Source organism: Mesorhizobium sp. M0500, assembly GCF_040321165.1.
Lineage (GTDB): Bacteria > Pseudomonadota > Alphaproteobacteria > Rhizobiales > Rhizobiaceae > Mesorhizobium.
The window spans coordinates 169,364-212,340 of the sequence record NZ_JAMYRB010000009.1 but is presented as its reverse complement, the minus strand read 5'-3'; the positions used below and the strand labels follow the sequence as shown (position 1 = coordinate 212,340).

54 protein-coding genes and 1 pseudogene are annotated in these 42,977 nt (G+C 61.8%); 48 read left to right on the top strand and 7 right to left on the bottom strand.

The genetic code is table 11. The annotated features are described in order from the left end of the window. From NKI70_RS18985 to NKI70_RS18800, 38 genes are all read left to right on the top strand, one after another. On the top strand, positions 1-86 hold an 86-nt coding region (locus tag NKI70_RS18985), incomplete at its 5' end, for an EF-Tu C-terminal domain-related protein (protein WP_455749504.1). 63 nt (positions 87-149) lie between these two features. Beyond that, positions 150-458 carry a 30S ribosomal protein S10 gene (gene rpsJ, locus NKI70_RS18980; protein ID WP_006205468.1) on the top strand — a complete coding sequence of 103 codons (309 nt, stop codon included), beginning with the start codon at positions 150-152 and terminating at the stop codon, positions 456-458. A gap of 96 nt (positions 459-554) precedes the next feature. Continuing rightward, on the top strand, positions 555-1,283 hold the full coding sequence (gene rplC, locus NKI70_RS18975; protein WP_023675141.1) for a 50S ribosomal protein L3: 729 nt from the start codon (positions 555-557) through the stop codon (positions 1,281-1,283). Then, complete coding sequence (gene rplD, locus NKI70_RS18970) at positions 1,283-1,903, top strand: 50S ribosomal protein L4 (protein ID WP_023675140.1); 621 nt, start codon at positions 1,283-1,285, stop codon at positions 1,901-1,903. Before rplC ends, rplD begins: the two co-directional genes overlap by 1 nt. Continuing rightward, positions 1,900-2,193, top strand: a complete 294-nt coding sequence (locus NKI70_RS18965) for a 50S ribosomal protein L23 (protein ID WP_023675139.1) — start codon at positions 1,900-1,902, stop codon at positions 2,191-2,193. Before rplD ends, NKI70_RS18965 begins: the two co-directional genes overlap by 4 nt. A 22-nt stretch (positions 2,194-2,215) precedes the next feature. Next, positions 2,216-3,049: a 50S ribosomal protein L2 gene (gene rplB, locus NKI70_RS18960; RefSeq protein WP_023675138.1), complete on the top strand. Its 834-nt coding sequence runs from the start codon at positions 2,216-2,218 to the stop codon at positions 3,047-3,049. 16 nt (positions 3,050-3,065) lie between these two features. Next, positions 3,066-3,344 carry a 30S ribosomal protein S19 gene (gene rpsS, locus NKI70_RS18955; protein ID WP_006205463.1) on the top strand — a complete coding sequence of 93 codons (279 nt, stop codon included), beginning with the start codon at positions 3,066-3,068 and terminating at the stop codon, positions 3,342-3,344. Positions 3,345-3,346: 2 nt separating this feature from the next. Next, the gene (gene rplV, locus NKI70_RS18950; protein ID WP_006205462.1) at positions 3,347-3,736 is read left to right on the top strand and encodes a 50S ribosomal protein L22; all 390 of its coding nucleotides are present in this window, start codon (positions 3,347-3,349) and stop codon (positions 3,734-3,736) included. Further along, positions 3,736-4,461: a 30S ribosomal protein S3 gene (gene rpsC / locus NKI70_RS18945; RefSeq protein WP_023675137.1), complete on the top strand. Its 726-nt coding sequence runs from the start codon at positions 3,736-3,738 to the stop codon at positions 4,459-4,461. Before rplV ends, rpsC begins: the two co-directional genes overlap by 1 nt. Positions 4,462-4,488: 27 nt before the next feature. Then, positions 4,489-4,902, top strand: a complete 414-nt coding sequence (rplP, locus tag NKI70_RS18940; RefSeq protein WP_006205460.1) for a 50S ribosomal protein L16 — start codon at positions 4,489-4,491, stop codon at positions 4,900-4,902. Positions 4,903-4,915: 13 nt separating this feature from the next. Further along, positions 4,916-5,116 (top strand): 50S ribosomal protein L29, encoded by a 201-nt coding sequence (gene rpmC / locus NKI70_RS18935; protein ID WP_006205459.1) that lies wholly within the window; start codon positions 4,916-4,918, stop codon positions 5,114-5,116. Between the two features lie 11 nt (positions 5,117-5,127). Further along, on the top strand, positions 5,128-5,367 hold the full coding sequence (gene rpsQ, locus NKI70_RS18930; RefSeq protein ID WP_023675136.1) for a 30S ribosomal protein S17: 240 nt from the start codon (positions 5,128-5,130) through the stop codon (positions 5,365-5,367). An 82-nt stretch (positions 5,368-5,449) separates the two neighbouring features. Continuing rightward, positions 5,450-5,818, top strand: a complete 369-nt coding sequence (rplN, locus tag NKI70_RS18925; protein ID WP_006205457.1) for a 50S ribosomal protein L14 — start codon at positions 5,450-5,452, stop codon at positions 5,816-5,818. A gap of 12 nt (positions 5,819-5,830) precedes the next feature. Continuing rightward, complete coding sequence (gene rplX / locus NKI70_RS18920) at positions 5,831-6,145, top strand: 50S ribosomal protein L24 (RefSeq protein WP_254817150.1); 315 nt, start codon at positions 5,831-5,833, stop codon at positions 6,143-6,145. After that, entirely contained in the window at positions 6,138-6,716 is a 579-nt protein-coding gene (rplE, locus tag NKI70_RS18915) for a 50S ribosomal protein L5 (protein WP_008875670.1), read from the top strand. Before rplX ends, rplE begins: the two co-directional genes overlap by 8 nt. A gap of 27 nt (positions 6,717-6,743) precedes the next feature. Further along, positions 6,744-7,049 (top strand): 30S ribosomal protein S14, encoded by a 306-nt coding sequence (gene rpsN / locus NKI70_RS18910; RefSeq protein ID WP_023675134.1) that lies wholly within the window; start codon positions 6,744-6,746, stop codon positions 7,047-7,049. A 12-nt stretch (positions 7,050-7,061) separates the two neighbouring features. Then, positions 7,062-7,460 (top strand): 30S ribosomal protein S8, encoded by a 399-nt coding sequence (gene rpsH, locus NKI70_RS18905; protein WP_006205453.1) that lies wholly within the window; start codon positions 7,062-7,064, stop codon positions 7,458-7,460. An 89-nt stretch (positions 7,461-7,549) separates the two neighbouring features. Beyond that, positions 7,550-8,083, top strand: a complete 534-nt coding sequence (rplF, locus tag NKI70_RS18900) for a 50S ribosomal protein L6 (RefSeq protein ID WP_023675133.1) — start codon at positions 7,550-7,552, stop codon at positions 8,081-8,083. Between the two features lie 85 nt (positions 8,084-8,168). After that, complete coding sequence (gene rplR / locus NKI70_RS18895) at positions 8,169-8,528, top strand: 50S ribosomal protein L18 (protein WP_023675132.1); 360 nt, start codon at positions 8,169-8,171, stop codon at positions 8,526-8,528. Between the two features lie 155 nt (positions 8,529-8,683). Continuing rightward, positions 8,684-9,247 carry a 30S ribosomal protein S5 gene (gene rpsE / locus NKI70_RS18890; RefSeq protein ID WP_006333394.1) on the top strand — a complete coding sequence of 188 codons (564 nt, stop codon included), beginning with the start codon at positions 8,684-8,686 and terminating at the stop codon, positions 9,245-9,247. A 24-nt stretch (positions 9,248-9,271) separates the two neighbouring features. Beyond that, positions 9,272-9,469 (top strand): 50S ribosomal protein L30, encoded by a 198-nt coding sequence (rpmD, locus tag NKI70_RS18885; protein ID WP_006205449.1) that lies wholly within the window; start codon positions 9,272-9,274, stop codon positions 9,467-9,469. A 22-nt stretch (positions 9,470-9,491) separates the two neighbouring features. Further along, positions 9,492-9,965 (top strand): 50S ribosomal protein L15, encoded by a 474-nt coding sequence (gene rplO, locus NKI70_RS18880; protein WP_023675131.1) that lies wholly within the window; start codon positions 9,492-9,494, stop codon positions 9,963-9,965. A gap of 191 nt (positions 9,966-10,156) precedes the next feature. Further along, the gene (gene secY / locus NKI70_RS18875) at positions 10,157-11,497 is read left to right on the top strand and encodes a preprotein translocase subunit SecY (protein WP_023675130.1); all 1,341 of its coding nucleotides are present in this window, start codon (positions 10,157-10,159) and stop codon (positions 11,495-11,497) included. Further along, positions 11,494-12,105, top strand: coding sequence for an adenylate kinase (locus tag NKI70_RS18870; protein WP_023675129.1), 612 nt, complete (start codon positions 11,494-11,496; stop codon positions 12,103-12,105). The genes secY and NKI70_RS18870 overlap by 4 nt, the downstream gene beginning before the upstream one ends. 198 nt (positions 12,106-12,303) lie before the next feature. Beyond that, on the top strand, positions 12,304-12,672 hold the full coding sequence (gene rpsM, locus NKI70_RS18865; protein WP_006205445.1) for a 30S ribosomal protein S13: 369 nt from the start codon (positions 12,304-12,306) through the stop codon (positions 12,670-12,672). A gap of 139 nt (positions 12,673-12,811) precedes the next feature. Continuing rightward, complete coding sequence (gene rpsK / locus NKI70_RS18860) at positions 12,812-13,201, top strand: 30S ribosomal protein S11 (RefSeq protein ID WP_006205444.1); 390 nt, start codon at positions 12,812-12,814, stop codon at positions 13,199-13,201. A gap of 104 nt (positions 13,202-13,305) precedes the next feature. After that, positions 13,306-14,316, top strand: a complete 1,011-nt coding sequence (locus tag NKI70_RS18855) for a DNA-directed RNA polymerase subunit alpha (RefSeq protein WP_023675128.1) — start codon at positions 13,306-13,308, stop codon at positions 14,314-14,316. Positions 14,317-14,432: 116 nt separating this feature from the next. Next, positions 14,433-14,864 (top strand): 50S ribosomal protein L17, encoded by a 432-nt coding sequence (rplQ, locus tag NKI70_RS18850; RefSeq protein ID WP_023675127.1) that lies wholly within the window; start codon positions 14,433-14,435, stop codon positions 14,862-14,864. 193 nt (positions 14,865-15,057) lie between these two features. Beyond that, positions 15,058-16,545, top strand: coding sequence for a DegQ family serine endoprotease (locus tag NKI70_RS18845; RefSeq protein WP_023675126.1), 1,488 nt, complete (start codon positions 15,058-15,060; stop codon positions 16,543-16,545). A gap of 43 nt (positions 16,546-16,588) precedes the next feature. After that, positions 16,589-17,899: a replication-associated recombination protein A gene (locus tag NKI70_RS18840; RefSeq protein WP_352698802.1), complete on the top strand. Its 1,311-nt coding sequence runs from the start codon at positions 16,589-16,591 to the stop codon at positions 17,897-17,899. 136 nt (positions 17,900-18,035) lie between these two features. Then, a complete protein-coding gene (locus tag NKI70_RS18835; protein ID WP_352698804.1) occupies positions 18,036-18,866 on the top strand; it encodes an aspartyl/asparaginyl beta-hydroxylase domain-containing protein in 831 nt (276 codons plus the stop codon). 31 nt (positions 18,867-18,897) lie between these two features. Next, the gene (gene crcB, locus NKI70_RS18830) at positions 18,898-19,284 is read left to right on the top strand and encodes a fluoride efflux transporter CrcB (protein WP_352593858.1); all 387 of its coding nucleotides are present in this window, start codon (positions 18,898-18,900) and stop codon (positions 19,282-19,284) included. 122 nt (positions 19,285-19,406) lie between these two features. Next, positions 19,407-19,778, top strand: a complete 372-nt coding sequence (gene crcB / locus NKI70_RS18825) for a fluoride efflux transporter CrcB (RefSeq protein ID WP_245274632.1) — start codon at positions 19,407-19,409, stop codon at positions 19,776-19,778. Continuing rightward, positions 19,775-20,113 (top strand): DUF190 domain-containing protein, encoded by a 339-nt coding sequence (locus NKI70_RS18820; protein ID WP_254817158.1) that lies wholly within the window; start codon positions 19,775-19,777, stop codon positions 20,111-20,113. Before crcB (NKI70_RS18825) ends, NKI70_RS18820 begins: the two co-directional genes overlap by 4 nt. A gap of 62 nt (positions 20,114-20,175) precedes the next feature. After that, positions 20,176-21,156, top strand: coding sequence for an RluA family pseudouridine synthase (locus tag NKI70_RS18815; protein ID WP_352698806.1), 981 nt, complete (start codon positions 20,176-20,178; stop codon positions 21,154-21,156). 68 nt (positions 21,157-21,224) lie between these two features. Continuing rightward, a complete protein-coding gene (locus NKI70_RS18810) occupies positions 21,225-22,082 on the top strand; it encodes a DMT family transporter (protein ID WP_502897768.1) in 858 nt (285 codons plus the stop codon). 2 nt (positions 22,083-22,084) lie between these two features. Further along, positions 22,085-22,876 (top strand): ATP12 family chaperone protein, encoded by a 792-nt coding sequence (locus NKI70_RS18805; RefSeq protein WP_352698810.1) that lies wholly within the window; start codon positions 22,085-22,087, stop codon positions 22,874-22,876. A 185-nt stretch (positions 22,877-23,061) separates the two neighbouring features. Continuing rightward, the gene (locus NKI70_RS18800) at positions 23,062-24,948 is read left to right on the top strand and encodes an MFS transporter (RefSeq protein WP_352568580.1); all 1,887 of its coding nucleotides are present in this window, start codon (positions 23,062-23,064) and stop codon (positions 24,946-24,948) included. Between the two features lie 84 nt (positions 24,949-25,032). On the opposite strand, the gene NKI70_RS18795 is transcribed toward NKI70_RS18800, so the two are convergent. Then, entirely contained in the window at positions 25,033-25,227 is a 195-nt protein-coding gene (locus tag NKI70_RS18795) for a DUF2735 domain-containing protein (protein ID WP_352568581.1), read from the bottom strand. Positions 25,228-25,544: 317 nt separating this feature from the next. Here NKI70_RS18795 and NKI70_RS18790 point away from each other — a divergent pair, with 317 nt between their 5' ends. Beyond that, positions 25,545-26,585 (top strand): glutamine synthetase beta-grasp domain-containing protein, encoded by a 1,041-nt coding sequence (locus NKI70_RS18790; RefSeq protein WP_023675116.1) that lies wholly within the window; start codon positions 25,545-25,547, stop codon positions 26,583-26,585. 115 nt (positions 26,586-26,700) lie between these two features. Here NKI70_RS18790 and glnA read toward each other — a convergent pair whose 3' ends face one another. Together glnA and NKI70_RS18780 are read right to left on the bottom strand one after the other, a co-directional pair. Further along, positions 26,701-28,110, bottom strand: a complete 1,410-nt coding sequence (gene glnA / locus NKI70_RS18785) for a type I glutamate--ammonia ligase (protein ID WP_023675115.1) — start codon at positions 28,108-28,110, stop codon at positions 26,701-26,703. 54 nt (positions 28,111-28,164) lie between these two features. Further along, positions 28,165-28,503, bottom strand: a complete 339-nt coding sequence (locus tag NKI70_RS18780; protein WP_019857988.1) for a P-II family nitrogen regulator — start codon at positions 28,501-28,503, stop codon at positions 28,165-28,167. Between the two features lie 357 nt (positions 28,504-28,860). On the opposite strand from NKI70_RS18780, the gene NKI70_RS18775 reads away from it, so the two are divergent. Both NKI70_RS18775 and NKI70_RS18770 read left to right on the top strand, forming a co-directional pair. Beyond that, entirely contained in the window at positions 28,861-30,390 is a 1,530-nt protein-coding gene (locus NKI70_RS18775; RefSeq protein WP_352698812.1) for an NAD(P)H-hydrate dehydratase, read from the top strand. Then, positions 30,387-32,390: a hypothetical protein gene (locus tag NKI70_RS18770; RefSeq protein WP_352698814.1), complete on the top strand. Its 2,004-nt coding sequence runs from the start codon at positions 30,387-30,389 to the stop codon at positions 32,388-32,390. Before NKI70_RS18775 ends, NKI70_RS18770 begins: the two co-directional genes overlap by 4 nt. 44 nt (positions 32,391-32,434) lie before the next feature. Here NKI70_RS18770 and NKI70_RS18765 read toward each other — a convergent pair whose 3' ends face one another. Further along, positions 32,435-33,505, bottom strand: a complete 1,071-nt coding sequence (locus NKI70_RS18765) for a M48 family metallopeptidase (protein WP_352698816.1) — start codon at positions 33,503-33,505, stop codon at positions 32,435-32,437. A gap of 7 nt (positions 33,506-33,512) precedes the next feature. After that, positions 33,513-35,045, bottom strand: coding sequence for an acyl-CoA carboxylase subunit beta (locus NKI70_RS18760; protein WP_352471824.1), 1,533 nt, complete (start codon positions 35,043-35,045; stop codon positions 33,513-33,515). A 388-nt stretch (positions 35,046-35,433) separates the two neighbouring features. On the opposite strand from NKI70_RS18760, the gene NKI70_RS18755 reads away from it, so the two are divergent. Further along, positions 35,434-36,852 (top strand): DEAD/DEAH box helicase, encoded by a 1,419-nt coding sequence (locus NKI70_RS18755; protein WP_352698818.1) that lies wholly within the window; start codon positions 35,434-35,436, stop codon positions 36,850-36,852. Positions 36,853-36,954: 102 nt separating this feature from the next. Here the strand turns inward: NKI70_RS18755 and NKI70_RS18750 are convergent. Beyond that, a pseudogene (locus tag NKI70_RS18750) lies at positions 36,955-37,110 on the bottom strand (alpha/beta hydrolase); the annotation flags it as partial. A 25-nt stretch (positions 37,111-37,135) separates the two neighbouring features. After that, positions 37,136-37,957 carry an SDR family oxidoreductase gene (locus tag NKI70_RS18745; protein ID WP_352457508.1) on the bottom strand — a complete coding sequence of 274 codons (822 nt, stop codon included), beginning with the start codon at positions 37,955-37,957 and terminating at the stop codon, positions 37,136-37,138. Positions 37,958-38,172: 215 nt separating this feature from the next. Here NKI70_RS18745 and NKI70_RS18740 point away from each other — a divergent pair, with 215 nt between their 5' ends. The 6 genes from NKI70_RS18740 (at position 38,173) to NKI70_RS18715 (ending at position 42,908) form a co-directional block, all read left to right on the top strand. Then, complete coding sequence (locus tag NKI70_RS18740) at positions 38,173-39,207, top strand: cysteine synthase A (protein WP_352698820.1); 1,035 nt, start codon at positions 38,173-38,175, stop codon at positions 39,205-39,207. Further along, on the top strand, positions 39,207-39,950 hold the full coding sequence (locus NKI70_RS18735) for an alanyl-tRNA editing protein (protein ID WP_023675105.1): 744 nt from the start codon (positions 39,207-39,209) through the stop codon (positions 39,948-39,950). Before NKI70_RS18740 ends, NKI70_RS18735 begins: the two co-directional genes overlap by 1 nt. A gap of 35 nt (positions 39,951-39,985) precedes the next feature. Continuing rightward, the gene (gene sseA / locus NKI70_RS18730; RefSeq protein WP_352698822.1) at positions 39,986-40,837 is read left to right on the top strand and encodes a 3-mercaptopyruvate sulfurtransferase; all 852 of its coding nucleotides are present in this window, start codon (positions 39,986-39,988) and stop codon (positions 40,835-40,837) included. Between the two features lie 5 nt (positions 40,838-40,842). Further along, positions 40,843-41,406, top strand: a complete 564-nt coding sequence (locus tag NKI70_RS18725) for a GNAT family N-acetyltransferase (RefSeq protein ID WP_352448953.1) — start codon at positions 40,843-40,845, stop codon at positions 41,404-41,406. Between the two features lie 150 nt (positions 41,407-41,556). Next, positions 41,557-42,363 (top strand): 4-hydroxy-tetrahydrodipicolinate reductase, encoded by an 807-nt coding sequence (gene dapB / locus NKI70_RS18720; RefSeq protein WP_352448952.1) that lies wholly within the window; start codon positions 41,557-41,559, stop codon positions 42,361-42,363. A gap of 77 nt (positions 42,364-42,440) precedes the next feature. Further along, positions 42,441-42,908, top strand: a complete 468-nt coding sequence (locus NKI70_RS18715; RefSeq protein ID WP_352457506.1) for a DUF1203 domain-containing protein — start codon at positions 42,441-42,443, stop codon at positions 42,906-42,908. Positions 42,909-42,977: the final 69 nt, after the last annotated feature.

Genomic DNA, 42,977 nt, shown 5'->3' with positions numbered 1-42,977 from the left:
TCGCCATGGAAGAGAAGCTGCGCTTCGCCATCCGTGAAGGCGGCCGCACCGTCGGTGCCGGCATCGTCGTCACCATCAAAGAGTAATTTGGACTTAAACCGATCTGTCGCGGGCGCTGCCCGCGCCGCGCCAGAACAAGGAAGTGACGCATGAACGGACAGAATATCCGCATCCGCCTGAAGGCGTTTGATCACCGGGTGCTCGACGCCTCGACACGGGAAATCGTGTCGACCGCCAAGCGCACCGGCGCCAACGTCCGCGGCCCCATTCCGCTGCCGACGCGGATCGAAAAGTTCACGGTCAACCGGTCGCCTCACGTCGACAAGAAGAGCCGCGAGCAGTTCGAGATGCGCACGCACAAGCGTCTGCTCGACATCGTCGACCCGACCCCGCAGACGGTCGATGCTTTGATGAAGCTCGACCTGGCCGCCGGTGTCGACGTCGAGATCAAGCTCTAAGGAACCAGAGGTCAGCGGGGCGACCCGCAACTCTGAAGGAACAAGAGGCGTGGAGGGGCGACAGCCCCGACAGGGAACTCTAAAGGAATTGAACCGATGCGTTCAGGTGTGATTGCAAAGAAGGTGGGAATGACCCGCATCTACAACGATGCCGGGGAACATGTTCCCGTCACTGTTCTCCAGATGGAGAACTGCCAGGTCGTGGCGCAGCGCACGCAGGAGAAGAACGGCTATACCGCCGTCCAGCTCGGCGTTGGCCTTGCCAAGGTGAAGAACACGTCGAAGGCGATGCGCGGCCATTTCGCGACCGCTTCCGTCGAGCCCAAGGCCAAGGTTGCCGAGTTCCGCGTCTCCGCCGACAACATGATCGATGTTGGCGCCGAGATCACCGTCGAGCACTTCGTCGTCGGCCAGAAGGTCGATGTGACGGGAACCACGATCGGCAAGGGTTTCCAGGGCGTCATCAAGCGGCACCACATGGGTGGCGGCCGCGCGACGCACGGCAACTCGGTGTCGCACCGTACACACGGCTCGACCGGCCAGCGCCAGGATCCGGGCAAGGTGTTCAAGGGCAAGCATATGGCCGGCCACATGGGCGACACCCGCGTCACCACGCAGAATGTCGAGGTCGTCTCGACCGACGCCGATCGCGGCCTGATCCTGATCCGCGGTGCGGTCCCGGGTTCGAAGGGTGCATGGATCCTGGTCCGCGACGCGGCCAAGGTGGCGCTTCCGGCCAATGCGCCGAAGCCCGCCGCGATCCGCGCCGTTGCGACTGACGGTGCCGCCACGAACGAGGCGCCGGCCACAGAGGGAGCGGAATAATGGACCTCAAGATTACAACGCTTGGCGGCAAGGACGCCGGCAAGCTGAAGCTCTCCGAAGAGATTTTCGGCCTCGATCCGCGCGAGGACATCCTGCAGCGCGTCGTGCGCTGGCAGCTTGCCAAGAAGCAGCAGGGCACCCACAAGGCCAAGGGTCGCGCGGAAATCGCCCGCACCGGCGCCAAGATGTACAAGCAGAAGGGTACCGGCCGCGCCCGTCACCATTCGGCTCGCGCTCCGCAGTTCCGCGGCGGCGGCAAGGCCCATGGCCCGGTCGTTCGCAGCCACGAGCACGATCTGCCGAAGAAGGTGCGTGCACTCGGCCTCAAGCATGCGCTTTCGGCCAAGGCCAAGAGCGCGTCGATCATCATCATCGACGAGCTGAAGCTGACCGAGGCCAAGACCAAGGCGCTGATCGCGAATTTCGCGACGCTGGGCCTGAGCAACGCCCTGGTGATCGGCGGCGCCGAGCTTGACAAGAATTTCAAGCTGGCGGCGACCAACATCCCGAACATCGACGTGCTGCCCATCCAGGGCATCAACGTCTACGACATTCTGCGCCGCGGCACGCTGGTCCTTTCCAAGGCCGCCGTCGAGGCTCTCGAGGAGCGCTTCAAATGACCGACCTTCGTCATTACGACGTGATCGTCTCGCCGGCGATCACCGAAAAGTCGACCATGGCTTCCGAGCAGAACCAGGTCGTCTTCAATGTCGCCAAGAAGGCGTCGAAGCCGGAAATCAAGGCCGCCGTCGAAGCGCTGTTCGGCGTCAAGGTGATGGCCGTGAACACGCTTGTCCGCAAGGGCAAGATCAAGCGCTTCCGCGGCACGATCGGCCGCCAGAGCGACGTCAAGAAGGCGGTTGTGACGCTGGCCGAAGGCCAGTCGATCGACGTCGCGACGGGTCTCTGAGCAAGGTCGCGAGGACAGAACAATGGCACTGAAAAAATTCAACCCGGTAACGCCGAGCACCCGTCAGCTGGTCATCGTCGACCGCTCGGGCCTCTACAAGGGCAAGCCCGTCAAGGGCCTGACCGAAGGCCTGACCAAGTCGGGCGGCCGCAACAATTACGGCCGCATCACGGCCCGCTTCATCGGCGGCGGTCACAAGCGCACCTACCGTATCATCGACTTCAAGCGCCGCAAGTTCGACGTCGTCGGCACGGTCGAGCGTATCGAGTACGATCCGAACCGCACCGCCTTCATCGCGCTGATCAAGTATGACGATGGCGAGCTGTCCTACATCATCGCCCCGCAGCGTCTGGCTCCCGGCGACAAGATCGTGGCCGGTGAATCGGTCGACGTGAAGCCGGGCAACGCGATGCCGCTGGCTTCGATGCCGGTCGGCACGATCGTCCACAATATCGAGCTGAAGCCCGGCAAGGGCGCTCAGGTCGCCCGTTCGGCCGGCGGTTATGGCCAGCTCGTCGGCCGCGACCAGGGCATGGCGATCCTGCGCCTCAATTCGGGCGAGCAGCGTGTCGTCCACGGCTCCTGCATGGCCACTGTCGGCGCCGTGTCTAACCCGGACCACGGCAACATCAATGACGGCAAGGCAGGCCGCACCGTGTGGCGCGGCAAACGTCCGCACAATCGCGGCGTGACCATGAACCCGGTCGACCATCCACATGGCGGCGGCGAAGGCCGCACCTCGGGTGGCCGCCATCCGGTTTCGCCCTGGGGCAAGCCGACCAAGGGCAAGAAGACGCGGTCCAACAAGGCGACCGACAAGTTCATCCTGCGCTCGCGCCATCAGCGCAAGAGCTAAGAAGAGGTAACGCCAAGTGACTCGTTCGATTTGGAAAGGCCCCTTCATCGACGGCTACCTTCTGAAGAAGGTGGACAAGGTTCGTGAAGGTGGTCGCAATGAGGTGATCAAGATGTGGAGCCGTCGCTCCACCATCCTGCCGCAGTTCGTCGGCTTCACCTTCGGTGTCTACAACGGCCAGAAGCACGTTCCCGTCTCGGTGAACGAGGACATGGTCGGTCACAAGTTCGGTGAATTCGCTCCGACCCGGACCTATTACGGTCACGGCGCGGATAAGAAGGCGAAGAGGAAATAATCATGGGCAAGGCCAAAGCTCCGCGCAGGCTTGCTGACAACGAAGCGCGCGCCGTGTTGCGCACGATCCGTATCAGCCCGCAGAAGCTGAACCTGGTTGCCGCGTTGATCCGCGGCAAGAAGGTCGCGACAGCGCTTTCCGACCTCGAATTCTCGGCCAAGCGGATTTCCGGCACGGTCAAGAAGACGCTGGAATCGGCGATCGCCAACGCGGAAAACAACCACGACCTCGACGTCGATGCGCTGATCGTGGCGGAAGCCTATGTCGGCAAGTCGATCGTCATGAAGCGGTTCCATGCCCGTGGCCGTGGTCGCGCCAGCCGTATCGAGAAGCCGTTCTCGCACCTCACGATCGTCGTTCGTGAAGTCGAAGAAAAAGGGGAGGCCGCATAATGGGCCAGAAAGTCAATCCGATCGGTCTGCGTCTCGGCATCAACCGCACCTGGGATTCGCGCTGGTTCGCGAACACCGGCGAGTACGGCAAACTGCTGCACGAGGACATCAAGATCCGCAAATATCTTGAGAAGGAACTCAAGCAGGCTGCGATCTCGAAGGTCGTGATCGAGCGTCCGCACAAGAAGTGCCGCGTCACCATCCATGCGGCGCGTCCGGGCCTGATCATCGGCAAGAAGGGCGCCGACATCGAGAAGCTTCGCAAGAAGCTGATGGAGATGACCAAGTCCGAGACGCATCTGAACATCGTCGAAGTGCGCAAGCCGGAGATCGACGCGACCTTGGTCGCCCAGTCGATCGCCCAGCAGCTCGAGCGCCGCATCGCGTTCCGCCGCGCCATGAAGCGTGCCGTGCAGTCGGCGATGCGCCTCGGTGCCGAAGGCATCCGCATCAACTGCGCCGGCCGTCTCGGCGGCGCCGAGATCGCGCGCATGGAATGGTATCGTGAAGGCCGCGTGCCGCTGCATACGCTGCGTGCCGACGTCGACTACGGCACGGCCGAGGCGAATACGGCCTACGGCATCTGCGGCGTCAAGGTCTGGGTGTTCAAGGGCGAGATCCTCGAGCACGACCCGATGGCTTCGGAGCGCCGCGCCACCGAGGGCGATCATGCGCATGGCGGTGGTGGTGAGCGCGAACGCGGTCGCCGTCGCGAAAACGCGTAAGACATTTAGGAATTTGGAGTTAGAACGATGCTGCAGCCAAAGCGCACAAAGTTCCGCAAGCAGTTCAAGGGCCGCATCCACGGTACCGCCAAGGGCGGCACCAACCTGGATTTCGGTGGTTTCGGGCTGAAGGCGCTTGAGCCGAACCGCGTCACCGCGCGTGAGATCGAGGCGGCTCGCCGCGCGATCACCCGCGAGATGAAGCGTGCCGGCCGCGTGTGGATCCGTATCTTCCCGGACGTGCCGGTGACGTCGAAGCCGACCGAAGTCCGTATGGGTAAGGGCAAGGGCGCGGTCGACTACTGGGCGGCACGCGTCAAGCCGGGCCGCATCATGTTCGAGATCGACGGCGTCAACGAGGAAACCGCCCGTGAGGCGCTGCGTCTCGGCGCGGCCAAGCTCTCGGTCAGGACGCGCTTCGTACAGCGCATCGCAGAATAAGGACGGGCTGATCATGAAAGCCGAAGACATCCGGACCAAGACCCAGGACCAGCTGACCGACGACCTGGCCAGCCTGAAGAAGGAGCAGTTCAACCTGCGCTTCCAGAAGGCCACCGGCCAGCTTGAGAAGACCGCCCGCGTGAGGCAGGTCCGCAAGGACATTGCGCGTATCAAGACCATCGCTGCGGAAAAGTCCGCGGCCAAGAAGGCTTAAGGACGAAAACCATGCCAAAGCGCATTCTGCAGGGCACCGTCGTCAGCGACAAGAACGAGAAGACGGTTGTCGTCAAGGTCGAACGGCGCTTCACGCATCCCGTGATGAAGAAGACCGTGCGCATGACCAAGAAGTACAAGGCGCACGACGAGAACAACGCCCACAAGGTCGGCGATCAGGTGTTCATCCAGGAATCGAAGCCGATTTCCAAGGACAAGCGCTGGGTCGTGGTGTCTTCGGACCAGGCCTGATCAGGGCCAACGAAACGAATTTTGGACAGACCGGGGAGGGGTGAGAGACCCGTCCCGTTAGAAAAGAAGAAGGCGGCCAGTCATGATTCAGATGCAAACAAACCTCGACGTCGCGGATAATTCCGGCGCCCGTCGTGTCATGTGCATCAAGGTGCTGGGCGGCTCGAAGCGGAAATACGCTTCCGTGGGCGACATCATCGTGGTGTCGATCAAGGAAGCCATCCCGCGCGGCCGCGTCAAGAAGGGCGATGTGATGAAGGCGGTCGTGGTTCGCACGGCCAAGGACATCCGCCGCCCGGACGGCAGCGTGATCCGTTTCGACAAGAACGCAGCCGTTCTCGTCGACAACAAGAAAGAGCCGATCGGCACGCGTATCTTCGGACCGGTTCCGCGCGAACTCCGCGCCAAGAACCACATGAAGATCATCTCGCTCGCGCCTGAAGTGCTGTAAGGAGCCGGACCAATGCAAAAGATTAGAAAAGGCGACAAGGTCGTCGTGCTGGCCGGCAAGGACAAGGGCCGTTCGGGCGAAGTCCTTTCGGTACAGCCGAAGGATGACACCGCGCTGGTGCGCGGCGTCAACCTGATCCGTCGTCACCAGAAGCAGTCCCAGTCCCAAGAGGGCGGGATCATCACCAAGGAAGCGCCGATCCAGCTGTCGAACATCGCGCTGGCCGACCCCAAGGATGGCAAACCGACCCGCGTCGGCTTCATCTTCCAGAAGGACGGCAAGAAGGTGCGCGTCGCCAAGCGCTCGGGAGAAGTCATCAATGGCTAAGGCTCAAACCAAGCAGGCAACTGCCCAGAACACGCCGCGCCTCAAGCAGGTCTACAACGAGACCATCCGCAAGGCGCTGCAGGAGCAGTTCGGCTACGAGAACGAGATGCAGGTTCCGCGCATCGACAAGATCGTGCTGAACATGGGCGTCGGCGAGGCGACTGGCGATTCGAAGAAGCCTTCGATCGCGGCGGAAGACCTTGCGATGATCGCCGGCCAGAAGGCCGTTGTCACCCGCGCCCGCAACTCGATCGCCGGCTTCAAGGTCCGCGAGAAGATGCCGATCGGTGCCAAGGTCACGCTGCGCAAGGAACGCATGTACGAGTTCCTCGACCGCCTCGTGAACATCGCACTGCCGCGCGTCCGCGACTTTCGCGGACTTAATCCGAAGAGCTTCGATGGCCGTGGCAACTATGCCATGGGCATCAAGGAACACATCGTGTTTCCGGAGATCAACTACGACAAGGTTGATCAGATCTGGGGCATGGACGTCATCGTTTGTACGACTGCGAAGACGGACGACGAAGCCAGGGCATTGCTCAAGGCCTTCAACTTCCCCTTCCGCCAGTAACGGCAGCGAGAAAAGGAAAAATCTGAAATGGCAAAGACCAGCTCAGTCGAGAAGAACAACAGGCGCCGCAAGCTTGCGGACCAGTTCGCTGCCAAGCGCAAGGTGCTCAAGGCGATCATCATGGATCAGTCCAAGCCGATGGAAGAGCGCTTCCGCGCCCAGCTGAAGCTTTCGGCGCTGCCGCGCAACTCGGCCAAGACCCGCATCCGCAACCGCTGCGAAGTCACCGGACGTCCGCGTGCCTATTATCGCAAGCTCAAAGTATCGCGTATCGCGCTTCGTGATCTCGGCAATAACGGCCAGATCCCGGGCCTGGTCAAGTCGAGCTGGTAAGGAGGACATAACATGTCATTGAGCGATCCTCTGGGCGATATGCTGACCCGCATCCGCAACGCGTATGGCCGCAAGAAGTCGAGCGTTTCGACGCCGGCCTCGCGCTTGCGTACCCGCGTCCTCGACGTGCTGAAGGCGGAAGGCTATATCCGCGACTACAGCCAGACCGACTTCGACAACGGCAAGTCCGAAATCGAGATCGAGCTGAAGTATTTCGATGGTGCGCCGGTGGTGCGCGAAATCGCTCGGGTCTCGAAGCCCGGCCGCCGCGTCTACGTTTCGGCCAAGTCGATACCGCACGTCGCCAACGGCCTCGGCATCGCCATCCTTTCGACGCCGAAGGGCGTGATGGCCGACCACGAAGCGCGTGAACAGAATGTCGGCGGGGAAATCCTCTGCCAGATCTTCTGATCTGGTATGTGACCCGGTTGGAAACAGGTTTTCGGGATCTAGTCCCGAAAGCCGAGACCTGAAACAAGAGAAGTGACGAGGACAACAAAATGTCTCGTATTGGAAAGAAACCCGTTTCGCTGCCGCAGGGCGTGACCGCGACCGTCAACGGCCAGACCGTGACGGCGAAGGGTCCGAAGGGCGAGCTGAAGTTCGTGGTGAACGACGAAGTGCTGGTCAAGATGGAAGGCAGCGAGATCGCTGTCCAGCCGCGCGACCAGACCAAGACTGCCCGTTCCAAGTGGGGCATGTCACGCACGCAGATCGTCAACATCCTGCAGGGCGTCAAGGACGGCTTCGAAAAGAAGCTCGAGATCACCGGCGTCGGCTATCGTGCCGCCATGCAAGGCAAGAACCTGCAGCTGGCGCTCGGCTTCAGCCATGACGTCGTCTACGAGACGCCGCAGGGCGTGACGATTTCGGTGCCGAAGCCGACGGAAATCACGGTGACCGGCATCGACAAGCAGCAGGTCGGCCAGGTCGCCGCCGAGATCCGCGAGTATCGCAGCCCCGAGCCCTACAAGGGCAAGGGCGTTCGCTATGCTGGCGAGAAGATCGTCCGCAAGGAAGGCAAGAAGAAGTAATTTTAACGCCGCGGGGAGCGGTCGCGGGAGGCTCGTCCTACCGCATATGGTTGCCCCCGTTTTTTGAAGGCAAGGAACTGATATCATGGGCTCGAAAGAATCCACCCAACGCCGCGCCCAGCGCGTCCGCCGCCAGATCAAGAAGGTTGCCGGCGATCGTCCGCGCTTGTCGGTCCATCGCACGTCGAAGAACATCTATGTCCAGGTGATCGACGACGCCAAGGGCCACACCATCGCGGCTGCTTCGACGCTCGAGAAGGAGCTCAAGGGCTCGCTCAAGACCGGCGCCGACACCGCGGCTGCAGCTGCCATCGGCAAGCTGATCGCCGAACGCGCCTCCAAGGCCGGCGTCAAGGAAGTCGTCTTCGACCGCGGCGCCTATATCTACCACGGCCGCGTCAAGGCGCTGGCCGAGGCTGCCCGTGAAGGTGGTCTGAGCTTCTAGAGCATGATCCCGAACCGAAGGTCAGCGCAGCAAAAAGTTGCAGACTTTTCGGATAAGATTATGCGAAGGAAAAAAGAGTTTTCGCCCCCGGCGACCCGCAGAGGTGCCGGATATCATCATCAACCGTGCTTCCGGAAAAAAACAAGGAACAGGATATGGCACAGGAACGTAGGGATGGCGGCCGCGGCCGTGATCGCGAAGAGCGCGACGACGGTATGGTCGACAAGCTCGTCCACATCAACCGTGTCGCCAAAGTCGTCAAGGGCGGCCGGCGCTTCGGCTTTGCGGCACTTGTCGTCGTCGGCGACCAGAAGGGCCGCGTCGGCTTCGGCCACGGCAAGGCGCGCGAAGTGCCGGAGGCGATCCGCAAGGCGACAGAATCGGCCAAGCGCGACATGATCTTCGTGCCGCTGCGCTCAGGCCGCACGCTGCACCACGACGTCGAGGGACGCTGGGGCGCGGGACGCGTTCTGCTGCGCGCCGCCAAGCAAGGTACCGGCATCATCGCCGGCGGCCCGATGCGCGCCGTTTTCGAGACGCTCGGCATGCATGACGTGGTCGCCAAGTCGATGGGTTCTTCGAACCCCTACAACATGGTTCGCGCCACTTTCGACGCGCTGAAGAGCCAGATGCATCCGAAGGATGTGGCTGCCGCGCGCGGCATCAAGTATTCGACCCTTCAGGCCCGCCGCGGCACCGCCGTTGCGGCTGAAGAATAGTCGATGCTGACCAGGGATCTGACCATGGCCAAGAAAGCAACCAAGACCATCACCGTCGAGCAGATCGGTTCGCCGATCCGCCGGCCGAAGGAGCAGCGCGCAACGCTGGTCGGCCTCGGCCTCAACAAGATGCACAAGCAGCGCACGCTGGAGGATACGCCCTCGGTGCGCGGCATGATCGCTGCCGTCCAGCATCTCGTCCGCGTCGTGGACGAGGGCTGAACCAGAGCGCAGGAGAACCCAGATGAAACTCAACGATCTGCGTGACAAGGACGGCGCGACGCACTCCAAGAAGCGTCTCGGCCGTGGCATCGGTTCCGGTTCGGGCAAGACCGCCGGTCGCGGCGTCAAGGGCCAGAAGGCGCGCTCCGGCGTCGCCGTCAACGGCTTCGAGGGTGGCCAGATGCCGCTCTACCGCCGCCTGCCGAAGCGCGGTTTCAACAATATCTTCGCCAAGAGCTTCACCGTCGTGTCGCTGGCCCGCATCCAGGCCGCGCTCGATGCCAAAAAGCTCGATGCTAAGACAGTTGTAACGGCCGAGGCGCTGGTTGCGGCCGGCGTCATCCGTCGCGTCAAGGACGGCGTGCGCATCCTCTCGGACGGCGACATCAAGGCCAAGCTTGCCTTCGACGTTGCCGGTGCTTCCAAGGCCGCGATCGAGAAGATCGAAAAGGCCGGCGGCTCGGTGAAGTTGCCTGAGCAGGCAGCCGCCGAGTAACGGCAATTTGAAGCACGGTCGGCAAAGGTGGAATTCGGTTTTGCCTGCGGTCGTGCTTTGATCCGACAGATGTGGCGGCCGCATCAACGCGGCCGCTTGCATGTTTGCAGTCCGGAGCTTATCTCGTGAGCTTCGGTGACACGCGCCGCCTGAGCTGCGGGCATCGAGCGTGACCAAGCGGAGAATCAGGCATGGCTTCGGCTGCTGAACAACTAGCCTCGAATCTGAATTTTTCGGCCTTCGCCAAAGCCGAGGATCTGAAGAAGCGCATCTGGTTCACCATCGGCGCGCTGCTCGTCTACCGTCTTGGCACCTATATTCCGCTGCCCGGCATCAATCCCGACGCTTTCGCCCAGGCCTTCTCGTCGCAGAGCAAGGGCGTGCTCGGCATGTTCAACATGTTCGCCGGCGGCGCCGTGCAGCGCATGGCGATCTTTGCCCTCGGCATCATGCCCTATATCTCGGCCTCCATCATCATGCAGCTGATGACCTCGGTCATTCCGTCGCTGGAAGCGCTGAAGAAGGAAGGCGAGCAGGGCCGCAAGATCATCAACCAGTACACGCGCTACGGCACCGTGCTTCTGGCGCTGGTTCAGGCGTACGGCATTTCGGTCGGGCTTGAGGGCGGCAACGGCATCGTCAACGATCCCGGCATGTTCTTCCGCATCTCTACCGTCGTCACGCTGGTCGGCGGCACCATGTTCCTGATGTGGCTTGGCGAGCAGATCACTGCTCGCGGCATCGGCAACGGCATTTCGCTGATCATCTTCTCCGGCATCGTCGCCGGCCTGCCGCGCGCCATCTCCGGCACGCTGGAGCTTGGCCGCACCGGCGCCTTGTCGACCGGCCTGATCCTGGCGATCATCGTGCTGGCCATCATCGTCATCGCGCTGATCGTCTTCTTCGAGCGCGCCCAGCGCCGCCTGCTGATCCAGTATCCCAAGCGCCAGGTCGGCAATCGCATGTTCCAGGGCGATACCTCGCATCTGCCGCTGAAGCTTAACACCTCCGGCGTCATTCCGCCGATCTTCGCCTCGTCGCTGCTGCTGCTTCCGGCAACGGTTGCCGGCTTCTCGCAGACCACCAATATGCCTGCATGGGCCAGCACCATCCTGGCGGCGCTCGGCCACGGCCAGCCGCTCTATATGGCCTTCTACGCGGCGATGATCGTGTTCTTCGCCTTCTTCTATACGGCGATCGTCTTCAATCCGAAGGACACCGCCGACCAGCTCAAGAAGCATTCGGGCTTCATCCCGGGCTATCGTCCGGGCGAGCGCACTGCGGACTATATTGACTATGTGCTCACCCGCATCACCGTCGTCGGCGCCATTTATCTGGTGCTGGTGTGTCTGCTGCCCGAGTTCCTGATTTCAGCGACTGGCGTACCGTTCTACCTTGGTGGCACTTCGCTCCTGATCGTGGTCAGTGTAACGCTCGATACGGTGGCGCAGATTCAGGGTCACCTGATCGCGCACCAGTATGAGGGCCTGATCAAGAAGTCGAAGCTGCGCGGGGGGAAAAAGGCCAGATGAGGTTGATATTGCTTGGACCGCCGGGGGCGGGCAAGGGGACACAAGCACTAAGACTGGTAGATCGACACGGCATCCCACAGCTTTCCACGGGGGACATGCTGCGTGCTGCTGTCCAGGCTGGCACCGAAGTCGGCAAGCGCGCCAAGGCGGTGATGGACGCTGGCGAACTGGTGTCCGACGCTATCGTCAACGCCATCGTGGCCGAGCGCATCGATCAAGCTGATTGCGCAAACGGCTTCATCCTTGACGGGTACCCGCGAACCCTGGTGCAAGCGGACGCCGTTGAGGAAATGCTGTCGGATCGCGGACTGGAGCTCGATGCTGTCATCGAATTTGTCGTCGATGACAAGGCGCTGGTTGGCCGAATCGTCAAGCGCGCCGAAGACGCCAAGGCCGCAGGCCTGCCGGTGCGCAAGGACGACAGCCCAGCGGTGTTCGAGGAACGCTTGAGGGAATATTACAAGAAAACCTCGCCGCTGATCGGCTACTACTACGCCAAGGGCAAGCTCAGGGGCGTCGATGGCATGGCCGACATCGATGCGGTGACGCAGCAGATCGAGGCGGTGCTCAGGGCGACGACCCGGAAAGTTGGCCAGGCGGCCGGCTAGAGAATCGAACGATTGCGCTTGACTGGAGCGGTCCGCTGGGGTATGGCGGCCCGTCTTCCTATCAGGCATGAGGCTTGCTTGTCCGCAAGGGCAAGGCAGGCCGCTTTGAACTGGAAACTCCCGCAAGGGCCGGCCTCCACCGGACGCGGGGCAACTTGAAGCGCCGGCTCGTCCGGCCTATATGGAGAAGAGAAGAACATGGCTCGTATAGCCGGCGTCAATATTCCGACCAACAAGCGCGTCGTCATCGCGCTTCAATACATTCACGGCATTGGCAAGAAGTTCGCCCAGGAGATCGTCGACAAGGTCGGCATCCCGGCCGAGCGTCGCGTCAACCAGCTGACCGACGCGGAAGTGCTGCAGATCCGCGAGACCATCGACCGCGACTATCAGGTCGAGGGCGATCTGCGCCGCGAAGTGTCGATGAACATCAAGCGACTCATGGACCTCGGCTGCTACCGCGGCCTGCGTCACCGCCGCTCGCTACCGGTTCGTGGTCAGCGCACGCATACCAATGCGCGCACCCGCAAGGGCCCGGCTAAGTCGATTGCCGGAAAGAAGAAGTAATTTAGGGCAGTAAGGGAGTAGGGCAGTAAGGCAATAGGAACGGCAGACATACTGCCCTACTGCCATATTCCCCTACTGCCTTCTCCCTGGTGGAGCCGCTGGCATTACGGCGGTGTAGAGATCAACTGAAAGGACCATCATGGCCAAGGAAGCCGCTCGTGTTCGCCGTCGCGAACGCAAGAACATCTCGTCGGGCGTTGCCCACGTCAATTCGACCTTCAACAACACGATGATCACCATCACCGACGCGCAGGGTAACTCGATTGCCTGGTCGTCGGCCGGAGCCCAGGGCTTCAAGGGATCGCGCAAGTCGACCCCGTTCGCTGCCCAGATGGCCGCAGAAGATGTTGCCAAGAAGGCCCAGGAACACGGCATGCGCATGCTCGAGGTCGAGGTCTGTGGACCCGGCTCCGGTCGTGAATCGGCGCTGCGCGCGCTGCAGGCTGCCGGCTTCACCATCACCTCGATCCGTGATGTGACGCCGATCCCGCACAATGGCTGCCGCCCGCGCAAGAAGCGCCGCGTCTAAAGAATTTACCGAACGCCGCGCGAGCGCCTCAAGGGCGCTCCTCCACGGCATTCCAGGTCGCCCGCCACGATTGGATGGTGGCGGGACAACGGAAGGAAAGCACTATGATCCAGAAAAATTGGCAAGAACTGATCAAGCCGAACAAGATCGAGTTCTCGTCGAAGAAGAAGACGCTGACCACGCTGGTCGCCGAGCCGCTCGAGCGCGGCTTCGGCCTCACCCTCGGCAACGCGCTGCGCCGCGTGCTTCTGTCTTCGCTGCGTGGCGCGGCTGTAACCGCCGTGCAGATCGACGGCGTTCTGCATGAATTCTCGTCCATCGCCGGCGTCCGCGAGGACGTGACCGACATCGTTTTGAACATCAAGGAAATCGCCATCCGCATGGAAGGCGACGGCCCCAAGCGCATGGTCGTCCGCAAGCAGGGACCGGGCGCGGTTCTCGCCGGCGACATCCAGACGGTCGGCGACGTCGAGATCCTCAATCCCGACCACGTCATCTGCACGCTGGACGAAGGCGCTGAAATCCGCATGGAATTCACCGTCGATACCGGCAAGGGCTATGTGCCGGCCGACCGTAACCGCGCCGAGGACGCGCCGATCGGGCTGATCCCCGTCGACAGCCTGTATTCGCCGGTCAAGAAGGTCTCCTACAAGGTCGAGAACACCCGCGAGGGCCAGGTTCTCGACTATGACAAGCTGACCATGACCATCGAGACCGACGGTTCGATTTCGGGCGAGGACGCGGTGGCCTTCGCCGCTCGCATCCTGCAGGACCAGCTCGGCCTGTTCGTCAATTTCGACGAGCCGCAGAAGGAAGTCGCCGCCGAACAGGTTACCGAGCTTGCCTTCAACCCGGCGCTGCTCAAGAAGGTCGACGAGCTCGAGCTTTCGGTGCGTTCGGCCAACTGCCTGAAGAACGACAACATCGTCTATATCGGCGACCTGATCCAGAAGACCGAAGCCGAGATGCTGCGCACCCCGAACTTCGGCCGCAAGTCGCTGAACGAGATCAAGGAAGTCCTGGCGGCGATGGGCCTGCATCTCGGCATGGAAGTGCCGGACTGGCCGCCGGAAAACATCGAAGACCTCGCCAAGCGTTACGAAGACCAATATTGAGCATGATCTCGAACCGAAGGTCAGCGCAGCAAAAAGTTGCAGACTTTTCGGACAAGATCATGCGGCTAACCAACTGGGGCTCAGGCCTCTTGAAACCGCAATGAAGGAGAAGAGCCATGCGCCACGGATTTAAAGGCCGCCGGTTCGCCCGCAGCATAAGCCATCGCAAGTCGATGTTTGCCAACCTTGCCGTGTCGCTTATCGAGCACGAGCAGATCCTCACCACGCTGCCGAAGGCGAAGGATTTGCGTCCGATCGTCGAGAAGTTGGTGACGCTCGGCAAGCGCGGCGACCTGCACGCCCGCCGCCAGGTTATTGCCCAGATCGGCAATGAAGGCGTCGTCAAGCGCCTGTTCGATACCATCGCGCCACGTTATGCCACCCGCAACGGCGGCTATCTGCGCATCATGAAGGCCGGCTTCCGCCACGGTGATAACGCGGCAATGGCGGTCATCGAGTTCGTCGACCGCGACACCTCGGCCAAGGGCGCCGGCGACCGTGCCCGCATCGAGGCCGAAGGCACCGAAGAGGAAGCTGCAGCCGCATAAGGCTCGGTTTTTCGCGAGAAGTTCAAAAGGGGCCTCCGGGCCCTTTTTCTGTTTCCGAAGGTACCGGGCAGGGCTGGTAGGGGTTTTGTCACCGGTTTTTGCGGCGACTACCCAAAATAATCGGATTTCAGCGGCTTAGCCTTTCATTTTGCACAATCGTCAGGACAATGGCGCCCGACTTGGAGGATTCGGAATGCGCGTTAAACGGCTGTCCATTGTTCTGATCTGCGCCTTGATGGCGTTGGCCGTCGTGCCGGCGGCCAGGCACGCGCTGGCGGAGGAGGCCAAGCCAGATCCCGGTCTGTCCGACGTGCTAACCGATCTGCTGCATGGCGTCGAAGGCGAAAACGCCACTTCAGGCCCCGACAAGCGCGTGCCGTTCGGCCGCGAGGAGGTGCAGCTGTCCTTCGCGCCGCTGGTCAAGCAGACGGCGCCGGCCGTGGTCAATGTCTACGCCTCGCAGACCGCCAAGGTGACGTCGCCCTTCGACGGCGATCCGTTCTTCGAGGAGTTCTTCGGCCGCTCGCAGCCGCGCGCGCAGTCCTCGCTCGGTTCGGGGGTGCTGGTCGATCCGACCGGCGTCGTGGTCACCAATTTCCACGTCGTCAAGGACGCCGACCAGGTCAAGGTCGCGACTGCCGATGGGCGCGAATTCGACAGCAAGGTACTGCTTAAGGACGAGACGCTCGATCTCGCCGTGCTCAAGATTTCTTCCGACAAGCCGTTTCCGGTGATCGCCATCGGCGATTCCGACGCGCTCGAGGTCGGCGACCTGGTGCTGGCGATCGGCAATCCGTTCGGTGTCGGCCAGACCACCACCAGCGGCATTATTTCGGCGGTGGCGCGCAGCCATATCGGCGTCTCCGATTCCAGCTTCTTCATCCAGACCGACGCCGCCATCAACCCCGGCAATTCCGGTGGCGCGCTGGTCAACATGGGAGGGCAGCTGATCGGCATCAACACGGCGATCTATAGCCGTAGCGGCGGCTCGATCGGCATCGGCTTTGCCATCCCTTCGAACATGGTTCGCGCCTTCGCCGACGCGGCCAAGGCCGGGCTCGACTTCTTCGAGCGGCCGTATGCCGGTGCCGAGTTCGAGGCGGTGACGCCGCAGATTGCCGAATCGCTCGGCATCGACAAACCGACCGGTGCGCTGGTTTCTTCGGTCGAAGAGGCGGGACCCGCCGCCAAGGCAGGGCTCAAGCCGGGCGACGTAGTGCTGTCGCTCAACGGCAAGCCGGTCGAGAGCGTCGGGGCGCTGGACTACCGGATGGCGACGCTGTCGATTGGTACGAATGCCAGCTTCGGCGTTCTGAGCAAGGGTCAGCAGGCGACGATGGACATCGCGCTGGAACGGCCGCCTGAGGGCGCCAAAGCTGCGGAACTCATATTGCGCGGCCGCAGCCCGTTTTCCGGTGCCAAGGTTGCTGAACTGTCGCCACGGCTTGCCCAACGGCTCGGTCTGCGCACGGATGTCAAAGGCGTCACCGTGGTCGACATCAACCGCGATTCGCCTGCTGCCGATTTTGGCTTCCAGCCAGGCGACATCGTGCGTGAGGTCAATGGCCTGACGATCGACAAGGCGGCGACCTTGGAACAGGTAGCCCAGCAGGATACGCGCTGGTGGCGCTTTACCGTCGAGCGCGGCGGGCAGATACTACGCCAGGTGTTGCGTTACTGAGCCCGAACGTCAGCATGATCGGGCTCCAGGCAGAAGAAGTTGCATGGCCGATCTGTTCAGTGTCGATGAACCGGAAAAGACGCCGCCCGGCAGGCCGCTGGCGGACCGTCTGCGTCCGAAGAACCTCGGCGAGGTCGTCGGCCAGGAGCATCTGACCGGATCCGACGGCGCGCTGACGCGGCTGATCGGCTCCGGCTCGCTCGGCTCGATGATTTTCTGGGGCCCGCCCGGCACCGGCAAGACCACGGTCGCACGGCTGCTTGCCGGCGAGACAAGCCTCGCCTTCGAACAGATCTCGGCGGTGTTTTCCGGCGTTGCCGACCTGAAGAAAGTGTTCGAGGCAGCGAAGCTGCGCCGCTCCAACGGCCGCCAGACACTGCTGTTCGTCGACGAGATCCATCGCTTCAACCGCGCCCAGCAGGACAGTTTTCTGCCCGTGATGGAAGACGGCACCGTCGTGCTGGTCGGCGCCACCACCGAGAACCCGTCCTTCGAGCTTAACGCCGCGCTGTTGTCGCGCGCGCGTGTGCTGGTCTTCCACTCGCTCGGCGAGGACAGCATCGCCAAGCTGCTGGCGCGGGCCGAGGAGGCAGAGGGCAGGGCGCTGCCGCTCGATGACGAGGCACGGGCGATGCTCATCCGCATGAGCGATGGCGACGGCCGCGCGGCGCTGACGCTCGCCGAAGAGGTCTGGCGCGCAGCGAAATCAAAGGAGGTGTTCGGCGCCGAAGCCCTGCAGCGCATCGTCCAGCGCCGCGCGCCGATCTACGACAAGGGACAGGACGGCCACTACAATTTGATCTCCGCCTTGCACAAATCGGTGCGCGGCTCCGACCCCGACGCGGCACTCTACTATCTCGCCCGCATGTTCGACGCCGGCGAAGATCCGCTTTATCTCGGGCGCCGGTTGGTGCGCATGGCGATGGAGGATATCGGGCTGGCCGACCCGCAGGCGCTCGTCGTCGCTAACGCCGCCAAGGACGCCTATGACTATCTGGGCTCGCCCGAGGGCGAACTGGCCTTCGCCGAGGCGACCGTCTATCTCGCCACCGCGCCGAAATCCAATGCAGTCTATACCGCGTTCAAGGCCGCCACACAGGCAGCGAAGGAATTCGGTTCGCTGCTGCCGCCCAAGCACATTCTCAATGCGCCGACCAAGCTGATGAAACAGGAAGATTACGGCGCCGGCTACCGCTACGACCACGACGAACCCGACGCTTTTTCCGGCCAGGACTATTTTCCGGAGAAGATGGGAAGGCAGACATTCTACGACCCGCCCGAGCGCGGCTTCGAGCGCGATATCAGGAAGCGGCTGGATTATTGGGCGAAGCTGCGCAGCGAGCGGGAAAAGTAGCTGCCAGTCGCACACTGGTGTGATCGCCGTTGTCTGGCGGGATAAAAAACCCTATCAAGATGCGCCTCCGGCCGGCGGACAGGCCAGAAACGTACCGACGATATTCAGAACGGAATCGCGCCTGGCGCGTGGAAAAATGACAAAAAAAACTCGCAAGACCCTTCGAAAGTTCGCCATGGCGATCCCGCTGCTGGCGCTCGGCTTCTATTTCATTCCCATCCTGACGACAATTTTCATTGTCCTCGGCCTGGTCGACGTGTTGCGCAATGACAACAAGAACTGGGCGCTGTTCAGTGGTTATTTTCTCGGCAACGGCATCTTCACCTGGCTGCTTTCGCCCTTCAATCTGCTGGTCGATCTGCTGTGCTACAGAAACCGCGGTGTCTGGAAACTGGACCAGTTTCCTCCGGACTATCAGCGTGAGGTCAACGAGGTTCTGGACGTCTTCAAGGCGCGCAAGGACGAGATCATCGCCGATATCGACGCCAATTTCGGCAGCGGCCGGCGCGGCATGTATGTCTACCAGTGGTACGGCAAGCACAAGATCGACAACGTCGCCGAATTCAACAAGGATTTCAAATATATCAAGACCATCGCCGTGTCGGTGTTCAGGGGCAAGGAATCGACCTCCTGGCATTTCGGACCGCTGCGGCTCAGCCTGCGCATTCTCTACAATCTTCTCCCGGTGAAGGCCGAGGTTTTCGTCGAGTGCAACAACGCCAGGAACTACTGGCACGACAATCCGCTCTATATTTTCGACGACACGCTGCTGCACCGCTCGGTCAACGAATATGATGGGCGCCGCTACTGCGTGTTCATGGACATCATCCGGCCATCGCCATTCCCGGGCCTAATCGCCGCTCTTCTCGCCATCGTTTCGGTCAGCGTCGAGCGCATCAATGCCATGTTCTACAAGAACTGGAAGATGATCGGCTCCAGCAAGCCGAAGAAGGCCGGAGCCGCCTGACACCGTGGTGTGACCGGCGCGAGGAAGCACGATGTATCATCTGTTGCTTGTCTGCCTTGGTGGCGCGATCGGTGCAATGGCCCGCTTCTTCCTGTCCGGCTTCGTCGCCCGCCGGGTCGGCGAGACCTTTCCCTGGGGCACTATGGCCGTCAACGTCTCGGGAGCGTTTGCAATCGGTGTCGTTGCGCATGCGGTGGCGCGCGACGGCATGCCCGCCATCTGGGCCTTTACCGTTACCGGCGGCCTCGGCTGCTACACCACGGTTTCTTCCTTCAGCCTGCAGACGCTGGCGCTGGCGCGCGAGGGCGAATGGCGGCGCGCCGGCGGAAATGTGCTGCTTTCGGTTTTTCTGAGCCTCGGCGGCGTGACGCTGGGCTTTGCTGCGGGAAGTCTTCTGATTGGCGGCGGGGCGCCGTGAGCGGCCTGCGGAAGCTCCGCCACGACGGGACGGACACTGCGGCAGGGCATGCGGCGCGCCTCATTGGCCGTCGCAGAACCAACGAAACGGTTCGGCTCTATGCGACCGTAGCCGCAGGCAGCATGATCGGCGGTGTGTTGCGGGCGCTTGCCTCATCGACGAGCACTGCCCTGTGGGGCGCTGGATTTCCCTTCGGCACGCTCCTCGTCAACATTGTTGGCTCGTTCCTCATCGGCTTCTACGCGACATTGACGGGACCGGATGGTCGCGTCTTCGCCGGTCCGCTGCAACGTCAATTCTTCATGGCCGGCTTCTGCGGCGGCCTGACGACCTTCTCCGCTTTCAGCCTTGAAACACTCACCCTCGCGCAAGGCGGGAGGCTTGTGGCGGCGGGACTCAATATCGCGATCTCCGTGGTGGCCTGGCTTGCCGCCGTCTGGCTTGGCCACATCTTTGCAGTTCGGCTCAACCGGCTGAGAGGGTCCAGGCAATGAAGATACCAACCCAGGCACAATTGCTGCGCATATTTATCGGCGAAAACGACAAGGCAGATGGCCGTCCGCTGTATGAGGTTATCGTGCTGAGGGCCCGCGAAATGCAGATAGCCGGCGCGACCGTCCTGCGCGGCGCGATGGGGTTCGGCCATTCCAGCCGGCTTCACACCACGAAGATCCTCCGCCTGTCGGAGGATCTGCCACTCGTCATCGAGATCGTCGATGACGAGGAAAAATTGGCCGCTTTCCTGCCCGTGCTTGAAACAATCATGACAAGTGGTTTGATTACGCTGGAGAAAGTTCAGGTTCTGCAATATGGAACCGACAACGAATAACCGAGTGAGATTGCGGGTACCGGCGAATGCCGTTGCATGCCTGCAAAACGGCGATTGGAATCATGGCAGGCGTTGAACAGATCACAGTGGACGCCGGCGAGGCGGGCATGCGGCTCGACCGCTGGTTCAAGAGCCATTTCCCCGGTCTCGGTTTCGGTCATCTGCAGAAGCTGCTGCGTTCCGGCCAGATCCGCGTCGACGGCGGCAGGGTGAAGGCCGATACCCGCGTCGAAGCCGGCCAGACGGTCCGAGTGCCGCCGCTCGAAGTCGACAAGAAAGGTGAAAGCCCGCTCACCGGTCATTCGATCCGCAACCAGGGCGACGCCGACGTTTTGGCAAAGATGCTGATCCATGAGGACCCGAAGGTCTTCGTCTTCAACAAGCCGGCCGGCCTGGCGGTCCAGGGCGGCTCTGGCGTCACCCGCAATGTCGACGACATGCTGGAAGCCTGGCGCAACCAGAAGGGCGAGAAGCCGCGTCTGGTGCACCGGCTCGACCGCGACACGTCGGGTGTGCTGGTTGTCGCCCGTACAAGGCTCGCCGCCATGAGGCTCGCCGAAGCGTTCCGGGCGCGTGAGACGAAGAAAACCTACTGGGCGCTGGTCAAGGGCGTGCCGCCGAAGCGCGAGGACAAGATCTCGACCTGGCTGATCAAGGAACCGACGGCCGACGGCGATCGTGTGCGCATCGCCAAGCACGGCGAAAAGGGCGCCGATCACGCCGTGTCCTATTACCGCATCGTCGAGCAGGCGGCGCAGACCCTGTCCTGGCTGGAAATGGAACCCTATACCGGGCGCACCCACCAGCTTCGCGTCCATGCCGCCCATATCGGTTGCCCGATCATCGGCGACCCCAAATATTTCGAGGCCGACACCAATTGGGATTTTCCAGGCGGCATGCAGAACCGGCTGCATCTGCACGCGCGCCGCATCGTTATCCCGCATCCCGACAAGGGCTTTGTCGACGTCACCGCACCGATGCCGCCGCATATGCGCCAGAGCTGGAACCTGCTCGGTTTCGATGACGCGAGCGCGGAGGACTAGCGGCGGTGGGCGTCGCCACAGATACGCTCGACCGCCGTGACGCGGTCGATCTGGCGGCCGCCGTCATCATGGTCGGGCTGACCTTTTCGTGGGGCCTGAACTACGTTGCCGCCAAGATCTCCTATGCTGGCTACGACCCTGTTTTCCTGTCCATCGCCCGCTCGGTCATCGGCGGCCTGTGTGTTTTCGGCTGGTGCCGCTGGCGCGGCATTGCGCTGTTCACGCCCGACAAGACCGTCGTCGCCGGCATCCTGGCAGGCGCGCTTTTCGGTCTCGAGTTCCTGTTTCTCTATGTCGGGCTCGAGCACACCACTGTCGTGCGCAACACTTTGCTGGTCAACACCATGCCGTTCTGGATGCTGGTCGGCGGTCATTTCCTGCTGGGCGAAAGCATCACGGCGCGCAAGCTCATTGGTCTGCTGCTCGCTTTCGCCGGACTGATCGCGGTGTTTTCCGATAAACTGAGCGCCAATGGCGGCGCAACATTGGGCGGCGATTTGCTCAGTCTCGGTGCCGGCATTCTGTGGGCCGTGACCAATATCGTCATCAAGCGGTCGAAGCTGGTGACGGCCAGCGCCGAAAAGCTGCTGCTCTATCAGCTGGCCGGGGCCGCTGTCGTCGGCATTTTGGTGATGCCCTTTGCCGGGCCGCCCGTCCGCAGCTTTATCCTTCTGCCGACCTTGGCGCTGCTGTTCCAGGCCGTCTACGTTGTCGCGTTCACCTATGTGCTGTGGTTCTGGCTGCTGCGGCGCTACCCTGCATCTGGACTGTCGAGCTTCACCTTCCTGTCGCCGGTCTTCGGCGTGCTCTGCGGCGCCGTGTTCTTGAACGAGCCGCTGACCGTTCGTATCTTCCTGGCACTCGGCCTCATCGCCGCCGGTCTTATCATCGTCAACCGGCCGGCCCGAAAACAAAGTCCCGGATGAGCATGCGCGATATATTGAACGACCTCGAAGCTGGAAAGCAGCTCTCTGATCCAGACCCGGTGCGTCGCGCCCAGATCCAGATGAAGACGCCGCTGCCGAAGCGCTTCTACAAGACCGTCGCGGTAGCACCGGTCGAAGACGGTTTTGCCGTCCATCTCGATGGCAAGCCCGTCCGCACGCCGGCCAAGGCGCTGCTGGCGCTGCCGACCGAAAAGGCGGCTGCTCTCGTCGCCGAGGAATTCGCCGCACAGGAGGAGACCATCGACCCGGTGACGATGCCGGTGATGCGTCTGGTCAATACGGCAATCGATGGCGTCGCCAGTGATCCCCAGGCCGTGCTGGAGGACATCCTGCGCTTTGCCTCGTCCGATCTGCTCTGCTACCGCGCCGATGCGCCCCAAGGACTCGTCGACCGGCAGAACGAGCATTGGGATCCGGTCATCGACTGGGTGCGCAGCGCGCTCGGCGCCCGGTTCCATCTTGCCGAAGGCGTGATCCATGTCGAACAGCCGCGCGAGAGTATCGCGCTGCTTGGCCAGCATCTTGCCCAACGTGCCGATCCGCTGCGCCTTGCCGCCATCCACGTCATGACGTCGCTGACCGGATCGGCGCTGCTGGCGCTGGCCGTCGATGTCGGCGAGCTAGACGGCGAGGCGGCCTGGGCTGCCGGCCATGTCGACGAGGACTGGCAGGCCGAGCAATGGGGCCATGATGCCGAGGCGCTCGCGCGCCGCGCGGCCCGCAAGCGCGACATGATGGCGGCAGTCGGACTGCTCGACGCTCTCAAAGGCTGACGGCACTACCTGCGATTTCGCACTGCACATTAGACCAAAGTCATAATCCCAAAGGCGGTCTGCCTCTGGGCACTGCTTTCTGTCATTTTTTGCACTGATGGCTGCACTGAGTCTGCGTTGCGAGGAAACGCGGACGATGAAGTGCCGCATCGAGGACTGGCAGAATCACACGGGAGGATACGCTCATGGCAATGGCATCGACCGCCGGCAAAACAAGCCGCGGCATGACGCGCGAGGAGAAGAAGGTCATCTTTGCTTCCTCGCTCGGCACCATTTTCGAATGGTACGATTTCTATCTCTACGGTGCATTGGCGGCCGCGATCGGCACCGCATTCTTCAACTCCTATCCGGAAACAACGAGAAATATCTTCGTGCTTCTGGCGTTTGCCGCAGGCTTCATCGTTCGCCCGCTTGGTGCCCTGGTGTTCGGCCGCATCGGCGATCTCGTCGGCCGCAAGTACACATTTCTTGTCACCATCATGATCATGGGTCTGTCGACCTTCCTCGTCGGCGTGCTTCCCGGCTCCGCCAGTTGGGGCATTGCCGCGCCGATCATGCTGATTGCGCTCCGTCTGCTCCAGGGTCTGGCGCTTGGCGGCGAATATGGCGGCGCCGCGACCTACGTCGCCGAGCACGCTCCAGATGACCGCCGTGGCTTCTACACCTCATGGATCCAGACCACCGCAACGCTCGGCCTGTTCCTGTCGCTGATCGTGATTCTGATTGTGCAGAATTCCCTCAGCAAGGAAGATTTCACAGCTTGGGGCTGGCGCATTCCGTTCCTGGTTTCCGCGGTCCTGCTCGCCATCTCGGTCTGGATTCGCCTGTCACTTGCCGAGTCTCCGACCTTCCAGCGTATGAAGGCAGAGGGCAAAGGCTCCAAGGCACCCCTGTCCGAAGCCTTCGGCCAGTGGAAAAACGCCAAGATCGCATTGCTGGCGCTGCTTGGCCTTACCGCTGGCCAGGCCGTGGTCTGGTACAACGGCCAGTTCTACGCGCTGTTCTTCCTGCAGAACGTGCTCAAGGTCGATCCGCAGTCGGTCAATATCATGATCGCGATCGCGCTGGCGCTTGGCACCATCTTCTTCGTCGTATTCGGCTGGCTCTCCGACAAGATCGGCCGCAAACCGATCATCATGGCGGGTTTGGCGCTGGCGATCGTCACCACCTTTCCACTGTTCAAGGCACTGACCCGCGCCGCTAATCCCACTCTAGCTACCGCGCAGGAAAATGTTCGAGCAACCGTCACCGCCGCACCGGGCGACTGCAGTTTCCAATTCAATCTTACCGGAACATGGAAATTCACCAGCTCGTGCGATGTTGCCACGGCATTCCTTGCGAAGAGTTCCGTGCCATACGATGTGGTCACGACAGCCGCGCCCGGAACTGCTGCAACGGTCAAGATCGGCAACGAAACGGCTGAAGCCTATGACGCGGTCGCGGCTGGCGACCAGTTGAAGGCCAAGGACACAGCCTTCGGCAAGGCAATCAATATCGCCTTACAGGATGGAGGTTATCCTCTAAAGCGTGCGGCATCGAAAGTGGCCGACCAGAAGCTCGACGCTTTTGTGGCTGCCAATCCCGAGCTTAAACTCGATGCCACCGCGATTCGTGCCGGCGAAAAAACGACCGTCCCGACAGACAAGGCAGTCGCTGACAAGATCCTGACCAAGGAAGAAGCGGCTGGCGCAACCGAGGTGACAGTCTACAACATTCCCGCGTCCGGCGCTTTTGCCATGTTCGCGGATCCGGCACAGATCAACTGGCCGCTGACCATCGGCATCCTGTTCATCCTGGTTCTGTACGTGACCATGGTTTACGGGCCGATCGCTGCGATCCTGGTCGAGATGTTCCCGACCCGCATCCGCTACACCGGCATGTCGCTGCCTTATCATATTGGCAATGGCTGGTTTGGCGGTTTACTGCCGGTGACCGTCTTCGCGCTGAGCGCGGCTAAGGGCAACATCTATTACGGCCTCTGGTATCCGGTCGCCGTTGCAGCGATGTCGCTGATCATTGGCATGATCTTCGTCAGGGATACCCTCGGAACAGACCTGCACACCAAGCAGTAGCCGACCTGTCCCGGCTCAAGCAAAGCCCGGCGCGAGCGATCGCGCCGGGCTTTGCCAATTTATCAAATACGCGGACGGAGAAGCCTAGCTCTTCCGATCCTGTTTCGCTTCCTCGATCGCTGCCTCATGATACCAGGCACTTCCGAAATCCGTGCGGTTGCGCAAAGAAGCAAGTTCTGCCGCGAACTTAGCCTTTCCGCTTAAATTTGAGGCAGACACGCGCGCTGCCACCGGGAACATCAGGATTTTGGCCGACTGACGAGTGGAAGTGATTTCCATTGTCGGTTTCCTTTCTTCGACAGAACCTAGCCGATTCAACCTTTCCCCAAGATAGGTTCAGCAATCGAATTAGGCAATATGATTATAAAAAGATCACTAGTTGCACATTATTTATGCAAACTATGCTTGTGAGTGATCCCAGCGCACCTTGCAGCGGCCCGGCAATTTTGCGCCGATGCGACCTCACTTTGCCGCACCCGTCGCCGGCGAGAATGGCACACGAATTGCTTTTTGATAATCCGGCAGGTCGGCTGCTGGATAGGCCGGCCTGCTCCGGCGCCATCCAGGGTTCGGTGATCAAGCAACGAGAGGCTAGAATGACGAAATACAAGCTCGAGTACATTTGGCTCGATGGATACACCCCGGTTCCCAATCTTCGCGGAAAGACGCAGATCAAGGACTATGCCGAGTTTCCGACGCTCGACCAGCTTCCGCTGTGGGGCTTCGACGGTTCTTCGACCATGCAGGCCGAGGGCCACAGCTCCGATTGCGTTCTGAAGCCGGTCGCCGTCTACCCGGATCCGGCCCGCACCAATGGCGCGCTCGTTATGTGCGAGGTCATGATGCCCGATGGCGTGACGCCGCATGCCTCCAATAAGCGCGCCACCATCCTCGACGACGAGGGCGCCTGGTTCGGCTTCGAGCAGGAGTATTTCTTCTACAAGGACGGCCGCCCGCTCGGCTTCCCCGAGAGCGGCTATCCGGCGCCGCAAGGCCCGTACTATACCGGCGTCGGCTACAGCAATGTCGGCTCAGTCGCCAGGCAGATCGTCGAGGAGCATCTCGACCTTTGCCTTGCCGCCGGCATCAACCATGAAGGCATCAACGCCGAGGTGGCCAAAGGCCAGTGGGAATTCCAGATCTTCGGCAAGGGCTCCAAGAAGGCCGCCGACCAGATGTGGATGGCGCGCTATTTGTTGCAGCGCCTGACCGAGAAGTACGGCATCGATATCGAATATCACTGCAAGCCGCTCGGCGACACCGATTGGAACGGCTCCGGCATGCATGCCAACTTCTCGACCGCCTATATGCGCGAAGTCGGCGGCAAGGGCTATTTCGAGGCGCTGATGGCAGCCTTCGACAAAAACCTGATGGATCACATCGCCGTCTATGGGCCGGACAACGACAAGCGTTTGACCGGCAAGCACGAGACCGCGCCCTGGAACAGGTTCAGCTACGGCATCGCCGACCGCGGCGCCTCGATCCGCGTGCCGCATTCCTTTATCAATAACGGCTACAAGGGCTATCTCGAGGATCGCCGCCCGAACTCGCAGGGTGACCCCTACCAGATCGCCTCGCAGATATTGAAGACGATCGCCTCCGTCCCTACCAGCGCCGAAGTGTCGGCCGCGGCTTGAGCATTCGTCCCGGCGTAGACCTCAGGTCTGCGCCGTGACTTTCTCTCTGATCGCATCGCAATAAAAAACCCCGGCGTCTCCTCCGGGGTTTTTTTGTTGGCTGCAACGATCTGGATCAGACCGAATAGTACATATCGTATTCGACCGGATGCGGCGTCATTTCGAAGCGCATCACCTCGGCCATCTTAAGCTCGATGTAGCTGTCGATCTGGTCGTCGTCGAAGACGCCGCCGGCCTTCAGGAAGCCGCGGTCCTTGTCGAGGCTCTGCAAAGCCTCGCGCAGCGAGCCGCAGACGGTCGGGATTTTCTTCAATTCCTTCGGCGGCAGATCGTAGAGATCCTTGTCCATCGGCTGTCCCGGGTGGATCTTGTTCTTGATGCCGTCAAGGCCGGCCATCAGCATGGCGGCGAAGGCGAGATAGGGGTTCGCGCCCGGATCGGGGAAGCGGACCTCGACGCGCTTGGCCTTCGGCGACGAGCCGAACGGAATGCGGCACGAGGCCGAGCGGTTGCGTGCCGAATAGGCGAGCAGCACCGGCGCTTCATAGCCCGGCACCAGGCGCTTGTAGGAGTTGGTCAGCGGGTTGGTGAAGGCGTTGATCGCCTTCGCATGCTTGATGATGCCACCGATGTAGAACAGGCAGCTCTCGGACAGGCCGGCATATTCGTTGCCGGCGAAAGTCGGCTTTCCTTCCTTCCAGATCGACTGGTGGACATGCATGCCCGAGCCATTGTCGCCGAACACCGGCTTCGGCATGAAGGTGGCCGTCTTGCCATACGCATTGGCGACCTGGTGCACGACATATTTGTAGATCAGCATCTTGTCGGCGTTGCGGACCAGCGTGTCGAACTTGATGCCGAGCTCGTGCTGTGCGGCGGCCACTTCGTGGTGGTGCTTTTCGACGCGCACGCCCATCTCGGCGAGCACGGTGAGCATTTCCGAGCGCATGTCCTGCGCCGAATCGACCGGCGGCACCGGGAAATAACCGCCCTTGATGCGCGGCCGGTGACCGAGGTTGCCGGTCTCGTAGTCGGTATCGTCATTGGACGGCAGTTCGGTCGAATCCAGCCTGAAGCCGGTGTTGTAGGGATCGGCTTTGTACTTGACGTCGTCGAACACGAAGAACTCGGCTTCAGGACCGACGAAGATCTGGTCGCCGATGCCTTCGGCCTTCATGTAGGCCTCGGCTTTTTTAGCGGTGCCGCGCGGGTCGCGATTGTAGGACTCCCCGGAGATCGGATCGAGGATGTCGCACAGGATGACCATGGTCGACTGCGCGAAGAACGGGTCCATATGCACCGTATCGGAATCCGGCATCAGCACCATGTCGGACTCGTTGATCGCCTTCCAGCCTGCGATCGAGGAACCATCGAACATGACGCCATCGGCAAACATGTCTTCCTCGACCTCGACGACATCCATCGTAACGTGCTGCAGTTTGCCCTTCGGATCGGTGAAGCGCAGATCGACGAACTTAACGTCGTTGTCCTTGATCTGCTTCATGATGTCTTTGGCTGTCGTCATGTCCCTGCTTCCCTATGTGATGACGTTTTGAACATGGCCTTTTAACGGGAAAATTCAGACGGCGTCCATGCCGGTTTCGCCGGTGCGAATGCGCACCACTTCCTCGATATTGGAGACGAAGATCTTACCGTCGCCGATGCGGCCGGTCTGGGCCGCCTTGCGGATGGCTTCGATCGCGGCTTCGACCGCATCGTCGCCGAGCACGACTTCGATTTTCACCTTCGGCAGGAAGTCGACGACATATTCGGCGCCGCGATAAAGCTCGGTATGGCCCTTCTGGCGGCCAAACCCTTTGGCCTCGGTAACGGTGATACCTTGCAGGCCGGCCTCCTGAAGCGCTTCCTTCACTTCGTCTAGCTTGAACGGCTTGATGATCGCTTCGATCTTTTTCATGTAAAAAGTGGCCTCCACTGCCAAAAAAGACGGGTTGTGAGCCCCGCTTGCGCCTCAATCAAGCACGAACTGTGCCAATTGATGGGGCGCCGAACGGCCTCACATGATTTGGATACCATGCCACGCGGGAATGTACATTCGCGTCATTCGCAGCGTTGGATGCGCCATGAATGCCGCGAGCCTACACACCGCCGGTCCTGCCGTCCGCACAAAAATTGGGCAGATCGGGTATTTCATGGGCAGCTGCGCGCCGTCGTCCCGAACGATGTACGCCGCCAAATTGCTTGGGGACCTTCGTTGTTTGCGTCGGATCAAAAACTGGACAATGCTTGGGGAAATGATGTGCATGTCGCCCGCATGAGCAATGAGCTTCTGTCTCCGTCCGACATAGCCGAGGCCGACCGGCTGGCGATTGCCGCTGGTCCATTCGACGGCATCGGCCTGATGCGCAATGCCGGTGCTGCGGTTGCTGCCGTAGTACTCAAGCGCTACCCGAACGCAACGCGCGTCCACGTGCTTTGCGGCCCCGGCAACAATGGCGGCGACGGCTATGTCGTGGCGCGCATCCTTCGGGAGAGCGCCGTCGACGTTTCGGTATGGGCGTCCGGATCGCCTAAAGGAGGCAGCGATGCAGCAGTCGCTGCCTCGGAGTGTCCGGTTGAAGCTCGGCCGCTGTCGGATTTCGTTGCCGAGACGGGCTCGATCGTGGTCGATGCGCTTTACGGGGCGGGGCTGTCCAAGCCGCTATCCGGCGACCCCGCCAAGGCGATCGACAATGTGGCGGAGTTGAATTCGCCGGTCGTCGCGGTCGACCTGCCGTCGGGCGTCTCCGGTGAGAGCGGCAATGTCCTCGGTCAGGCTTTCCACGCCCGAATCACCGTGACCTTTGCGCGAAAAAAGCCAGGCCATCTTTTGTTGCCGGGGCGCGAGCTGTGCGGCGAAATCGTGCTCGCTGATATCGGCATAAGCGACAGTGTTGTTGCGCAGCTTGAACCACGAACATTCGAGAACATTCCGGCGCTCTGGCTTGGCCGCTTTCCGGTTCCGGCCGTCGACGCCCATAAGTATAAACGCGGCCATGTCGGCGTCTTTTCCGGCGGGCCGTCGGCGACGGGTGCTGCGCGGCTGTCGGCGCTTGCCGCGGCCAGGAGCGGGGCAGGGGCCGTCACCTTGCTGTCGCCGGCGAACGCCATCCATGTGAACGCGGCGCATCTGACCTCGATCATGCTGCGCAAGCTAGACACTGTCGCGGATGTGGACGAATTCGTCGGCAGCCGCCGGCCATCGGCCTTCGTGCTCGGCCCGGGATTTGGCATTGGTGAGAAGACGCGCGAATTCGCCCTGGCCGTGCTGAATGGCGCCCATGGGCAGGGCGGCGGGATTGAGGGCTTGGTGCTCGACGCCGACGGCGTCACCTCGTTTCGCGACGCGCCGGATGCCCTGTTCGAAGCCGCCAGCCGGCCGAGCGCGCCGGCTCTGGTGATGACGCCGCATGACGGCGAATTCGCCAGGCTTTTTTCAGATATCGCCGAGGACAAGGACCTGTCCAAACTCGCCAAGGCACGCGCCGCAGCCGAACGGGCCAACGCCACTCTCGTCTACAAGGGTGCCGACACTGTGATTGCGGCCCCCGATGGCCGGGCAGCGATCAACGGCAATGGCGCGCCTTGGCTGGCCACCGCCGGTTCGGGCGACGTGCTGTCGGGTATCATCGCCGCGCTGCTGGCGCAGGGCATGCCGGCCTTTGAAGCGGCCTGTGCGGCAGTCTGGATCCATGCCGAGGCCGGCAGCCGTTTCGGGCCGGGGCTGATCGCCGAGGACCTGCCGCTGGCGCTGGTGCCGGTCCTGCGCGAGCTTATCGAAAGTCGCGGGATAGCTGCCGAATGAACCGCATGTTCACGCTGCTCGTTGCGATCGTCAGCGCCGTATTCATGGCGCAGGCTGCGAACGCCGAAACTCCGCTGACGATCGTCGACGACCCGGCCGTTCTCGCCGCTCTCGACAGCAACGGTTACGGGTTCGCCGGCATTTTAGGCGTCGATGGCAAGGGCGATTTGAAGACGCTTTACGACAAGGCGCCGGCCTATCACGCGATCGTCGAAACGATTGCAAGCGACGTCGCAGCATTGCGGGCCGAGATGAAGGCCGGCGGTCGGCCGCTCTACGAGGTGACCGACGGCAATGTTGGCCGCGTCATGGACATGCGCTGGCTGAGGACCGATGCCGCGCGCTTCCGCCTCGTCGGCGTAGTCAACCGGCTCGACCGGCGCGACTTCGCCGCGCTGCAAGGCGATACGAGTTGCGGCGAAGTGCGCTTCGTCTATCGCTTATCCTATAGTTTCAAGAAAAACGGCAAGGTTCTGGGCTCGCGCCTGCCGTTCAATTTCAGTGCCGTCTACAATGCCGCGCCGGATGCCGATGGCGGTTGTGTCGGCGTCGCCGGGCGCTGGGCACCACAGCTCGACGAGAACGTCGATGCCGGCTGGCTGATCGGTGGGCCGCTGGACAGGGCGGCGCTCACCTTCAAGCAGCTCGAGCTCAATGCGCAAGTGGTGCGCTTCCCCTCCGGCCAGGAGACCGAATTCGGCGGGCAGGCTGCCTATCTCATGCGAATTTTCGGCATCGATGGCGTGGCTGCCAGCGAAAAGCCGCTGGAAAACACGCCCGATGCGGCACGCCTTGCCGAAGACGTCGCGCTGAAAGCAAGACTTGCGGACTATGTCCGCACCAGTGTCGCGGCGGTCGATCTCGGCGTCTACCAAATCCCCGATGAATTCTTGGCAAGGAAGGTCATTTCGTGGTCGACCTTCGGCAGTGCGAGGCAGGCCAACCACCTGTTCACGCCACTGTTCCAGTCCGCGGATTTCGCTGGTGTCGATTTCTCTGCGCTGAAGCTGGTGCGCACGCCGGAGGCACTGGTCGAGCGGCTGGACAACGGCGCCTGCCAGGGCTGCCATCAGGCGGGCTCGACCGCCGGCTTCCATTTCATCGGCCTGGACGACAAGACGACCTCGCCGCTCAACCGCATCGAGGTCGGCATCTCCCCGCATCTCCACGCCGACATCCCGCGCCGCGTCGCCTGGCTGCGCGCGACTGCCGACGGCAAGGAACCGAACCGCTTTCGCCCGTTATCGTTCGCGCCGCCGGCGACCTGGAACGATGCCGGCGAAATCGCCTATTCGCCGGCCGAGATGGCGATGCCGTGCCTGATGCCACAGGATGCGGCCCGCTTCGGCGCAACATGGCAATGCGGCGCCGGCACCGTCTGCACGCAGCTGGCAACCGCGTCCGGCGTACGCACCAAGCTGGCGCAATGCCTGTTGCCCAAGCACAGCGAAGAGATGTTCTCCGGCCATCCGTGCCTGACCGGCTCGATCGCCAGCAACCCGGCACAGCCTTTCAATGACCGCTATACCATCACCGGTCAGTTCGCGGCGTTCGCGCCAAGCATTTCGCGCGCCGCCTACACCTGCCGACCGCCGAAGATCGGTGTGCCGGCGGGTATCGCCTATCGCGGCTGCGACGACCGGGATCGCAGCTTTGCCGCCTTCAAGACGGGCAAGCCGATGCCCAACGAGATCTGCGGGCTCGTCGGCGGCAAGAAATTCGACACCTGCGTGGCGACCAATAATTTCGACCAGTGCCTCGGCGGCGCTGTCAATCGCGGTAATCGTCCCGCCTGTTCGGCCGACCATTTCTGCCGCGAGGATTACATGTGCCAGTCGCTGCCGCCCGATACGCCCGGCCTCGGCAAGGTGAAAGGTATCGGCTTCTGCTCGCCGACCTATTTTATCTTCCAGATGCGCATCGACAATCACGCCACGCCATGGTCGGGCGCCGTCCGCGCGACGATGGGAGCCGGATTCGGCGCGGCGGAAGCGGAATAGCCTGCGCCGACTGGGCATTAGCCGCTATAGTTTCAGGTGGATAGCTATCGATCGAGATAGTCGGCGATCTTCGATGTCCATTCGCCGTCGAAATGCCGGACATGTTCGGCGACGATCTCATCGCTCAGCAGGCTCGACAAGGCGGAAACCAGAACTGGTTCTATCTCTGGAGCCGAGCTAAATCCAAGAGCAGTCAAACGTTCGGACCAGGGCGGATGATCCGCGCTTTCGTTATCTGGCGCGTCCCAGGCCTTTTGCGCATATTCTTGCAGGATGGGAAGCCTCGACAGGTGACTGGCGGCCGCCAGAACTCTTTCAAGTGGTGGACGAGGCGGTACCATGGTGCCAAGCAGTTCACGTTTAAGCGGAATATACACTTGGTCATCGAAGAACGTACTGGCAGCACCGATCAGCAGCAGGGCGCGCGCCGTTTCATGTGCATCGCCGGACATCGCTGCATGACGATCTGCGTCAATTTCCGCCCGCCGCGACAACCGTATTTCTTCGCGCTCCAGCGTGCGCGACAGCGGGCCAAGCATCCAGTAGAACAGGCTGCCTGAAACGGTTTTTCCCGGTGGGGCGAAGTCGAAGATTAGATCGAAGCTCTTTTCGAGTTCGGCCAGGTTGAGCCCGCCATTTGTATCTTTATTTTTCAGATGGGCGTCCTCATGGGCCAAGATCGCCGCAAACCCCTTTTGGTCGGTCGCTGCGAGCAGCGGCAGGCCCACGGTGAGAATTGCCCTGCGACCAAGCAGGCCCAGAAACGGCCGCTCTTCACCGATGCTAGCGTTGAGATCGTCGCTCAGGATGATGCTCGTGCGGCTGGCGCGGTGTTTGCCGGCAATACTCTCCCAGACGGCCCACAATTTCGGGGCTGATTCCCGAGTAATCCCGTCCACCTTGCTGCGTCGAAAACCGGCGAACAATGTCCCGATCAACAGAACGATGGCCAGCATCGCGGCCGGGATCGCAACAACGCCAGTCGCGATGACAGCGAGCGGATAGCAATCGAGGAACCAGAACCACAGGAGTATTGGGCAAAACAGCGGCAGGGCGAAGAGCAGGATGGCAAACCTGCCGAAACGCGCTCCTACATAGAGGACCAGGCGCGACATCAACCCCTCACAGCGGAATATTGTCGTGTTTCTTCCAGGGGTTCTGCATGTCCTTGTTACGCAGCATCCTGAGCGCACGTGCAATGCGCCGGCGGGTCGAATGCGGCATGATCACCTCGTCGACATAGCCGCGCTCGGCGGCAACGAAGGGGGACAGGAAGCGATCCTCGTAAGCTTTTGTATGTGCCGCGATCTTTTCCGCGTCGCCGATGTCCTTGCGGTAGATGATCTCGACCGCGCCCCTGGCGCCCATCACCGCGATCTGCGCCGTCGGCCAGGCATAGTTCATGTCGCCGCGCAGATGCTTCGAGGCCATCACGTCATAGGCGCCGCCATAGGCCTTTCTGGTGATGACGGTGATCTTTGGCACGGTCGCTTCGGCATAGGCGAACAGAAGCTTGGCGCCGTGCTTGATCAACCCACCATATTCCTGCGCGGTGCCGGGCAGGAAGCCCGGCACGTCGACGAAGGTGACGATCGGGATCGAGAAGCAGTCGCAGAATCGCACGAAACGAGCCGCCTTGCGGCTGGCATCCGAATCGAGCACGCCGGCCAGCACCATCGGCTGGTTGGCGACGAAGCCGACGGTGCGGCCCTCGATACGGCCGAAGCCGGTGACGATGTTTTTCGCAAAATTCTGCTGGATCTCGAAGAAGTCACCCTCGTCGGCAACTTTAAGGATCAACTCTTTGATGTCGTAGGGTTTGTTGGCATTGTCGGGGATCAGCCTGTCGAGCGACAGATCGTGATCGGTGACCGACTGGTAGCATTCGATCTCGGGAATTTCCGCCGTGTTGGAAGCGGGCAGCAGATCGACCAGCCGGCGCATCTGCAGCAGCGCCTCGACGTCATTGTCGTAGGCTCCGTCGGCGATCGAGGACTTCGTCGTGTGGATAGAAGCGCCGCCGAGGCTTTCGGCGGTGACCGTCTCGTTGGTGACGGTCTTCACCACATCCGGCCCGGTGACGAACATGTAGGAGGTTTCGCGAACCATGAAGATGAAGTCAGTCATCGCCGGCGAATAGACATCGCCGCCGGCGCAGGGGCCCATGATCAGTGAAATCTGCGGGATGACGCCAGAGGCCAGTACATTGCGCTGGAAGATCTCGGCATAGCCGCCGAGCGCCGCCACGCCTTCCTGGATGCGGGCGCCGCCGGCGTCGTAAAGGCCGATGATCGGCGCGCGATTGCGCAGCGCCATCTCCTGGACCTTGACCACCTTTTCGGCATGCGCCTCGGACAGCGAGCCGCCGAACACGGTGAAATCCTTGGCGAAAAGATAGACCGGGCGACCGTTGACGGTGCCCCAGCCGGTAACGACGCCGTCGCCGGCGATCTTGGTTTTCTCCATGCCGAAATCGGTCGAGCGGTGCTCGACATACATGTCGAACTCCTCGAACGAGCCCTCGTCGAGAAAGACGTCTATGCGTTCGCGGGCGGTCAGCTTGCCCTTCTTGTGCTGGGCGTCGATGCGGGCCTGGCCGCCGCCCATGCGGGCGATCTCGCGGCGGCGCTCGAGTTCCTTCAGCACGTCCTTCATGACCGGTCCCCGAAACGGAAAGCTGCATTGTGGTAATCATGCCCGCGAGAGAGCGCAAGCGCCGCTTCCTCATGGCTTTTGCTGCGCTGCAGCATCGGGCCCCTTGCATTTCGATGGGAACTGGGCCATATGCGGCGGCATAGGCGCTTGGGCCGGGATAATCCGGCCTTCTCGACGAATGAGACTGGTTGCGTCTGTTTTCCCTCTTCCCGACAGATCGGCAAGGTGGCGAAAAAGCCCCGTGGCATGATGCCTGCGGGCACGACAGCGCAGCCGTGCGGACGATAATGTCCGCCCGCCTTGTCGTTTCATGACAATTTTCGACGGCAGGTTGCGCCCTGCCGCCCATTGATGTTTGCGGCCAGGAGCCGCATGAAAGAAGAATATTTTGACCAATGAAAACACTTTGACCGGTAAGGACACTGGGGAACTGAACGGTTTCGCCGCACTTGGAATTACCGGCGCACTGCTCAAGGCCACCAATGCCGCCGGCTTTACCGATCCGAAGCCGATCCAGGCCCAGGCGATCCCGCCGCAGCTCGAAGGCCGCGACATTTTCGGCATCGCCCAGACCGGCTCGGGCAAGACGGCGGCGTTCGCGCTGCCGATCCTGTCGAAGATCATCGCACTTGGCACCAAGCGCCGGCCGAAGACGGCCCGCGCGCTGATCCTGGCGCCGACACGTGAACTCGCGGTGCAGATCGAGGAGATGATCAAGCTGCTCGCCAAGGGCGCGCATGTATCGACCGCGCTCGTGCTGGGCGGCGTCTCGCGCTTCAGCCAGGTGAAGAAGGTTGCGCCCGGCGTCGACATCCTGATCGCAACGCCCGGTCGGCTGACCGACCTTGTGCGTGAAGGCGACCTGATGCTTGCCGACACCAAATGGCTGGTGCTCGACGAAGGCGACCGCATGCTCGACATGGGCTTCATCAACGACGTGAAGCGCATCGCCAAGGCGACGGCGCCGGACCGTCAGACGGTGCTGTTCTCGGCGACTATGCCGGCCGAGATCGCCGAACTGGCGAAAGGCCTGCTGAAGAACCCGATCCGCGTCGAAGTCGCTCCTCACAGCACCGCGGCAGCCGAGATCGTGCAGGGTGTCGTCTTTGCCCGCACCAAGCAGAAGCGCCAGGTGCTGGCCAACATGCTTGCCGATGAGGCGATGAAGTCCGTCATCATCTTCTCGCGCACCAAGCATGGCGCCGACAGGGTGACCAAGGATCTCGAGCGCGACGGCTTCAAGGCCGCCGTCATCCACGGCAACAAGTCGCAGAATGCCCGTCAGAAGGCACTCAACGATTTCCGTGAGGGTTCGGTGCGCATTCTCGTGGCGACCGACATTGCGGCACGCGGCATCGACGTGCCCGGCATCAGCCATGTGGTGAATTTCGACCTGCCGGACGAGGCGGAGAGCTATGTCCACCGCATCGGCCGCACCGGCCGCAACGGCATGGACGGCATCGCCATCACACTCTGCGACCCGTCTGAAAACAGCAAGCTGCGTCAGGTCGAGCGCATCATCCGCACCAAGCTGCCGATCGTTGCCGACCATCTCGGCAGCCCCGATCCGCAGCGCAATCCCGCCGAGAAGAACGAGCGCAGCTTCGAACCGGCCAATGATCGCAACGACCGCAATGGCCGTCGCGACGGCAGGCGGCCCGGCGGCGCAAACAATGGCTTCGGCAAGAAGCGGTTCGGCGACAAGCCGGCCTTTGCGGGCGAGCGCAAGCCGGAAGGCGCCAAGCCCTTCAAGGGCAATAACAAGCGCCGCTTCGGCGGCAAGCGGCCAGCAGCGCGGGCCGCATAATCTGACCGTGTTGCGGTCGGCCAAGCCTGGCTTGGTCACACACGATTGAAGAGGGCGACCGGAGCGATGCTTCGGTCGCCCTCTTGCTTGGGGGCCTTTGGTTCACTTTACCACCGCCTCGATCCACACGACGATCCGCTGCGCGAGGAAAGTCGTGGTCGATGGCGACAGCGCGTCGCCGGCAATGACGTGGTTGTCCGGGTCGCCGGTATCGTCGACCGGCATCAATTCATGTGCGGCGCCCCAGCGACCCGCAAGTACGATCGCTCGCCCATCACCGATCCTACTCGACTGGCGGCTTGCGGTCGAAATTCAGCGGCCGCGCATTCCACCGGGTGACCGTGCTGATCACCCATCGGCAGAACGGCCTCGGCAGCATCCTGAGCAGCTTCAGCGTCCAACTCAGGCGGCGTGGGAAAGTGACTTCGAAGCCGCCGTATTCGATGCCTTGCGCGATGCGGCGCGAGGCCAGATTGACCGGCATCAAGCCCGGCATCGGCAGGAAGTTCTTTTCGGTCAGCCGCGTGTCGACAAAGCCCGGATTAATCACCTGGATGCGGACGTTCATCTTGTCGAAATCGTATTTCAGCGACTCGGCCAGGATATTGACTGCCGCCTTGGTGCCGCCATAGGCGGCGGTGGTGGGCCAGCCGAAATAGGCGGTGACCGAACCGATCAGCACGACATGGCCGCGCGAGCGCACGCGCATGCGTTCGATGACCGGCAGCAGGCCATTGATGATGCCAAAATAATTGACTTCGAAAGACCGACGGAAATTGCGCGCCACAAGATCCTCGCCCGGCGTTGCGATATAGCTTCCAGCGTTGAACACTGCCAACACGATCGGACCGAGATCTTTCTCGATCGCTGCAACCGTCTTCGCCATGCGTTTTTCGTCGGTCACGTCGCAAGGATAGGCTGCGACACGGCCCGCCATCTGCGCCGTTTCGACGATGAGCGTATCGATCGGATGGTCATCTGGCGCAGTCACCGCGACGACATAGCCCCGAGCGGCAAGATCCTTGGCCAGCGAACGGCCGATACCGCTGCTGCCGCCCGTAATCCAGGCGACGCCATGCTTCGGATTGGCCCGATAGAGTGTCATGTTGCGCCCCGCCGGCTCTTCTTAGCCTGTGCTCTACCGGTGAAGAAATCGAATGAAAAGAGTGCTTTTCGGTACATGGTTGAAATGAATACCGGTCGGGCGCTCCTGGCTGCAGGAATTGCAGTGTGCGAAATGCGACTGGACCAGGCAAATTCTTGCCTTGAAACCGAAGCTTCGGGTTTCTAGGGTTTCGCCGCACCCACAAAGGAATCTCCATGCCCCGTTCTGTGATCGACGTGATCGGCAACACGCCCCTGATCCGCCTCAACAAGGCCTCGGAAGCAACCGGCTGCGAGATCCTGGGCAAGGCCGAATTCATGAATCCCGGGCAGTCGGTAAAGGACCGCGCCGGCCTGTTCATCATCCGCGATGCGGAGCAGCGTGGGCTGCTGCGGCCCGGCGGCGTCATCGTCGAGGGGACGGCCGGAAATACCGGCATCGGATTGACACTGGTTGCCAAGGCGCTCGGCTACCGCACGGTGATCGTCATTCCCGACACCCAGAGCCAGGAGAAGAAGGATACAATCAAACTGCTCGGCGCCGAGCTGATCGAAGTGCCCGCCGTGCCTTACAAGAACCCGAACAACTACGTGAAGCTGTCGGGCCGGCTGGCCGAGCAGATGGCGAAGAGCGAGCCGAACGGCGCGATCTGGGCCAACCAGTTCGATAATGTCGCCAACCGTGACGGCCATATCCGCACCACGGCCGAAGAAATCTGGAACCAGACCGACGGCAAGGTGGATGGTTTCGTGTCGGCGGTCGGTTCCGGCGGCACTCTGGCAGGCGTCGGTTTCGGGCTGAAGGCCAAAAACAACCAGGTCAAGATCGCGCTGGCCGATCCGCTGGGGGCAGCGCTCTATTCCTTCTACACCAGCGGCGAGCTGAGATCCGAGGGCAGTTCGATCACCGAAGGCATCGGGCAGGGGCGGATCACCGCCAACCTCCAAGGCTTTACACCCGATTTTGCCTTCCAGATCCCCGACGAGGACGCGCTGCCGATCGTATTCGACCTGATCCAGGAGGAGGGGCTTTGCGTTGGCGGTTCGACGGGCATCAACATTGCCGGCGCCATTCGCCTGGCGCGCGAGCTAGGCCCCGGCCACACCATCGTGACCATGCTTTGCGACTACGGCACGCGCTACCAGTCGAAGCTGTTCAATCCTGAATTCCTGCGCGAAAAGAAGCTGCCGGTGCCGGGGTGGATGGAGCAACAGAGCACGATTTCGGTACCGTTCGAAAGGATTGCGTGATGGCGCACAAGACCGAAGCGCTGTTTCGTGACGACGCCTATCTGGGGACGGCCGACGCCACCGTTGTCGCAGTCAATGATCGCGGCGGCATCATTCTGGACCGGACGGTGTTTTACGCCACATCGGGCGGGCAGCCGGGCGACACCGGCAGCCTCGAACGCGCCGACGGCACCGGCATAGCGATTGCCGCTACGATCACCGGCGAAACCAAGGACGAGATCATCCATGTGCCGGCGCCGGAGCAGGCAGTTCCAAAGGTGGGCGAGCGCATGAGGCTCGCCATCGACTGGCCGCGGCGGCAGTTGTTGATGCGCATGCATTCTGCCTGCCACCTGCTTACCGTCGTCTGTCCGTTCCCGATCACCGGCGCCGCGGTTTCCGAGGACGACAGCCGTATCGATTTCGACATCCCGGACGCCGGCTTTACCAAGGAAGATGTGACGGCCAGACTGATGGAGCTGGTGCGAGCCGACCACCCGATCTTCACCCGGCTCATATCCGACGAGGAACTGGCATCCAATCCGGGCCTGGTGAAATCCAAGAATGTGCGGCCCCCGGCCGGCACGGGAAGGATCCGATTGGTCTGCATCGGCGAGAACGCTTCGATCGACAGCCAGCCTTGCGGCGGCACCCATGTAAAGAGCACCAGCGAAATCGGCGAGATCCATATCGGCAAGATCGAGAAGAAGGGCCGCGAGAACCGGCGCTTCCGCATTCGCTTTGGTCCTATGCCGCCAGCCTGATATAGGGATGCGACGGACGGGACAGGAGAGAAAAGATGGCCGACGACAGTCCTTTCACCATCGATGCCGATTGGTTACAGAAGCGGCTCGGCGAACCCGGCCTGACGATTGTCGACGCGTCCTGGTATCTGCCGGCGCAAAAGCGTGACGCGCGCGCCGAGTACGACGTAGCGCATATTCCAGGTGCCCGCTTCCTCGACCAGGATGCGGTTTCGGACCCCGACGCGGCTCTGCCGCACACGCTGCCGTCGCCGCAGCATTTCGCGCAATATGTCGGCGCGATGGGTATTTCGGCCGATGACACGATTGTTGTCTATGACGGGCCAGGGTTCTTTTCTGCACCGCGCGCCTGGTGGTTGTTTCGCGTCATGGGCGTGTTCCAGGTCTATATACTCGACGGCGGCTTCGATCGTTGGAAAGCCGCCGGACGGCCGGTGACGGCGGAGCCGACGAAGATCGCGCCTTGCGTGTTTTATGCCAACTTCGATGCCGCCCGCGTCGCCAGCCTTGCCGACATGCGCCGGATCGTCGAGACGGGGGAGAGCCAGATCGCCGACGCGCGCTCGCCTGCCCGTTTTGCCGGCACCGAGCCGGAGCCGCGCCCCGGCATCCGCTCCGGCCATATGCCGGGCGCGCACAACGTGCCGTTTTCGGCGCTTTCGGAAAACGGCGAATTGTTGCCGAAGGACAGGCTGCGCAAAGTGATCGAAGGAGCCGGCATCGACCTGTCGAAGCCGGTCGTCACCTCCTGCGGGTCGGGCGTCACCGCGGCAGCCGTCACGCTAGCTTTGGAGACGCTTGGCCATGCCGACAACAGGCTTTATGACGGTTCATGGACCGAATGGGGCGGGCTTTCCGACACGCCTGTCGTGACGGGCAAGGACTGACGGTGATGGAAGACGGATCGCTGGAAGACATCGATGTCACCGTGACGTTTCTCGAAATGCATGTGCCGCCTGCCTATTCGCCGCCGCTGCCGTACAACCGCCAGATCGCGCTGCTCAAGACCAAAGACATTCCCCTGCATTTCTACCGCTATTTGATGGATCGGGTCGGCCGCAAATGGCACTGGGTCAATGTTTTGAGGCTGAGCGACGAGGAGCTTGCGGCGGGCATCCACCGCGAGGACCGCGACATCAGGGTGCTTTATCTGGATGGTGCGCCGGCCGGCTTCTTCGACCTCAAGCCGCATTTGCCGGAGGAAGTGGAACTCGCTTATTTCGGAATGATGGAGCACGCGACCGGGCAAGGCATCGGCCGCTGGTTCCTCGGTGCGGCAATCGCCGCAGCCTGGTCGCACGGGCCAAAGCGGGTGACGGTGCAGACCTGCACCCTCGATCACCCAGCAGCACTGCCGCTGTATCAAAAACTCGGCTTTACGCCAGTGGCGCAAAAAAAGGAGGTCGTACATCCGATGTCTTTTGCCGAGCGCGCGGCCAGCGTCATGCGGCCCTGATTTTCAGGCCCGTTCATCCGAGCTTCAGCTTGTCTTTGCAATGTCCCAGAGTCTCTGGATCAACACTCAAAGGCGAGCCCGACTTGAATGAGCTTGGCTCTTTCCATATCGCTATCGTCTAAAAATCGATGGGTGATGGAGGATCGCACGATGGCAATACGCGTGGTAATGGCCGGCGCGACCGGCTGGGTCGGCAAAGCGCTGGTTCCGGCGATCGGGGCGCAAGGCGACATGGCGCTGGCCGGGGCTGTATCACGCAGCGGCGCGGGGCAGGATTCCGGTCTGCTGGTTGGTATGCCGGCTAATGGTATTGCCGTTTCGGCCTCGCTGGCCGAGGCGCTGGAGGCGCCGTCGGACGTGCTGGTCGACTTCACCAAGCCGCATGTCGTGAAAGACCATGTGCTGCTCGCCATCGACAACGGACGGCACACGGTGATCGGCACGTCGGGACTGGGAGCTGCCGACTATGCCGAGATCGACGCCGCGGCGCGGGCCAATGGCGTCGGCGTTGTTGCCGCTGGCAACTTTTCCATCACCGCCACGCTGATGAAGCGGTTTGCACTTATGGCGGCAAAATACGTGCCGGATGTCGAGGTCATCGATTATGCTAGTGCAAAGAAGCCCGACGCGCCCTCCGGAACCGCACGAGAGCTTGCTGAAGCGCTGGCCGACATCCGCAAGGCCTCAACGGCAAAGCCGGTCTCCGAGGTCTCCGGCGTGCCGGCCACACGCGGTGGTGCGGTCGGCGCAGGCGAGGGGGTGCAAGTGCACGCGCTTCGCCTGCCGTCCTACATCCTGTCCTGCGAGGCGCTGTTCGGTCTGCCAGACGAGCGGCTGACCATACGCCACGACGCCGGCTCGTCCGCGGCGCCTTACGTGGCGGGCACGCTGCTCGCCATCAGACGGGTACAGCAGATCAAAGGTCTGGTTCGTGGTCTCGACGCGCTGATGGATTGATCCATTTCGGCAGGAATCGGGTGGGAAGCTCTGTCTTGCGAGCATAATTTCCGGTCGACGACACCGGAGATTTTGCCATGACGCTAAAATTCAAAGCCTTGCCAACCAATGCTGTCCGGGCACTTCAGCGCGGCGGGCCGGATGCTTATGGCTTGAAGCCAGAGCGGCAAATTTCGGATGGCGACGGCGTGCCTTGCCGTCATTGCTTGAAAAATATTGCTGTGGGAGAAGCCTATCTTGTTTTGGCCTATCGGCCTTTTCCGGAGCTGCAGCCTTATGCCGAAACGGGGCCGATCTTTCTGCATGCGAAAGAATGCGAACGCGCCGCCGAGGGGAAAATGCTTCCCGAAATGCTCGAAAGCAGCGATTACATTGTGCGTGGTTATGGCAAGGACGACCGCATCGTTTACGGCAGCGGCGGCGTCATTCCGACCGACGCAATTGCCGCACGGGCAGAGACGTTGTTCGAACGCGACGACATCGCTTACGTCCACATCCGCTCGGCGCGCAACAATTGCTATCAGTGCCGGATCGACCGCGCGTAACCGGACAGGCTGCACCGGCTTGGGGCTGTCGTACTCCCGTCGCATACAAGCGGTAGAAACACACTGTCG

What these genes read in the sequence shown, in the direction of transcription:
- NKI70_RS18810 (WP_502897768.1), top strand. Translation starts at nt 21,225, where the DNA reads ATGGTCGGGCTGACCTTTTCGTGGGGCCTGAACTACGTTGCCGCCAAG.
- rplQ (WP_023675127.1), top strand. Translation starts at nt 14,433, where the DNA reads ATGCGCCACGGATTTAAAGGCCGCCGGTTCGCCCGCAGCATAAGCCAT.
- rplX (WP_254817150.1), top strand. Translation starts at nt 5,831, where the DNA reads ATGCAAAAGATTAGAAAAGGCGACAAGGTCGTCGTGCTGGCCGGCAAG.
- rplE (WP_008875670.1), top strand. Translation starts at nt 6,138, where the DNA reads ATGGCTAAGGCTCAAACCAAGCAGGCAACTGCCCAGAACACGCCGCGC.
- NKI70_RS18775 (WP_352698812.1), top strand. Translation starts at nt 28,861, where the DNA reads ATGAGCAATGAGCTTCTGTCTCCGTCCGACATAGCCGAGGCCGACCGG.
- NKI70_RS18745 (WP_352457508.1), bottom strand. Translation starts at nt 37,957, where the DNA reads ATGACACTCTATCGGGCCAATCCGAAGCATGGCGTCGCCTGGATTACG.
- rplO (WP_023675131.1), top strand. Translation starts at nt 9,492, where the DNA reads ATGAAACTCAACGATCTGCGTGACAAGGACGGCGCGACGCACTCCAAG.
- rplP (WP_006205460.1), top strand. Translation starts at nt 4,489, where the DNA reads ATGCTGCAGCCAAAGCGCACAAAGTTCCGCAAGCAGTTCAAGGGCCGC.
- NKI70_RS18760 (WP_352471824.1), bottom strand. Translation starts at nt 35,045, where the DNA reads ATGAAGGACGTGCTGAAGGAACTCGAGCGCCGCCGCGAGATCGCCCGC.
- NKI70_RS18800 (WP_352568580.1), top strand. Translation starts at nt 23,062, where the DNA reads ATGGCAATGGCATCGACCGCCGGCAAAACAAGCCGCGGCATGACGCGC.
- rpsC (WP_023675137.1), top strand. Translation starts at nt 3,736, where the DNA reads ATGGGCCAGAAAGTCAATCCGATCGGTCTGCGTCTCGGCATCAACCGC.
- NKI70_RS18855 (WP_023675128.1), top strand. Translation starts at nt 13,306, where the DNA reads ATGATCCAGAAAAATTGGCAAGAACTGATCAAGCCGAACAAGATCGAG.
- NKI70_RS18790 (WP_023675116.1), top strand. Translation starts at nt 25,545, where the DNA reads ATGACGAAATACAAGCTCGAGTACATTTGGCTCGATGGATACACCCCG.
- rplD (WP_023675140.1), top strand. Translation starts at nt 1,283, where the DNA reads ATGGACCTCAAGATTACAACGCTTGGCGGCAAGGACGCCGGCAAGCTG.
- NKI70_RS18845 (WP_023675126.1), top strand. Translation starts at nt 15,058, where the DNA reads ATGCGCGTTAAACGGCTGTCCATTGTTCTGATCTGCGCCTTGATGGCG.
- NKI70_RS18870 (WP_023675129.1), top strand. Translation starts at nt 11,494, where the DNA reads ATGAGGTTGATATTGCTTGGACCGCCGGGGGCGGGCAAGGGGACACAA.
- NKI70_RS18740 (WP_352698820.1), top strand. Translation starts at nt 38,173, where the DNA reads ATGCCCCGTTCTGTGATCGACGTGATCGGCAACACGCCCCTGATCCGC.
- rplF (WP_023675133.1), top strand. Translation starts at nt 7,550, where the DNA reads ATGTCTCGTATTGGAAAGAAACCCGTTTCGCTGCCGCAGGGCGTGACC.
- NKI70_RS18780 (WP_019857988.1), bottom strand. Translation starts at nt 28,503, where the DNA reads ATGAAAAAGATCGAAGCGATCATCAAGCCGTTCAAGCTAGACGAAGTG.
- rplV (WP_006205462.1), top strand. Translation starts at nt 3,347, where the DNA reads ATGGGCAAGGCCAAAGCTCCGCGCAGGCTTGCTGACAACGAAGCGCGC.
- sseA (WP_352698822.1), top strand. Translation starts at nt 39,986, where the DNA reads ATGGCCGACGACAGTCCTTTCACCATCGATGCCGATTGGTTACAGAAG.
- rpsJ (WP_006205468.1), top strand. Translation starts at nt 150, where the DNA reads ATGAACGGACAGAATATCCGCATCCGCCTGAAGGCGTTTGATCACCGG.
- rplC (WP_023675141.1), top strand. Translation starts at nt 555, where the DNA reads ATGCGTTCAGGTGTGATTGCAAAGAAGGTGGGAATGACCCGCATCTAC.
- rpsQ (WP_023675136.1), top strand. Translation starts at nt 5,128, where the DNA reads ATGCCAAAGCGCATTCTGCAGGGCACCGTCGTCAGCGACAAGAACGAG.
- secY (WP_023675130.1), top strand. Translation starts at nt 10,157, where the DNA reads ATGGCTTCGGCTGCTGAACAACTAGCCTCGAATCTGAATTTTTCGGCC.
- NKI70_RS18795 (WP_352568581.1), bottom strand. Translation starts at nt 25,227, where the DNA reads ATGGAAATCACTTCCACTCGTCAGTCGGCCAAAATCCTGATGTTCCCG.
- crcB (WP_352593858.1), top strand. Translation starts at nt 18,898, where the DNA reads ATGTATCATCTGTTGCTTGTCTGCCTTGGTGGCGCGATCGGTGCAATG.
- rplN (WP_006205457.1), top strand. Translation starts at nt 5,450, where the DNA reads ATGATTCAGATGCAAACAAACCTCGACGTCGCGGATAATTCCGGCGCC.
- rpsK (WP_006205444.1), top strand. Translation starts at nt 12,812, where the DNA reads ATGGCCAAGGAAGCCGCTCGTGTTCGCCGTCGCGAACGCAAGAACATC.
- NKI70_RS18805 (WP_352698810.1), top strand. Translation starts at nt 22,085, where the DNA reads ATGCGCGATATATTGAACGACCTCGAAGCTGGAAAGCAGCTCTCTGAT.
- rpsE (WP_006333394.1), top strand. Translation starts at nt 8,684, where the DNA reads ATGGCACAGGAACGTAGGGATGGCGGCCGCGGCCGTGATCGCGAAGAG.
- rpmD (WP_006205449.1), top strand. Translation starts at nt 9,272, where the DNA reads ATGGCCAAGAAAGCAACCAAGACCATCACCGTCGAGCAGATCGGTTCG.
- NKI70_RS18820 (WP_254817158.1), top strand. Translation starts at nt 19,775, where the DNA reads ATGAAGATACCAACCCAGGCACAATTGCTGCGCATATTTATCGGCGAA.
- rpsM (WP_006205445.1), top strand. Translation starts at nt 12,304, where the DNA reads ATGGCTCGTATAGCCGGCGTCAATATTCCGACCAACAAGCGCGTCGTC.
- dapB (WP_352448952.1), top strand. Translation starts at nt 41,557, where the DNA reads ATGGCAATACGCGTGGTAATGGCCGGCGCGACCGGCTGGGTCGGCAAA.
- rpsN (WP_023675134.1), top strand. Translation starts at nt 6,744, where the DNA reads ATGGCAAAGACCAGCTCAGTCGAGAAGAACAACAGGCGCCGCAAGCTT.
- NKI70_RS18815 (WP_352698806.1), top strand. Translation starts at nt 20,176, where the DNA reads ATGGCAGGCGTTGAACAGATCACAGTGGACGCCGGCGAGGCGGGCATG.
- rpsH (WP_006205453.1), top strand. Translation starts at nt 7,062, where the DNA reads ATGTCATTGAGCGATCCTCTGGGCGATATGCTGACCCGCATCCGCAAC.
- glnA (WP_023675115.1), bottom strand. Translation starts at nt 28,110, where the DNA reads ATGACGACAGCCAAAGACATCATGAAGCAGATCAAGGACAACGACGTT.
- NKI70_RS18840 (WP_352698802.1), top strand. Translation starts at nt 16,589, where the DNA reads ATGGCCGATCTGTTCAGTGTCGATGAACCGGAAAAGACGCCGCCCGGC.
- NKI70_RS18965 (WP_023675139.1), top strand. Translation starts at nt 1,900, where the DNA reads ATGACCGACCTTCGTCATTACGACGTGATCGTCTCGCCGGCGATCACC.
- rplB (WP_023675138.1), top strand. Translation starts at nt 2,216, where the DNA reads ATGGCACTGAAAAAATTCAACCCGGTAACGCCGAGCACCCGTCAGCTG.
- NKI70_RS18770 (WP_352698814.1), top strand. Translation starts at nt 30,387, where the DNA reads ATGAACCGCATGTTCACGCTGCTCGTTGCGATCGTCAGCGCCGTATTC.
- NKI70_RS18715 (WP_352457506.1), top strand. Translation starts at nt 42,441, where the DNA reads ATGACGCTAAAATTCAAAGCCTTGCCAACCAATGCTGTCCGGGCACTT.
- rpmC (WP_006205459.1), top strand. Translation starts at nt 4,916, where the DNA reads ATGAAAGCCGAAGACATCCGGACCAAGACCCAGGACCAGCTGACCGAC.
- NKI70_RS18735 (WP_023675105.1), top strand. Translation starts at nt 39,207, where the DNA reads ATGGCGCACAAGACCGAAGCGCTGTTTCGTGACGACGCCTATCTGGGG.
- NKI70_RS18725 (WP_352448953.1), top strand. Translation starts at nt 40,843, where the DNA reads ATGGAAGACGGATCGCTGGAAGACATCGATGTCACCGTGACGTTTCTC.
- rplR (WP_023675132.1), top strand. Translation starts at nt 8,169, where the DNA reads ATGGGCTCGAAAGAATCCACCCAACGCCGCGCCCAGCGCGTCCGCCGC.
- NKI70_RS18765 (WP_352698816.1), bottom strand. Translation starts at nt 33,505, where the DNA reads ATGTCGCGCCTGGTCCTCTATGTAGGAGCGCGTTTCGGCAGGTTTGCC.
- NKI70_RS18835 (WP_352698804.1), top strand. Translation starts at nt 18,036, where the DNA reads ATGACAAAAAAAACTCGCAAGACCCTTCGAAAGTTCGCCATGGCGATC.
- crcB (WP_245274632.1), top strand. Translation starts at nt 19,407, where the DNA reads ATGATCGGCGGTGTGTTGCGGGCGCTTGCCTCATCGACGAGCACTGCC.